Origin of the sequence: Burkholderia sp. NFPP32, assembly GCF_900119325.1 — a bacterium.
GTDB classification, from domain to species: Bacteria; Pseudomonadota; Gammaproteobacteria; order Burkholderiales; family Burkholderiaceae; genus Burkholderia; species Burkholderia pyrrocinia_C.
In genome coordinates, this window is record NZ_FPJP01000003.1 from 439,785 (window position 1) to 491,675 (window position 51,891).

Genomic DNA, 51,891 nt, shown 5'->3' on the forward strand with positions numbered 1-51,891 from the left:
CAGCTTCGCGATTTCCTCGCCGATGCCGCGGCTCGCGCCCGTCACCAGCGCGATCTTGCCGGTCAGGTCGAACAGATTCGTTGCCATGTCGTTGTGCTCCTCCATTGATGGTTTGTCGTGTCGCCGTTCTGCGATCCCGGCGATGCCGGCGATTTCAGCGATGCGCGTCGATCACGCTCACGGCCAGTTCGGCGAGCCGGCCGGCCATTGCGCCGACGCGCAGCGCTTGCTCGCTCGACGCGTTGCCCTGCAGCGCGCGCGCCTTCACGCCCTGCGCGATCGCCGCGAGGCGGAAGAAACTGAACGCGAGGTAGAAATGCCAGTCGCGGATCGGCTCGATCCCGCGCAGTTCGCAATAGCGCGCGACGATCGCCGCCTCATCCGGTACGCCGAGCTCGGCGCGATCCAGGCCCGCGATCCCGCGCACCTGCCCGCCGGACGGCAGCCGCAGGCACATGCAGAAATATGCGAGATCGGCGAGCGGGTTGCCGAGCGTCGACAGTTCCCAGTCGAGCACGGCCTGCACGCGATAGCCGTCGCGCGCGAACATCAGGTTGTCGATCCGGAAATCGCCGTGCACCAGCGCCGGCCGGCCCGTGTCCTCGGGGCACGCCTTCGGCAGCCAGTCGATCAGCGTCTCCATCGCGTCGAGGCGCTCGGTTTCGGCCGCGCGATACTGCTTCGTCCACACGCCGATCTGGCGCTCGAAGTAATTGCCGGGGCGGCCGTAGTCGGCAAGGCCCACCGCTTCGACATCGACGTCGTGCAAGGCGGCCATCGTCCGCAGCAGCGCGTCGTAGCACGCCGCGCGATCGGCCTTCGGCAGCTCCGGCAGCGCGGGATCCCAGAAGATCCGGCCGTCCTCGAAGCTCATCACGTAGAACATGCTGCCGATCACGTCGCGGTCGACGCAGAGGTGATACGGACGCGCGACCGGCACCGCGGTGCCCGACAGCGCGGTCAGCACGCGGAATTCGCGGTCGACCGCATGCGCGGATTTCAGCAGTTCGCCCGGCGGCTGGCGGCGCAGCACGTAGCGGCCGCTCTTCGCGTGAAGCAGGAAAGTCGGATTCGACTGGCCGCCGGCAAACTTCTCCGTGTCGACCGGGCCTTCGAAGCCCGGCACGTGCGCTTCCAGATAGCGCGTGAGGCGGGCCACATCGAGTTGCTGGGAAGGGTTCGTCATCGTCGCGATCGTTCGTGAATGCGTGAGTGAGTAGGTACTTCGGCTTCGGTCAGCCGTAGGTCCGGAACGCGTGCCGTTCCGGGTCTTCCAGGTGCGGGATGCCGTTGAACGACGCGAGGTGGAACGCATCGGCGTTGAAGAAGAACTGCGACAGGCTGCTGTTGCGGATCTGCAGGTTCAGCGCGATCGCGCTCGGCGGCGGCGCCGCGAGCACCTGCTGCACGGTGACCGCGATCGGGCCGCCGGAGCTCACGGCGAGCACGCGCTGGCCGCCTGCGTGACGGATCGCGTCGCGCGCAGCAGCGACGCGCTGCTGGAAATGGGCCCAGGTTTCGGGGGCCGAACCCCCCAGCTTGTCGTCCGACCACAAGTGCAGCACCTGCCGGAGCGCGCGGAAGTGCCCCTTCATCGAGCCGGCGGCGAGCCGCGCGATCTCCGGATAGTCGCTGGCCGCGGCCGCGAACAGCCCGTGAAAGTCGTATTCGTTCAGGCCCGGATGGCGGTCGTACGACACGCCTTCGCGCCCCATCCCGCGCAGGATCGCGTCGACCGTCTGCGCGTGGCGGTTCAGCGTGCCGCAGATCACGCGATCGAACGCGAGGCCCTGACGCGCGAAGTATTCGCCGAGCCACACGCCCTGCTGCTCGCCGGCCGCGGAAAGCCGGTCGTAGTCGTCGGTGCCGAACGACGCCTGCCCATGCCGTACCAGAAAGAGTTCAGCCATCGCATGCCCGCCAGATCAGAAGGATTCAGCATAGGGGGCGGCCATGCATTTTTGAAATTTATTTTTTGAATTGGCCGGTATTCATTTCATGAATTCAATCGCCCACCCATCGGGCTCGTTTACCGGCCCCCGTCCGGCGGCACGGGAATTGCGGCGCCAACCGCCGTCAAGTCGACCATATTCCAGGAGGGATGCGATGCTCGGTACGATCCTTATCGTCATACTGATTTTGTTGCTCATCGGAGCATTTCCTACATGGCCGCACAGCCGAAGCTGGGGCTACTGGCCGTCGAGCACCGTCGGGCTGATTGTCGTCATCGTCGTCGTGCTGGTGCTGTTGGGTCAAATCTGAGGCCCGGAGGTGCCGGTCGTGCTGCCGGGCAGCCTGTTCCGGCGGGATGCGGCGACATATTCAGTATCACGGATTGTCTGGCATTCCCTGCCTGCGGCTTCAGCCCCTCCGACGGGGGCTGAAGCCTCGGCCGATCATGTGGAACGCGTGGTGTTTCCCTCGACGGCGGCCTGCAGCGATCGATCCGCCGCGGGCGTCACCAGTACGATCTTGCCGATATGACGACCCGAATCCATCAGTTCGTGCGCGGCACGCGCATCGCGAAGATCGAATAGCCGGTAGACCTGCGGCTTGACGGCCCCTTGCCGGATCAGCGGCCACACGGCCTCTTCGAGCTCGCGAATGATCTGCGCCTTCTCCGCGTAGGTGCGCGAGCGCAGCGTCGAGCCGATGTGCGTGAGCCGCTTCGCCAGCATCGGAAACAGGTCGAGCTCCTTCGCGGGGCCTTTGATCACGCCGATCTGCACGATGCGGCCGTTTATCGCGGCCGCCGCGAAATTGCGCGCGACATAGTCGCCGGCAATGATGTCGACGATCACGTCGACGCCCTTGCCGCCCGTGAAGCGCGCGACCTCCTCGACGAAATCCTCGCTGCGGTAGTCGATCGCGAGATCCGCGCCAAGCCGCATGCTCGCGTCGCGCTGCGGGTCCGAACCGACGGTCGTGATGATCGTCGACGCGCCGAACGCCTTCGCCAGCATCGTCGCCGTCGTGCCGATCCCCGACGCGCCGCCGTGGATCAGCACGCTCTCGCCGGCTTCGAACTGCCCGCGCTGAAACAGGTTCAGCCGGACCGTCATGAAGGTCTCCGGCAGCGCCGCCGCGCCGACCTTTGCCGTCACGTTCCCCACCGGCTGCCTGCCGTGCGCGCCGAGTTCCTGCCGATACAGGATCGCCGCGTCGGAGCCTCGATCGGGCTGCAACGCATGCTTCAGGTTATCAAATGATCCAAAAGATTCATTAGACAGCGTCCGAGCCGGCGCGCGATGCTGGCCCCGCCAATCAGCGCGGCATCCACGCCATGCCGTGCACGACAACGGAGCGAGACACATGCCTAACGATCACCGTCAACGGCGCCACACGCTGTGGCTGCTGTGCGCGCTGTCATTCATCCTCTACGTCGACCGCGTGAACCTCGCGACCGCGGCCGGCGCGATCAAGGCCGAACTCGGGTTGTCGAACACCGAACTCGGTATCGCGTTCTCCGCGTTCGCATATTCGTATGCAATCTGCCAGATCGGCGGCGGCTGGATCGCGGACCGGTTCGGCGCCCGCATCACGCTGATCGGCTGCGGACTGATCTGGGTCGTCTCGACCTTCACGACCGGGCTCGTGCACAGTCTCGCGCTGCTGTTCGCCGCGCGCCTGCTGCTCGGCATCGGCGAAGGCGCGACGCTGCCTGCCCAGGCCCGCGCGATCACGCACTGGTTCCCGCGCGAGCGGCGCGGCGTCGTGCAGGGCTTCACGCATTCGTTCTCGCGGCTCGGCAACGCGGTCACACCACCGATCGTCGCCGCGCTGATGACGTGGCTGTCGTGGCGCGCCGCGTTCTTCGTGATCGGCGCGGTGACGCTGGTGTGGCTCGCGTGGTGGACCGTCGGCTTCCGCGAGCACCCGCTCGGCGGCGACGATGGCAACGCGCGCGGCGCCGCCCGCCTCGTCACGCCGTCCGGCCCGACGCCGTGGGGGCCGCTGTTCCGCCGGATGGCGCCGACCATCTTCGTCTACTTCTGCTACGGCTGGACCGCGTGGCTGTTCTTCACGTGGCTACCGACGTTCTTCCTGAACGGCCAGGGCCTGAACCTGAAATCGACCGCGCTGTTCGCGTCCGGCGTGTTCTTCGCGGGCGTGGTCGGCGACACGCTCGGCGGCTGGCTCTGCGACCGGATCTACCGTAAGACCGGCAACCTCGCGCTGTCGCGCCAGAGCGTGATCGTCACGAGCTTCGCCGGCGCGCTCGTCTGCCTGCTGCCGCTCGCGTTCGTGCATTCCACGGCCGGCATTGCACTGTGCCTGTCGGGGTCGTTCCTGTGCCTCGAACTGACGATCGGGCCGATCTGGGCCGTGCCGAGCGACATCGCGCCGACCCACGCCGGCATCGCGAGCGGAATGATGAACGCGGGTTCCGCGATCGCGGGGATTCTGTCGCCGATCCTGTTCGGTTATCTCGTCGATCGCACCGGCAGCTGGACGGTGCCGTTCATCGGCTCGGTCGCGATGCTGCTGATCGGCATCGTCGCCGCGCTGCGGATTCGTCCGGACCGTACGCTGTCAGAATCGATGCCGTCGCTCGTCGACGCGCCCGCCGCGCCGTCGGCACGCTGAAGCGGTTCGCCGCAGCTTCGCCTGCGTCACCCGTACAGCCCTCTCGCCCGTATCGCACAGGTCGCCATCACGCATCGCCACGTTCCGCGATGCGTGACCGGCGCGGCCGGCAAACCGTCAAGCGCCGTCGTCGTCCTCGGCGCCCTCCCGGTGAAACAGCGCGAGAAACTGCTGCGCGGGAATGCTCAGCGGCCGGTCGCGCCGCACGAGGCTGCCGTACGACGGCAGCTTCTGCTCGAGCTCGTAATCGAGGATCGCGACGAGCCCGTGCTCCGCGTTGCGCTGCGCGACGGTCAGCGGAATCACGCCGAGCATATGAGACCGGTCGACGAGGTTCATCGTGGTCAGGATCGAGCCCGTTTCGACCAGCCCGCGCGGCATCGGCTGGTGGCGCGCGCGGAACTCGCGCTCGACGACCTCGCGCGCCGGACTGCCGGCCGGCTGCAGGATCCACGTGTAATCGAGCAGCGCGTCGAATTCGACCGGCCCGGCGCCCGCGAGCGGATGGTCGCGGCCCGCGATGATCGCGAGCGCCTCGTCGTCGACCACGCGGAAGTCGCAATCGGTCCCGACGTTACGCCCGATCACCACCTCGAGCACGCCTTCGCGAAGCTGCGGCATCAGCCGGTCGCTCGTGTCCACCGCGATGTCGATCGCGAGCAGCGGGTAACGCGCCTTCAACTGCACCAACGCCTCGGTGAGCCGCCCCGGCGACGCCGCCATGATGCTGCCGATCGCCAGCCGCCCCGCGCTGCCGAGCTGCAGCTCGGCGAGCTCGCGGTTCAGCGCCTCCATGCTGCCGCGGATTCCACGGAAATAGCCGAGCACGCGCGCGCCGGCAGGATTCAGCACCAGCCCGCGCCCGATGCGATCGAACAGCCGCTGGCCGAGCGCGCTCTCGAGTTCGGCCAGCATCTTCGTCGCGGCCGGCTGCGTGAGGCCCATCTGCTCGGCCGCCGCGCGCAGCGTCGAGCATTCGTCCACGGCAAGCAACAGCGCGATCTGCCGCATGCGCAGCCGGTTCAGCAATTGGGGAGTCGAGTCTCGTCGATCGATCGAGCCCATTTCGATTACTCCAGGTTATCGATTCATCAAGAGTTTTCAATTTACCGACTCATTCCGTCTACCTAGCATGAACCCCATACACGAACGGCCACGCGCCGCCACCGGAGACGCAGCATGAACACGAAACCGACCGCCGTCCGACGCGCGGCCCGCCACGGAGACGCCGCATGACGACCGCCGCCCCCCTGCCCGTCGTCGCGCTGACGCTCGGCGACCCCGCCGGCATCGGCGCCGAACTGATCGCAAAACTGCTCGCGCGCCCCGACGCGACGGCGCACGCGAATCTCGTGCTGATCGGCGATCGCTGGCTGTGGGAAGCCGGCCAGCGCGTCGCCGGCGTGCAGATCGACGTCGAACCCGTCGCATCGCTCGCCGCGGTCCGCGGCCGGCCGTCCGCCGCGCGCGCCGCGTTCGTCGAAGTCGATACGATCGCCCCCGCACAGGTCACCGTCGGCCAGCCCGGCGCGGCCGGCGGGCGCTCGACGCTCACCGTGCTCGATCAATGCCTGGAGGCCGCGCTCGCCGGCGACATCGACGCGATCTGCTTCGCGCCGCTGAACAAGTACGCGATGAAGCTCGGCGGGCTGAAGCACGACGACGAATTGCACCACTTCGCCGAAGCGCTCGGCGTGACCGGCTATTTCTGCGAATTCAACACGCTCGGCGAACTGTGGACCGCGCGCATCTCGTCGCATATCCCGCTGAAGGACGCGGCAGGCTGCCTGAGCATCGAGCGGATCGAACAGGCATCCGAACTGATCTACCGGTCGCTGCTCGCGAACGGCGTCGCCGCGCCGAAGGTCGCGATCGCCGCGTTCAACCCGCACGGCGGCGACGGCGGCAGCTGCGGCCGCGAGGAAGTCGACATCATCGAGCCTGCGGTGCGCAAGCTGCAGTCGCGCGACTGGCCGACCGACGCGCCGTTCCACGGCCCGTTCCCCGCCGACACGATCTTCCTGAAGGCGCAGGCCGGCGACTATCAGGCGATCGTCACGATGTACCACGACCAGGGGCAGATCGCGATCAAGCTGCTCGGCTTCTCGCGCGGCGTGACCGTGCAGGGCGGGCTGCCCGTGCCGATCACGACGCCCGCGCACGGCACCGCGTACGACATCGCGGGCCGCGGCACGGCCGACGTCGGCGCGACCTGGCAGGCGCTGCAGATCGCGTGCCGGATGGGCGCCGCGCGCCGCACCCCCGCTGTTCCGGCGTGACGGCCGCGCCGGCCGCCCGCCTTTCACACAAGACAACATCGATTCTCGGAGACACCATCATGAAAATCCGGTCCGTGCGCGCACGCGTATTCCAGTGGAAGGGCAAGACCGTCCCGCCGCAGGGCAACTTCTGCTCGAACGCGATGGACCTGCTGTATGCGCCGCAGGAAACGATGAGCACGTTCCGCTTCCATTCGTGGACGGTCGTCGAAGTCGAGACCGACGACGGCATCGTCGGCCTCGGCAACGTCGCGCTCGCGCCACACGTCGCGAAGGTCATCATCGACCAGTACCTCGCGCCGCTCGTGATCGGCCAGGATCCGTGGGACTACGAATACCTGAACCAGCGGATGTATCGCGCCACCCACGCGTGGGGCCGCAAGGGCATCGGCATGGCGGCGATCTCGGCGGTCGACATCGCGATCTGGGACATCCTCGGCAAGAGCGTCGGCAAGCCGGTGTTCAAGCTGCTCGGCGGCCGCACCAAGGAAAAGATCCCCTGCTACTACTCGAAGCTCTACCGCACCGACCTGAAGGCGATGCAGGACGAGGCGCAGCGCTATCTGAAGGAAGGCTTCCGCGCGTTCAAGATGCGCTTCGGCTACGGGCCGGCGCACGGGCAGCAGGGGGTGGTCGAGAACCTGAAGTCGGTCGCGGCGATCCGCGAGGTGATCGGCTACGACAACGACCTGATGCTCGAGTGCTACATGGGCTGGAATCTCGAGTACGCGAAGCGCATCCTGCCGAAGCTCGAGAAATACCAGCCGCGCTGGCTCGAGGAGCCGGTGATCGCCGACGATATCGACGGCTACGCGGAGCTGAACCAGCTCACACGCATTCCGATCTCCGGCGGCGAGCACGAGTTCTCGCTGTACGGCTTCAAGCAGTTGCTCGACCGCAAGGCCGTGTCGGTCGTCCAGTACGACACGAACCGCGTCGGCGGGATCACGATGGCGCACAAGATCAACGCGCTGTGCGAGGCGTACAGCGTGCCGGTGATCCCGCATGCGGGCCAGATGCATAACTATCACCTGACGATGAGCACGCTCGCGTCGCCGATGAGCGAGTACTTCCCGATGTTCGACGTCGAGGTCGGCAACGAGCTGTTCTATTACATCTTCGACGGCGAGCCGGTGGCCGAAAACGGTTTCCTGCAACTGCGCGACGACGTGCCGGGCCTCGGCCTCACGCTGAAGACCGAATTCCTCGACCAGTTCGACATCGTCGAGTGAGGCCGACCATGAACGCACGCTACCAGGGCGTCTTTCCGGTCGCGCCGACGATCTTCGACACGCACGGCGCGCTCGATCTCAACGGCCAGCGCCGCTGCATCGACTTCATGATCGATGCCGGTTCGCAGGGCCTCTGCATCCACGCGAACTACTCCGAGCAGTTCGCGCTCGGCGACGACGAACGCGAACTGATCACGCGCACCACGCTCGAGCACGTCGCGGGCCGCGTGCCGGTGATCGTCACGACGTCGCACTTCAGCGCGCGGATCTGCGCGGAACGCAACCGGCACGCGCAGGCGCTGGGGGCGGCGATGGTGATGGTGATGCCGCCGTACCACGGCGCGACGTTTCGCGTGCCGGAGGCATCGATCCGCGCGTTCTTCCACGAGGTAAGCGACGGCCTCGACATCCCGCTGATGATCCAGGACGCGCCCGCAAGCGGCGTTGCGCTGTCCGCGTCGTTCCTCGCGACGCTCGCGCGCGAGATCGATGCCGTGTCGTACTTCAAGATCGAGACGGCCGGCACCGCGTCGAAGCTGCGCGAGCTGATCGCGCTCGGCGGCGACGCGATCGAGGGGCCGTGGGACGGCGAGGAAGGCATCACGCTGCTCGCCGATCTCGACGCCGGCGCGACCGGCGCGATGACGGGCGGCGGTTATCCGGACGGGATTCGCCGGATCGCCGACGCGTATTTCGCCGGGCGCCGCGACGAAGCGTGCGAGCAGTACGCGCGCTGGCTGCCGCTGATCAACTACGAGAACCGCCAGTCGGGCTTTCTGACCGCGAAGGCGCTGATGCTGGAAGGCGGTGTGATCGCGTGCGACCGGCCGCGCGCGCCGTGGCCGGAATTGCATCCGCAGGTGCGGGCCGGGCTGCTCGACGTCGCGCGCCGGCTCGACCCGCTCGTGCTGCGCTGGGGGCATTAAACGTTCGGGCGCATGCGGTGTGCGCTTCACGGCTCCGCCCGCGGGTCGCACGCCGCGCGGCCGGACAGACGTTCGCGCCGATGGGGAATGCGTGCATGCGTTGCGCATCGGCGGTTACCCCCGTGCGGATTCGTCACGGCATGACAGCGGTCCATCGGAAGATCGCTGCAGCAGATCGACAATATTGGAGACATCATGAATTCGTTGACCCCGGCCACCCCGGCATACGAAGCCGGCGAAGCCATTCCGCGCCGCCGCTGGCTGCGCGTGATTCCGCCGCTGCTGCTCGCCTGCATCATTTCCTACATGGATCGCGTGAACATCGCGTTCGCGATGCCCGGCGGGATGAACGCCGAGCTCGGCATGGACGCGACGATGGCCGGCCTCGCCGGCGGCATCTTCTTCTTCGGCTACCTGTTCCTGCAGATTCCCGGCGGCCGGCGCGCGGCGCTCGGCAGCGGCAAGAAGTTCATCGCGTGGTCGCTCGTGAGCTGGGCCGTGCTGTCGGTGCTGACCGGACTCGTCACGCATACCTGGCACCTGCTGGCGCTGCGCTTCCTGCTCGGGGTGGCCGAGGGCGGCATGCTGCCCGTCGTGCTCACGATGGTCAGCCACTGGTTCCCCGACCGCGAACGCGGCCGCGCGAATGCGATGGTCATCATGTTCGTGCCGCTCGCCGGCATGATCACCGCGCCGCTGTCCGGCTTCATCCTCGCCGCGTACGACTGGCGTCACCTGTTCTACAGCGCGGGCGCACTGTCGCTGCTGTGCCTGGTCGCGTGGATGCTGCTCGCCGACGACGGCCCGGAGACCGCGCGCTGGGTGTCGCCGCGCGAGAAGGCGTACATCCTCGACGCGCTGCGCGACGAGCAGGAACGCAAGCGCGCGGCCGGCACGCCGGCCGCCGCATCGTTCGGCGAGATGCTGCGCAACCCGACGATCTGGCTGCTCATCGCGATCAACTTCTGCTATCAGGTCGGCATCTACGGCTATACGATGTGGTTGCCGACGCTGCTGAAGAACCTCACGCACGGCGGGATGGGAAAGGTCGGCCTGCTCGCGATGCTGCCGTATGTCGCGATGGTGATCGGGATGTTCGTCACGTCGTATTTGTCTGACCGAACCGGCAAGCGCCGCCTGTTCGTGCTGCTGCCGCTCGTCGGCTTCGCCGCGTGCCTCGCGCTGTCGGTGCTCACGCACGCGTCGATGGCCGTGTCGTTCGCGTTCCTGATCGGCTGCGGCTTCTTCCTGCAGGCGGCCGCCGGCGTGTTCTGGGCGATTCCGCCGAAGCTGTGCAGCGTCGAGACGGCCGGCAGCGCGCGCGGCCTGATCAATGCACTTGGCAATCTCGGCGGGTTCTGCGGCCCGTACGCGGTCGGCGTGCTGACCCAGCACGTGAGCTCGGCGGCCGGTGTGTACAGCCTGGCGGTCACGCTCGCGGTGGCCGGCCTGCTCGCGCTGACGCTGCCGAAGCGCTGCGAGGACTGAACCCTGATACCTGATATGCAGGCCCGCGAACGAAATAACGGAGACGCACCTTGAACGACATCCTGCTGCTGGTGCAGAAATGCGCCCATACCTTCAGTTTCTACGATCTCGACACGAAAGCCGCGCTCAAGCACATCGTGCTGCCGAATTTCCCGCACGAGTTCACCGTCGACGTGAACGAGCGCTACGCGTATGTCGGCATCTTCGGGATCGAGACCGCGTGGTCGCGCGGCCATGAAGGCGACCACCGGATCGCCGAGATCGACCTGGTCGAGCGCACGCACACGCGCATGCTCGACCTGTGGCCGTACTACCGGCCGCACGGCATGGCGAGCGACCGCGACGGCCGGTTGTACGCGATGAGCGAGGCGCACGACATGCTGCTCGTGTTCGACGAGCCGACCCGGCAGCCGGTGCCGAACATGGCCGTGCCGTCCGGCGGCGTGAAGACGCACCTCGTGACGCTCACACGCGACGCGAGCCGCGCGTACGGCGTGCACCTGCTGTCGAACACGGTCACGCAATTCCATCCGCGCGACGCGACGGTCGCGCCGCGCGCCGTGATGCCCGGCCCGCGCCCCGAAGGCAATGCGCTGTCGGCCGACGAGCGCACGCTGTTCGTCGCGAATCGCGGCGACGACACGCTCGTCGAGATCGACACGGAGACGATGACCTGCGGCCGCCGCGTGAAGACGCGCAGCGATCCGAACCGCATCTACCGGACCAGCGCGCCGGACGGCCGCGACCTGCTGCTGCTGACCAACTCGGGCGAACGATCGATCTCCGTGTTCGATGCACGCCAGCTCGAGGAAATCGAACGCATCGCGCTGCCCGCGAACCCGACCGCACTGTCGTTCCATCCGTCGCGGCGCGTCGCCTACGTGTCGTTCCAGGACGACTACGTGCGCGAACTCGATCTCGATACCTGGCGTTTCGTCGGCGCGCTGGCGACGCTGCGGGAGCCCGATGCGTCGTACGTGCTCGCGGGAGCGCGCTGACATGCGCGACGGATCGCCGCCCGACGGATCGCCGCCCGACGGCATGCCGGACGCGCTCGTCGATGCGCATCACCACCTGTGGCGGCTCGATGCGGGCGCGCACTATCCGTGGCTGCAGACGCACTACGATCCGGCACGCTTCATGTTCGGCGATTACGCGGCGCTGTGCCGCGATTTCGGCGTGGACGATTTCCGGCACGCGGCGCAGCGCGCGCCGATCGTCGCCAGCGTGCACGTCGAGGCCGAACGCGCACGCGACGAAGCGCTGGCGGAAACGCGCTGGCTGCACGAAGTCGCGGCGGCGCACGGGCTGCCGTCGGCAGTCGTCGCGTGGGTCGACCTGCTGGCCGGCGATGCGGACGAACGGCTCGCCGAACAAGCCGCGTGGCCGCGCGTGCGCGGCATACGCTTCAAGCCGCGCACCGCATCGTCGCCGGATACGCCCGTCGACGGGCCCGGCACGCTGCACGATCCGCGCTGGCCGGCCGCGCTGGAACGCGTCGCCGCGCACGGCCTGTGCTGGGATCTGCGCGTGTCGTTCTGGCATCTCGACGACGCGGCCGCGCTGCTCGCCGATGCACCCGCTGTCGACGTCGTACTCGAACACGCGGGGCTGCCGTGGGATCGCTCCGACGCAGGGCTCGCGCGCTGGCGCCGCGGCATGGAAGCGCTCGCAGCATCGCCGCGCGTGGTCGTGAAGATTTCCGAACTCGGCTTGCGCGACGCCGCGTGGAACGACGCGGACAACGCGCGGATCATCCGCGACACGATCGCGATCTTCGGCTGGGAACGCTGCCTGTTCGCCAGCAACTTCCCGGTGGCCGGCCTGCGCGTCTCCTATCCCGCGTTGCTGCGCACGTTCGCCCGCGCGATGGCGAACCTCGACGACGCGGCACGCCGCGCGATCTGGCATGACAACGCGGTGCGCGTTTACCGGATTGCGCTCGACGAGCCATTCCGGCCGGCTCGCGGATAACGCCGCTTTCCGCGCCTTTCCCCATCTCGTCGATCATGGCATCCGCCCGGTCGCGTATTCGCCCCGTCGCCCGTAATCGTGCTTGACCCGGCCCTTGGGGTCGCCTTTATGCTGTCCACAACGAATCGACAGCAGAGAGAGGTGACGGATGGGTACGTCCACGCCCCGTTTGAGCGCATCGGCGGCAGCCGCGCAGCTCGGCGTATCGGTCAAAGCGCTGCGGCTGTACGAACAGCACGGCCTCGTGACACCGGAGCGAACGCCTGCCGGATACCGTGCCTACGGCCCGGACGACCTCGCACGCGCGGCCGACATCGCGGCGCTGCGAGCGCTCGGCCTCAGTCTGGCACAGGTGGCGAGCGTGCTCGATGGCGATGCACGCGGCCTGGACGGCGCGCTGGCCGCTCACGAAGCAGTGCTTGAGCACGGCATTCAGGATCTCGTGCGCAAGGTCGACAGCGTGCGCGCGATCCGTGCCGGCCTTGCGCGCGGCCGGATGCCGGCCGACGGCGAACTGGCGCGGCTGCTCGACGATACCGGCGCCGGCGTCGCGTTCAGCCTGCCGTGGCCGTGGGGCGGCGAGTGGTTCGAGTGTCGCGATATCCGGCCGTTGAACTACATCATCGGCTCGCTGGGAAGCGGCAAGACGCGGCTGGCGCTTCGGCTGGCCGACGCGCTGCCCGGCGCCGCGTTCGTCGGCCTCGATCGGCTGGAACACGATGGCGCTGCCGCATGCGATGCGTTGCGCGTCGATCCGGAACTGAAGTCGCGCGTCGACCGCGCATCGGCCGCGCTTGCCCGCAACGGCGCGACGCCGTCGGCAGCGTTGACTGCGCTGCTCGTCAGTCTCGAAGCGGATGGCCCGCGCGCGCTGGTCGTGGACATGATCGAACAGGATCTCGACCGGCCCACGCAACAGGCGTTGATCGCCCATTTGCGCGAACGCGCAACCGCCGGGATGCGGCCGCTGTTCCTGCTGACGCGCTCGTCGGCGATCCTCGATCTGTCGTCGGTCGGGCCGAACGAATCGATCATCCTGTGCCCTGCCAATCACAGCCCGCCTTCGCGCGTGGCGCCTTACCCGGGCGCCCCCGGCTACGAAGCGGTTGCCACGTGCCTTGCGTCGCCCGAGATCCGCGAGCGGATCGCGCGTCGGCCGGAAGTGGCGTAAGCCGTCATCGGTTCCTGGTGCCGGCAACAGGCCGGCGCATCGACCGTCACGACTCCAGCCGCCCCATCCTGCGCGCCATCGCCGGACTCACCGCGCACCCCGGATCGAACCCGAAGAATTCGAGCACGTGCCGTGCGACGTCGTCGCGATCGTTGTCCGCGCAGATCATGTGGTAGCTGTTCTCCAGCACGATCCCGCGCGCGTCGGGCATCTTCTCCAGCAGGAAATCGGCCGAGCGCAGGCTCGTCAGCTCGTCCTCGCGCGCATGCAGCACGAGCGTCGGGCATCGCGTATCGGCCGCGGCCTCGAGCGCCCAGTCGCGCATCCGGTCGACCTGCCGCACGCACGCGAGCGGCACCCACGCATAGTGGAAACCGTCCTGCCGCTCGAACTTCTTCTTCACGATCGCGCGGATCGTCGCGTTCTTGATGCCGAACGGCTCGCCCTCCTCGACGCGCATCCGCTCGGCCACACCCGGCACGCGATACAGCACATGCCGCAGCGACCGATACCACGGCGTCGACCAGCCGTCGATGAACACCGGCGTGGCCAGCAACGCGAGCCGGCCGCGCGCATGCTGCACGCGGCGGCACAGCAGCAGCGCGACCAGCGCGCCCATGCACATGCCCACGACATGCAGCGTGTCGTACTCGCGTTCCAGCGCGCGATACTGCTCGGTCACCGCGTCGAGCCACGTCTCAGCGCGCACGCCGATCAGATCCTCGGGGCGCGTGCCGTGCCCCGGCAGCGTGATCATGTGCGTGTCGCCGCCCGCGCGCCGCATCGCCTTGTGCAGCGAACCGAGATCGTATTGCGTGCCGCCGAGCCCGTGGATCAGCAGGACGCCCGTGCGGCCTGTCATGACGCGCGTCCGCTCATTCGTCCGCCGGCCACACACGCTCGATCTGCCAGACGCCCGCGACCACCGTCACGTCGACGTTCGAATCGAGCAGCGGCGCGCCGTGATCGGTGATCGTCTGCGTGCCGCCGTCGCGCTGCACGACACGCAGCGACAGCGACGCGCGATCCTCGCCCGCAATCTCCGCATTCCAGTAGTCGCTCAGCGCAGCGCGGTCGCCCGGCTGCACGCGTTCGAGCACGAGCGGCACGCTCGCGATCTGCGCGTGTTCGACGCCGACGCCGAACACGCGCTCGACGTCGCCGCTCCACTCGATCCGTCCCGACTCCGGATCGAGCACATATGCAATCTGGCCGGCGCTCGCGAGCGCGAGCTCCATGTTGTTCTGCAGCACCGCCGCATGCTCGTGCACGCGTTCGCGCGTCGTCTTCAGCGTGCTCACCGTCAGCACCAGCAGCGACGCGACCGCCAGATAGAGCTGCGCCTCGAGCAGCGAACTGCCGTAGTGCTCGTGGAACGACGCGAACGGGCCGTCGCCCTGCGCGGTCTGCTCGATCACGATCAGCGCAAGTATCAGCACCGACGACGAACCCGCGCGGCCGCCGAGCAGCAGCGTCACCGCGACGGTCAGGAACAGCGGGACATACGTGAACGCGAAGCCGGCGCCAGTACCGAATTTCCGCGACGTGTCGCCGTCGAAGATCACGAGCGCGACGATCGCGAGCAGCACGAACGCGACGACGCCGAGCATCAGGTCGAAGCGCTCGTGATCGCCCGAACGGTGCGCGCGGAAGCGCGACCACGACGCGAGCACCGGCGTGACCAGCAGCACGCCGACGAAATCGGAAGCTGCCCACACGAACCACACGTCGAAGAACGACGCGTCCTTGAGCGTCGCGTACCACGCCGCGCCGCCGATCGCGCCGACGACGCCAGCGATCAGCCCGGCGAGGATCACCGAGCGCAGGAAATACAGCCCTTCGAGCGAGAAGCGCACGCGCTGAACGAGCCACACCGCGAGCGCGGCCGCACCGACTTCGTCGACCGTGAACAGCACCGCGTTGACCAGGCTGCCGTGTTCGATGCCGGTCAGCGCGAGCTGCGCGACGAGGAACGCGCCGGCCAGCGTCAGCCATTCGCGCAACGGCCGCAACATGAACGCGCCGACCGTCACGCCGGCCGGCAGCCAGATATAGCCCGTCAGCCGGACGGGGCCGTTGAACTCGTGCGAGATGTAGCCGGTCGCGAGATACAGCACCGCCCAGAGCAGCGCGGCGACGAGCCCCGGGCGGGAACGTTTGGTGTCCATCGAGGATTCCTGTGTGCTGCGCCGTGCGGGCGAGCGCGCCGGCCGCGTTGTCAACGGCAGGCGCGCCGGCACACCGGCGCGTACGCGATGTGCGCATGATATGCGGCGGGAGCGGACGGGGGAATACCGGAGCCGGAAGCGCATCGATCGGCCGGCGGTACCCCGCAAGTCGGCGCTCGTGACCGGCAAAGTATCCGAAAAGTTCGTCGTTTGCCGGACGCTATCAGGACAGGTCAGCGTGTCGTCCTGGCCGGACAGCCAAAATCGCGCGCAGCCGGTCGATCATGACTGACATGAAAGGCATTTGAAAGTGTTCGTTTCAGGTATCGTCCACGTCTCCAGCCAACATTCCGGATGACCGCACCCAATGGAAACCGTACCGGCACGGCCGATATCGGCCCCTTTGATGCAATGAGCAGATTTCGCGTCACGTACGACGGGCCCGCGCTCGAATCGTCCGAGATGGACGTGCGCGAACTTGCACCCGCATTGCTTGCAATCGGCGATTTGCTCGACGCGTCGACCCGCGCGCTGTGCGGCGATCAGGTTCGGCCGCAGGTGAACGTGCGCGGCAGCTTCAAGACCGGCAGCTTCGGCGTCGACTTCACGCTCGCGACATCGCTGCTCGGCCGCATGCGCGACATGCTGAGCGGCAACGAAGGCACGGCGCTTGCCGATGCGGTCACGATCCTGACCGCGCTCGGCATCGCCGCGCCCCGGGCAAGAAAGGGGCTCTTCGCCGTCCTCAAATGGCTGCGCGGGCGCGAGATCCAGCAAGTGCGGATGCAGCAGTGGCAAACCTCGGACGGCGCAAAAACCGAATACGAGGTCACGGATGTCCTCGAACATCGCCCGGCCGGCCTGCAGATTCAGTTGCCCGGCCTTTGATCCGCGTCGAAGGCCACGCTCCCAACACAACCCGTCATCCCTCATGAAACCGGCGATCGATCTGCGTCCTGCCTCCTTGGCCGACCTCCCCTTCCTGCAGACCCTCCGGCGGCTCACGATGACGGAGCATCTGCAACGGGTCGGCGCGCCGACCGACGACGAAGCGCACGACCGGCGCATCCGCGCGCACTTCGAAGACGCGATGATCGTCTGCGAAGGCGCCGATGCAATCGGCTTGCTGAAGGTGACGCGCTCCGCCGGCGAATGGCACGTCCATCAGATCCAGATCCTCCCTGCCCGCCAGGGCCGGGGCATCGGCGAAGCCGTGCTGCGCGAACTGCTGACCGATGCGGCACGCGAGAACGTGTGCGTATCGCTCAGCGTGCTGCACGGCAATCCGGCGCGGCGCCTCTACGAACGGCTCGGCTTCCGGCCCGCATCGGAAACGGAAACGAGTGCGAGCCTCGTCTGGCGCGCGTGACGCGTCACGTATCGACGCCGCGCTATTGCGTGATCTTCGCGTCCTTCAGCAACTTGCCGATCATCTGCGCACTCGCCTTCTCGACCGCAATCGCCTGCAATTGCTGCTGAAGCACCGGCTTCGCCGTCTCGAAGCCCGGCACCTGCGTCGGCCGCTTCGCATCCAGCTTCACGATGGCCCGCACGCCATCGACCGGGATCGAATCCTTCGTCGCGGCGCCCACCGTCAGTTTCTCGAGCGCCTGCGCGATCGGCAGCGGCAATCCGCCCGTCTTGCCTTCCGCCGCCGGCGTATTGAAGCTCACCCACGGCAGCTCGCCGCCGGCATCGCGGCTCGGCGCCATGCTGTACTGGCGCGCCAGCCCGTCGAACGACTTGCCCGACTTCAGCTCGCTCAGCACGGTCGCGGCCGTCGCCGGATCCCTGACGACGATCAGCCGCGGCTTGTACTCGTTCTTGCCGAGCGCCGCGACTAGCGCGTCGTAGCGCGCCTTGACCTGCTCGTCGGTCACCGGCTCGGGTTTCACGTTGTCGCGCACGTACAGTTGCACCTCGGCATTCGTCTTCGCCTGCTGGATCGCCGCCTTGACCTCGGGCTTGTCCGCGTAGTTCGCTTTCTCCGCGGCCTGCTGAACCAGCACGCGCGTGATCAGTTGCTGCTTGATCGCGTCGCGGATCTGCGGCGAGTCGGGCTGCCCCGACGCGCGCAGCACCGCATCGACGTCCGCCTGCGTGATCGCCGTGCCGTTGACGGTCGCGACGGTTGCCGTCGCGCCGGACGGCTGCGACGCGGCCGCCGTCTGGGCGAGGGCAGGACCGCTCAGCACGCCCGCCAGCGCGGCAATCAGCAACAGCCGGCTCGGTGTCGTTTTCATCTTCATCGTTTGATCGCTTCGTGCTCAAGGAACGCGGCATGGGGCTGCCGCGCAGATTCGCCGACGCAGCAGCACATCGGCGCAACCGTTCATTCAGGTTCGACATCACGAGCACAGGCAGCCTCCGCCCGTGCCGCTGTCATTGTGCACGGAACCGCGTTTGCGCGTCGGGAGGTCGGGGGCGGCCGCACAAGGCGGCGAAGCGCGCGTTGCGCGCGCCGTTCATCGTAGACGTCGCATACGATCGTTGCTTCGCGGGCCCGGCCGCCAGTCGAAGCGGCGACCGGCACGCTTCACCGGCACCGGCCGCACCGCCGTCAAGGCGTCCATCGATACACGGTGATGCTGTTCCCCTTCACGTTGTTCTTCATCACCACATACTCGCCGTTCGACCGGCGGTACGCGCGAATGCTGTACATCGCATCGATCGCGCTGCTGGTATCGACGGTCGCGGGGCTCGTGTTGACCAGCGTGGTGTCGAGGTTGCCGGTGGTGAGGTTGAACGCGTCGACGTTCGGCCACAGCGGCCCGCTGCTGCTGAACCAGTAGCCGACGAACAGATGGTTGCCGGCCGCGTCGATCGATTTCGCGCCGCTGTGCGGCAGCGTGATCACCGGATCCGGCTTCGTCGTGTTGCCCGCGCTCCAGCCGTGATACACCTCGATGCGCGTGCCGATCGACGTCCAGTCGTTGGTCCCGACCGCGCCCTGCGCGAGCACCATCGTGTCGCTGTCCGCGAGGTAGACGATGCGCGTCAGCGGCTGGATGCTGGCGGGAACGCGGGTCGCGACGCCCGCCCCCCACGACGGCTTGCCGCTCGCGTCGAAACCGGTCAGCGGGTAGTGATAGATCGCGCCGGTCTTGTCGAGGCCGGCCCACACGCCGCCCTTGCTGTCGAGGCTGAACCCGCTCGTGACGCGCTGCGTCGTGTTGAACGCGGGGCCCGGAATCGATCCGTCCGGAATCGCGACATAGCCGTTCGCCGCATTGAAATGAAAGAAATAGAAGACTGGCGGATTCTGCCCCGCCGCGACGAGGATCCGGTTCGCGCCGACGGACGCGAGCAGCCCGAAATGCTCGTCGCGCTGCGTGTCGCTCATGTTGATGCGCGGATCCGACGGGTACGTGAACGGATCGACGGTGTTCGCGACGAACGTGCCGCCCGCGCTGCCGCTATATACGTGCGTGCCGCCATAGAACAGCGCGCCGTCCGTGACCGGGTCCGGCGCGGCGATGCCTTCGAAGTTCAGCGACTGCAGCGTCCAGCGCAGGCTGCCGGCGCTGCTGTACGCATGAATGTCGGTGGCGCCGTTGCGGCCGAGATCCCAGCTTCCGCCCCACGGGTTGTTGAGCACATAGAGATTGCCGGCGCTGTCTTTGCCGATCCCGGCGATGCGCGTGAAGCGTTTCGCGCCGACCTGCCCCTTGATGCCCGTCGTCGTGTCGAGATAGCCGCCGCGCACGCCGAACGTGCCGGCCAGCGCGGGCCGGCCCGACACGGTATAGCGCTTGACGTTCATGTCGGGGCCTTCGTCGCCCACCATGAGCTGCCCGGCCGCCGCATCGAAATACAGCGCCGACGGCTTCGACCCGGCCGGCAGCCGGATCGTGTTCAGCAGCGCGCCGGCCGGGCTGAAGCCGACGACCGAACCCGCGCTCTTCTGCGCGACCCACACGTTGCCCGCGCCATCCACCGCGAGCGCGCCCGGCCCCGACACGTTGATGTCCCGCTGCCAGACGCCGTCGGTGGTGAACACGCGCACGCGATTGCCGTAGAAGTCGCTCGCATAGAGCAGCGAGCCGGCCGTCGCGAGCCCGGTGACGACGTCGATGCGCGGCTGGTTGGTCGCCGCGCTGATCTGGATCACGCGGTCGCGATACTTCGTGGCGCGGTTGTACCGCCCGACCGCGCCGCTGCCGTAAGTTTTGCCGGGCTGCAACGCGACGAACAGCGACGTCGCGTTGCCCGTGATCGCGCTGCCCTGGAATTCCGAATGCGTGCCCATCGAACCGACGCTCTTGCCGTTCTGGTAGATCGCGACACCGCCTTCGTCTTCGTCCCACATCGACGCCGTGTAGATGACGCCTTCGGGCGCGACCCACATCGAACGCGCGACGTTGCCGACATGAGCCGCGAGCGTGCCGTATGTGTTCGCCAGCCAGTCGGTGGTGTTGCCTGCGTGAGCGGCCGGCGCGATCGCGGCGATTGCGGCGGCAAGAAGCGCAGCCTGAATACGTTTTCCAGCGACCATGACTGATGCTCTCCTGAATGGGGCAAACATTCACATGAGGGGGCGGCCGGCCGGATGGCTTGAAATCCGCGATGCGTAAATTGTTCCGCTGAATCATCCGGCGCAGTCGGTATTACGTGCGGCATGCGTTCGATAATGAGCAGGGCGAGAATAGCGTTATATAAATCGAAAAAAATTGCGGACCGTCCGTGCCACGGCGCTTTTCGCCGAATCGGCTTCGATCGCATCGCCCGTGGCAACCGGGCACCCCGACAGCGGGCGCGGCGGTGCGACAGTGAATGTTCACTTGCGCGCTCGATCGGGAATGAGGGAAATCGGAGAAATCAGGCCGTTCGCCCGCGGGAATATCGCAGCGGGTTCAACGACGAAAGATTGAAACCACGAATGCCGTTTCCGGCGAATCGGGAAAAAGCTACCGCATGCAATGCGGAATCATTGCACCAAAAACAAATCGCCGGCCTGAATCCGTTTCGAATCCAGGCCGGCGATTGTCATTGATCGCGGAGCAGGCAAAGCGCCGTCGTCGCCGCGTTGCCACGCATCATGCCGATGCCGACGTCTCCGGCACCTTCACCTGCATGACGCGCCCGCCGTCCGGATCATCGTCGTCGCGCGGCGCGTCGAGCTGCCCTTCCCACTTCGCGACCACGGCAGCCGCGATCGAGTTGCCGACGGCGTTGGTGGCCGAGCGCCCCATGTCGAGGAACATGTCGACGCCCATGATCAGCAGCAGCCCCGCTTCGGGCATGTTGAACTGGTTGAGCGTCGCCGCGATCACGACCAGCGATGCGCGCGGCACGCCCGCCATCCCCTTCGACGTCACCATCAGCATCAGCAGCATCGTGATCTGCGTGCCCAGCGGCAGATGGATGCCGTACACCTGTGCGATGAACAGCACGGCAAACGTGCAGTACATCATCGAGCCGTCGAGGTTGAACGAGTACCCGATCGGCAGCACGAAGCTCGAGATCCTGCGGTTCACGCCGAAGCGGTCGAGCGCATCCAGCAGCTTCGGATACGCGGCCTCGGAGCTCGCCGTCGCGAACGACAGCAGGAACGGCTCGCGGATCAGCCGGATCAGCGTGAACGCGCGCTTGCCGAGGAACGTCACGCCGGCGAGCGTCAGCACGCCCCACAGCAGCGCGAGCGCCAGATAGAAGCTCGCCATGAACTTCGCGAACGTGAGCAGGATGCCGAGCCCTTCGGTCGTGATCGTCGACGCCAGCGCCGCGAACACCGCGACGGGCGCGAACCACATCACCGCGCCCGTTACCTTCAGCATCACCTGCGCAAGATCGTCGATCACGCCGGTCAGGCGCTTGCCCGCTTCGCCGAGCGCGGACAGCGCGGCGCCGAAGAAGATCGAGAACACGACGATCTGCAGGATTTCGTTGTTCGCCATCGCCTCGGCGATCGATTTCGGCACCAGGTGGACCACGAAATCCTTCAGTGTGAATGCCCCCGTCTTCAGGTTGAGGGCCGCGTCGGACGCCGGCAACGGCAGGCTCAGGTGGCTGCCCGGCTGCAGGATCGTCGCGGTCAGCAAGCCGAGCAGCAACGACGTGAACGACGCGATGAAGAACCAGCCGAACGCCTTGACGCCCACGCGGCCCACCGCGCCGCCGTCGCCCATCTGCGCGATGCCGACGGTCAGCGTCGCGAATACCAGCGGCGCGATGATCATCTTGATCAATCGCAGGAACACGTCGGACAGCAACGACACGTAGCCGGCGACTTCCTTGGCCATCTTCGGGTCGGGAAACGCGCTATGGCACGCGTAACCCACTGCGATACCAAGAATCATCGCGACGACGATGTACCTGGTAATGTTGTGCTTCTTATTCATTAGCAATCCAAATTACAAAGCGTGTGCTTCTAACGGCTGGAAAATCATTCGCGTCCGGCTGCGAATCGGAACTCACGTCGCCATGCGCGCGACGGGCCCGCTTCCGGCGGTCGCCAGGGCGGACAGGGGGGGCATTCTAACGCAAATGGCGCGCCGGCTTTCAAATCTGAAAGAAAAGGCGGTTGATCTGCGTCCATGCGGCCGCCGGAAAGGGGGGTTTTGTCGCGATCCGGCCGAACGGCGCGAGCGGCCATCGAGCGCCGCGACCTCGACGGACAGGCCACCCGCGCCGACCCGCGACGACACGGGAAGACGATCGCGACACATTCGCACAAAGATGCGCAGACCTCGACACTACCGCGCGTAACCCCTATGTAATATTTGGAAATGATTCGTGTTGCCGTCACGCCCGGGCGGCAATGCGCAATCGCGAGTCGGGAATGCGCAACCGCGTTCGAGCCATTGTTCCAGACAGGGCGAGTCGTTCACTTGATAAGTAGTCCTCCCAATGAATGAACGGGAAAAATCGGCATCGTGATGAACATTCTGTACACCAACTTCCACGGCGACTATGGCGGCGGCCAGGATACCTACGTCCGCGATCTCGCCGCCGCGATGAGCCGGCATCACCGCGTGACCGTCGCGTCGCCGGGGGGAAGCCGCCTGTCGCGGCTGTTGAAGGACAGCCCCGACGTGGCCATCTTCGACATGGAATTCAAACCGCGCTGGAACCGGCTGTGCCAGGAGCTTGTCCGGCTGCGCCAGCGGATCGTCGCCGAGCGCTTCGACGTCGTTCACGTCAACGGATCCGCCGATCACCGGCAGGTGATGCTGGCGCTGCTCGGGTGCCGGCATCGGCCCGCGGTCGTGCTCACCAAGCACAACACGTATCGCGCCGACAGCTTCGGCAACCTGCTGCGTGCACGGCTTGCGACCGACCACACCATCGCGGTCAGCGACTATGTCGCGGGCATGCTCGCGCTCCGGTCGCCGTACGGGAACGTCACGGTCGTCAAGCACGGCGTGCGCAGGCAGGCCGCGGAACGGCTGGCGGGCGACGAGATTCGCCGCCGCAAGGTCGCGCTGTTCGGGCCGTCCGGCGCGGACGCGATCGTGCTGGGCAGCAGCGCCGGCACCGCGCCGGAAAAAGGCTGGATGGATCTGATCGCGGCACTGGGCCGCCTGTCCGAGCACGAGCGCGAGCGGTTTCGCGTGCTGCTGGTCGGTGCGGAGCCGTCCTGCGACCAGCGCGAGCAGATCGCGCGGCACGGCATGACGTCGCGCATTGCATTCACCGGACGGCTCGACGACGTATGCGCGCCGTTCTCGATCATCGACGTGTCGTTCGTGCTGTCGTACCACGAGAGCCTGTCGTACGCGTGCCGCGAAGCGATGTCGCTGGGCTGCCCCGCGATCGTGACGCGCGTGGGCGGGCTGCCCGAGAACGTCGAGCCGGGCGTGGACGGATGGGTCGTTCCGCCGCGCGAGCCCGAAGCGATCGGGGAGATCCTGCGCGCGATCGTGCGCGAGCCCGGCTGCGTCCGCGCGATGGGACGCAGCGCGCGGCTGAAAGGCAAGCGCGAGTTCTCGTTCGACACATTCGTCGACGCGACTTTGTCCGTCTATCAGAAATCGATTCGACACAACCCGTATCGCTGGGTGGCATCGTTGAGGTCCATGTAATGGCCATGAATATCTGGAAGAAGTATTGGGACCTCCGGACGCAGGAGTGCCCGTGCGACGTGCACTTCGTCGAGTGGCTGGAATCCGTTCGCCTCAACGGCATCCGCATCTATCACTTCGGCACCGGCGGCCACCACCATGTCGGCGTGGCATGCGCGCGGCCTCACCTGAACAACACGGTCTTCGGCGTGACGGCGTCGCCGAAGGAATACAAGTCGTATGTCGATCTCGTCACGCGGCAGCCGGAAGTCAGCAAGACCTACCTCGCGTATTTCGGCGACGTCTATACAAGCAACTCGGACCTGCTGCCGTCGTTCGACGTCGTCACGCTGTTCCACCTGTGCGAATTCCGCGACGAGACGAACAGCCGCTATGGCGCGAAGACCGACGCGGAAGTGCTCGACCTGTTCGCCCGCCATACCGCACGCGAAGGTCACCTGCTGTTCTACAAGGGCTCGTCGGCCTATCGGAAGGCCGAACCGATCATCGAGCAATGGGCGGCGAATGCCGATTTCGTCGAGGTCGGCGACTTCAAGACCCTGCGGATTTTCCGCAAGGACGCATAACCCTTGCCTTGTCACGATCCGCCGATGCTTCTATCCGCCACGCGCTATCCGATCCTGATGTATCACCAGATACGCCCGCTGCCGCCGCCGCCCGACCGGCTGCGCGGCCTGAGCGTCGCGCCCGACGCGTTCCGCCGCCAGATGACGCTGTTCAGGCGGCTCGGCTACCGCGGCCTGAGCGTGCGCGAACTGCAGCCGTATCTGCGCGGGGAGCGCAGCGGAAAGGTCTTCGGCATTTCGTTCGACGACGGCTTTCTCAACGTGCTCACGCACGCGATGCCGGTGCTGGACGAGCTCGGGTTCACCGCGACCTGCTATTTCGTCGCCGGCCGGTTCGGCGGCGAGAACGACTGGGATGCGGGCGCCGATACCGCACGCTCGCCGCTGATGACGTGCAAGGACATGCTCGCGTGGCACGATCACGGCCATGAAATCGGCTCGCATACGCTCGATCACGTCGCGCTGTCACACGTGCCGGCGCACGTGTCGGATCTTCAGGTAACCGAGTCGAAGCGGCGGCTCGAAGCGTTGAGCGGCCGGCGCGTCGAATCGTTCTGCTATCCGTACGGCGATCTGGACGCGCGCGTCCGCGATCAGGTCATCGCCGCCGGGTACGGCAATGCGACGACGACCCGGCGCGGGTGCGCCGACGCGTCCGACGATCCGTTTCTGCTGCCGCGAATTCCGGTAGCGGGCGGCGTCGGTGCGCTTCGATTGCTGTTCAAGTGTGCGCGTTGGCGGGTGCGCAAGCGCGGGTAACGCCGGGAACAGCGCTTGTGACATGGCGAAATGGTAAAGCGTCGGCGCCGAATTCGATCCGGCCGATGCCGGCGCACGGATCGATGCCTTTGTCGAATCCAGGTTTTCCGGATCGCGGCCGTCGCCACCGCGATTGCCGCGCGTGCGCGATCAGTCCGATGTTTCCCGTGCCAGCTTTGCCTGCCGCCGGCCCCGGTCGTTCACGATCTGGTGACGCCGATGATCCGTCATCTTCTTCCACGCGCGCGCTTCGTCCCGCGTTCGCAGGCACGCCACGCAGTATCCCGTTCTGCCGTCGAACGAGCACACGTCGATGCAGGGCGATTTGACCGCCATGCTTATTGCCTCCGCGTCGCCAGCACGACTTCGACGGTGACATGCGACAGATCCTTGAACCGCTGGAGCACGCCGTGATAGAAGCGCGAATCCCGCTTCGGGTCGTCCGTCGCCACCGACACGACCGCGCTCATGTGCCCCGGCCCGAGACGCCAGACGTGCAGGTCGTTGATCGTGTCGCCGCCGTCTTCGATTGCGCTGCGCACGTTGTCCGCCAACCGACGGTCCGCACTCATGTCGAGCAGGATGCCGCCGGTGTCGCGCATCAATCCGTATGACCAGTTCGCGATCACGAGCGCACCGATGATGCCGGCCAGCGGGTCCATCCAGAGCCAGCCGAACGCGCGCGCGAGCAGCAGCCCGACGATCGTCAGCACGGAGACCGCCGCGTCGGCGATCACGTGGACGTAGGCCGAACGGATGTTGTGATCGCGCGCCGCCGCCGCCGCCGCGGACGCGCCATGGTCGTGCTCCTCGAATGCGAGTTCGTGCTCGCGCCCGTTCAACCGGACAATCGCCCTGAATTCATGCGGCTCGGGAATGTTCTCGACCGACTCCAGGCACGCACCGCGCACGCTCATCGCGAACGCCTGCCGCGTACCGTCCGGACGAATCGTCGTGATCGATGCAGCCGTGACGTCGCCGAGCTTCGTGCCGGAGATCGCCGGTGCGATCCGGAACACCGGCGGCACGCCGTCTTCGAAGATCGACACGAAGAACGCGCCGCCTTGGTCGAAGACCTTGTGCGTCGCCTCATGGTGGTCATGGTCGTGATCGTCGTGCCCATCCCCGTGGTGATGTCCATGACCGTGCCCATGATGATCGCCGCTCAGCAGCCAGACGCTCGCGATGTTGACGAGCAGGCCGGCAACCGCAATCGGAATGGCCTCGTCGAAATGGATTGGAACGGGCGCGAGCAGACGCGCGACCGCTTCATAGCCGATCAGCAGCGCGATCATCGCGAGCACGATGGCGCTCGTGAAGCCGGCCAGGTCGCCGAGCTTGCCCGTGCCGAACACGAATCGCGGGTCGCTCGCATGCCGGCGCGCGTAGGTGTACGCAAGCGCGGCGATCATCATCGCACCCGCGTGCGTCGACATGTGCAGCCCGTCCGCGATGAGCGCCAGCGAGCCGAAAATCGACCCGCCGACGATCTCGGCCACCATCATTGCCGCGCACAGCGCGATGACCATCCAGGTCCTGCGTTCGTTCTGTTCGTGTGCCGCGCCGAGAAAAATGTGGTCGTGCCCTGCACCGAAGGCGTCGTTCCTGAAGTCGCTCATCCCTGCCCCGATTATTTGAAGTAGCTGTGAACGACTTCGATCAACTGTTCGGTCGCGCTGCCCTCGTCCTCGTGCCCTTCGGCATCGACAAGATGGCTGCGGATGTGATCCTCGAGCACGACCGCGAGCAGGCCGTTCATCGCACCGCGGCCGCTCGTGATGAGCTGGAGGATTTCGTTGCAACCGCGCTCTTCCTCCAGCGCGCGTTCGATCGCTTCGACCTGTCCCTTGATCCGGCGGACGCGATTCAGCAGCTTCTGCTTTTCCTTGACGGTGTGGCTCATGGCAATCCTTTCATATACCGGGGGGGAGTATATCCGGAAAGGATTTTCCATATAGGGGGTAGGGGTATGCCGAACAAGACAACAACGCTGTCGCTTCGTCTGCACAAGGATTTCGACGTCCTCGGGCGATCGACCATTTCCCGGGCAACGCGGTGATCCAGGCCGAAATCGCTCGGCAGGACTGCAGCGCGCTCGTCGACACCCTGCCGTCGCCGTGCGAGCCACACGCCGCAGATCCGGCGTTGTGTCGGCCGCCTGTGTCCTTGGCCGCTTGCGAAAGTAGAACGAGTGTCTTGTGCACGATCCTGCTGCCGCAAACGGCCTCAACACCGAGCACAAATGCGGGTCATGCCGCTGAAGTTACAGTCGACGCAAACGAGTGCGACGGAGACTTGCTCCAAGCAGCGCTCGCTTCAACCAAATTGGGCGGTCAGCCATCCTTCGGCCCATTTTGTCGCGTATGCAACCGCGTCATCGCGCGCATCGAAACCAGCCAGATCGCCGCTGGCGTGCACTTCCCGCTCGCCTCCATCCAGAAGAACCGTGGTGATCCTCACATGCGCGATGTACTCTCCGTCAGCCCTGCGGGGTGTCGGATCGATTCGGAACCGTGTCGAATTGAAGAGCATGGGCTCCTCCCTGTTGGGTTACCGCGAACCAGGCTGTCGCGGGAGCAGCGCGAGAAAGCGTCGGACTTCAAGAAGTGCCATTGTCCGATCGGCCTCCTGACAGGATTCACGACTCGCCATCTCGCTTTTGCAGTGTGGCGCACGACCCGATACGAACATCAGGAAAGCATCCGCATCGACCTCGCAGCGATGGTCGCGGATAGACCGGCGAATGAAGTGCCGCCCGTAGGCAGAAATGAAAGCCCGTTGCTCCGGAATACCTCCGAAGCCACGCTCAAGCGACGGGACAAGAGGGGAACGTCAGCACTATCAATGGTGCCCGGACGATCGGCCACGGTGAGAGGCCGAATCGCATTCAGAGGGGCACGCTGAGCAAGGCGCTGGGATCGGTCATTGGTCACCCGATAATTCGATGCTACGCCGTTCTATACGTTTGTATAGCGAAATTTCGATTGAATTCCCGTCGCCGGAGCGTGCCTTCGTACTGTAGCGAGGTGTGAGTCACGACGGCAGCGCGTATAGTTGGGCTAGCTGCACCTCCGGTTCCAGAAAACGGCTCCGGCATTCAGGAGGCAGGTCACGCATGGGAGCCGATGCTCATGGCCGGCATCATGAAGCACCGATGAATTCGAAGCATGCAGTGCCTGGTTTGCACGAACCGGGAATATCGATACTGAAGATGCATTCGACGATGTCCAGCGAATCGAGCAGCGTCGACGCACAAGCGACGAGCACGTCACCAACGGTCTTTCGCGTCCACATCGACGCTCTGTTCAAAGGACCGCAATGACACGAGCTGGGCCGGCTAACGTAAGCCCTCCCTGGAACAAACAGCGCCACCCATGAAAATCGACCGCAGTTCCATTCCCCACTACCTCGTCCTTCGTGCCGGCTGGCCACCCTATGTGTTGAATGCAGACCGACTGGTGCTCCGCCGCGAAGCGAGCCCGCTGCTGCGAGCGTTCGCGCGAACGCGCGGAAGGTACGCACATGTCGATGACGTCGCGTGGAACATCTTCTCCGATGCAGAGGGCCTTTCGATGATCGAGCGTCGGGAAACAGGGTTCTTCACGTTGATCACCGGAACCGAGACCGAGCATCAGCTGCATTTGCTGGCAACCCTCTGACGTTGCGGTCGGGACGGCGTACGGCCAGGGCCGACGAAGGGCCGCGCGCGAGGATTTTTCGCGCATTTTTTATGGAATGCTGATTTTCCTGGGCAGTCGCTTGTTCTGCCCCTCGGCCGAAAGCGCTTGACACCTTCGTTGCCGAGGCGTACTGTCAGCCGCTGAAGTATTCAAGAAGCGCGATTGCTGCCCATCATTAACCGCGGCCTGCGGTATTCGTTGTCCTCTCCCTCCTTGATTATTTTTTCCCGCGTCCATTCAGGGCGCATACGCTCGTCCATTTTCAGGAGATCTAACATGGATACCGGTACCGTCAAGTGGTTCAACGACAGCAAGGGCTTCGGCTTCATCACGCCCGACGCAGGCGGAGACGATCTGTTCGCGCATTTCTCGGAGATTCGCGGCGACGGCTTCAAAACGCTCGCCGAAGGCCAGAAAGTCAGCTACGAAACCAAGAGCGGCCCCAAAGGCCTGCAGGCGTCGAACATTACCGGCCTGTAAGTCCCCACAAGCCGTCAGTCCCGTTCACGGAGCGGCACGTAACTGCCGCTTCCTGCGCATACGCACCTCCATCGCGGGCGCCACGCGTCCCGATGCAAGCTCGACCGGGTCATCCGTTTCGCATTCGGACGTCGAGCATGCGCGTATGCAAATGCCCAGTCCCCGCGCAGCGCGCAGGTCCAGCCGCGCGTGCGTGATCGGACGAGTCCCGCTCGGCGGATCGCTCAAGCCGCGCAGCAGGAGAACCCGCATGACCAGAAGTCAACCTCGCAGTAACAAGGCGCCTCCGCGTGCCAAGCCTGCCATGACCCTGCCCAAGCTCGGCACGGCATTGAACTGGGTGCCGCCCAAGGCTCCCGCTATCGAGAAATCGCGCCCGAAGAAGCGCCCGCCTGCTCCGTAATAGCGGAACGAGCCAACCGCTGCGCGACGAAGAGGCAAAGAGGCGGTCACCGCTGCCGTGCAGCGCGATCTCGGCGTGATGGGCCGAAGCGCGTCGACGCGCACAATCCGGAATAAGTTGAACGCCCAACAAACGATGCGCGTATGATGGGTTTATTCGGGCGATCACTTGCCGTCTGGCTGCTCACCCCTCCATCTACCCTCTTGCTGCATCGCCCCTCCCTCGCGCTGCAACGTTGTCCCTTTCACCCCACCGGCACGCCCTGCAACGGCGATACTGGCCGGATGTGTTCGCCCATGCAATTCGTGGTGGCCGAACGCCAGGAGATTGCCATGAGCATGCATGTCTACCGTGGATTCGAGATTTATCCACTGATTTACCCCCACGTACCGGCGCCGGATGGCAGTCCGCATAACTACGATGCCGGTTTCGACGCGGCAGTCAAGATTTGCCTTCGCGGCACCCCCGACACGGTGACGCAGAGCCAGACGTTCAGATTGCGCGACAACTCCCCGTTTGACAGCGCCGGTGACGCACGTCGCGCTTCGCTGCGCTACGCCGAGAACATCATCGACGACAATCGCGAGAAACAGGGCTTCTTTTCCAACGGGCTCTGACACGCCGCGGCAACGCAACGCAATCGGTCGGCGATTTGGAGGACAACATGATCATCGACGAACTACTCGGCTTGATCAGACGGCGTGAGGTCACCTGGACCGGCACCGTCCTGCCCGCCGGAATCGCCGACTCGGCACGAAGCCATCAGCAAGAACTGCAAATGTTCGTGGCGGTACGCGCGCTATCGATGGGAGCCGGATATTCGGAATTCGAGTCCGACGAGATAGCGAGCGCCGTCATGACACGACTCGGCTAGTTTTCCGTTCAAACGTTCCCAAACAGGATCCACATGACAACAGTCACACTCAAGGTCAACGAACCGATCGACGTCGCGCTCCGGCGATTCCGACGCACCATCGAGAAAACCGGGCTGATTCGCGAGTTGCGCAGTCGCACCAGCTACGAAAAACCGACGACGGAACGCAAGCGGAAAAAGGCCAGCGCCGTTTCCAGGCAGCGCCTGCGCGCGAAGCGCATGTTGCCGCCCCGCAAAATGTACTAGGGAGCACATCGTGTACAAGATGCCGGACGAAGAGCCGCCGTTTTTCCCGCTGACGAAATGCGAAGTCGATTTCGATCAGCAGAAAGACATGGTGACACTGCTGCCGAGCTTCTATGCGTTCGGATGCGAGTACACCAGCCGCGGTTTTCTGATCGGGCGGGACGATGCGTTCAAACTGATTGCCGCGATCGAGAAGGCGCTCAGCATCCAGGGATGAGCCGACGCCGCCACACTCGCGAGCATCGACAACCAGAAGATGGACTATGCGCGTCCCGACCAAGTACGTTGATTTGCTCTATTTCCTGGTTGTCCTGCAACTCGTCACCCAAAGGCAGTCTCGCGAGTGGCTGTCGCCCTTTCAGCTCGTCGAATCGCTGCAAGGCTGGCTGATCGTCCATCGCGCGAAATGTGAGTGGCGCGATCGTGTCTGGATAGGCCATGCGTCGCTTCAGATAGCGAAGTCGGTCCGCCCGGTCGACAACGCTGCATTTTCGGAACCGCTCGTTGGTGCGGCGAAAGACCCGGCGCCCCCTCCACGAGACGCTCTCGCGGGTCGGGCGAGTCTACGGATGAAGTGCATCCGCTACCTCAGGGAGCATGTCTGATCGCGGCAGCACTCGCACGAGCGACAATGCGTCCAATCACGCAGATGGCGCAGACCGCCGTCAGCAACCGCATCACTCGATCGATCGGCAACCGTGCCGCTGGCTGCTGCCCGGCCTCGACCGCCTCCGCGGCCGCGCCGCGCGACACGGCCGTTTTCCACGAAGGCGCGCCGGAAACGGCGGTGTTCGCCGTCGAACTGGCGATGCAATTCGGCAGGGACATCGTCGATGGCGAGATCGCTCCAGCAGAGATCCGACCCACCAACCGCGGCGAATTCGCCGCGACTGGCCGACAACCCGCTCACCTCGCTCCGAGGGAATCATGAAATACCAGGAAAGCACGGCAATCGATCGACGCGATCAGGCAACCCGGCAAAAGCAGCGAGACGACCTCGCCCGGGCCGACATCGAACGGACCGACAAGCGTACGCAAAACGACGCCCGCATCGACTCCAATGCGAGCAAGTGGCGCTACTTCCGTCCCGACCATCAGGTAAAGTAAATGACGCGACACTGCTCCCGGCGCAGGCGGCGGTTGACGTTCGCGCCTCGTGTCGTCGTGAGCGCATCGCGCAGGCTGCAACGCAGACGTTGCGGCATCAGACACACTGGCCAAGGCGGGTCGAGAATTCGGCACTGGCCTTGATCCAGCGCTGCTCCGCACAACGACACCGCTCGGGCGACCGGGGCCCGTCGTCCGGCGTGCCCAACCCATATCTGCGTAGCGTTTCCTCGTTCCGCGCTTCGGCCTAGTACGGCTCCCCGCGCCACGGAGCAGCGCGGTCGCGAGCGACACGCGCTGTCTGCATGGCTAGGCCGCTGTCTTGAGCGTCGGCGGCGATGTCGACTCCGCCGCGTCATGTCCGGCAATTGCCAACGCCAGGACCGGGTTCAAGCTGTCCACCATCGAACTCGGAATCAGGATCGTGGCCCCGCGCTCCTTCGTCGTTTCATAGATGATGTTCATTGCCCGCAACTGAAGTGCGGACGGGTGATTTTCATAGACTTTCGAAGCTTCGACGAATTTCGCCGCCACCTCGGCCTCCGCCGAACCGAGTATCACGCGCGCCTGCTTTTCGCGTTCCGCCTGCGCCTGCCGTGACATCGAATCCTGCAGCGCGACAGGGATCGCCACATCCCGGGTTTCCACGGACCGTACCGTGATACCCCAGTCTGCGGTTTTTCTACCGATCTCGTCTGCCAGGTGTTCATCGGCAGCCTTTCGATCGGAGAGCAGCGTGGCCAGCATCGATGAACCGATCATCTCCCGCAGCGAGGTCTGGGCGACGCGATCGATGGCCTGCCGGTAATCAGTGATGGCGAGTGCCGCCTTCTGAGCGTCGTGTACGTGCCAGAAAATGATGGCGTCGACGTTGACCGGCACGGTATCCCTGGTCAGCGCCTCCTGTGCGTTGAACGCCGTCGTTTGAATACGCTCGTCGATCACTGCGACGACGTTGTCCAGTATCGGGATAATCATGAAAAAACCGGCACCCTTGACGCTCTGCAGTTTCCCGACGCGCAGGATCACGAACTTCTCCCAGACATTTGCCACTTTCACGGAGAGCGCGACAAGGACGGCGACGATGAAGAAGGGTAACGCGAGATACGGATTGACCAAGGCGCCGACGGCTAGCGCGGCAAGCATAAAGGCGGCGGAAAGAAATAGTGTGACGGGATTCATGGCGGCGCTCCATTCGATGATGCCGACTTCCGGCAGCGTCACGAAGCACGACACCCGTTCGCCCGGTTGCCCTCTGGCACCCAGGCATCAGCGGTTTGGGTACCCGTTCAGAACGTGCGCCGGATTGCGCTGCAAATCTGTACGGTGACGTACCCGGACAGGGCCACGGAGCGACCGATCGGGTCGATGCACTGTATGAGCAATGCGCCAAGGAGCTCGTGGACAAAATCGATGCCGTGGCGAAATCGCGCCAGCCATATAAGCCGCGAAGCGTTAGTGGCCGAGTGTACGAACGAAATGGCATAACCGCATCGCGGTCCTCGTGCCGCGAACTTGTCCTGGCGTAGCTCGCGAACGAGGGCTCAGCGGATTCATCTGTTTGTCGTAACGAGCGACGTGCCAAAGTAAAAAGCCGGCGCTTGGCCGGCTTCGAGTTCCGCCTTGCTGGGGCGGCTCCTCGTTCTGTTTGAGAGCGAGGAGTTTTGCTACGCCTCGGTTAATGGTTCGACATAAAACCCATGCCCAGACGTTTCCTTGCATCGGAAATGCGTTGCTTGGGTGTGACGGCTTTCCACGAAAAGGTAGGGCGTCTTTGCCAGTCCGGATGAACAACGGGCATGCCGTCGTCGGTCGCGCGTGCGTCCGCCTGTTCCTGTTGCCCGTCCTGCGAATTCTTTTCTCGTTTCGGATGATCGTTCATCGACAAGCTCCCTCAGGAAACCGCGTTTCGTCATGGATTGGCTTGCACCGCCCGAGTCGAGATCAAGCTGCTCAGGCGATACGGATCGCAACGGCCCGCTTCCATCACGGCATACCTCTCTCCATGACGTCGGCGGCCGATCAGCAGTCTGTGCGTCATATAAGACCATGCGCCTGCGGACTTCGGCAGTCGGTACGCTGCCGTACGAACCCGATGGCACGGACAGGCGCGTGGCCTCGGTGCCGGTTCTAAATTCGTTTCAAATCGGGAAGCAAGCGGTCGAATTCTCGCCTGACCACGCCGTAGCATTCGCACACACGCTTTTCGAGCCCGGAGCGATCCAATACCTCGACGTGTCCATAGTTGGAGCGGATCAATCCGGCATCCTGAAGTTTCAGCGCAGCTTCCGTCACGCCCTACCGTCGGACACCGAGCATGTTGGCGATCAACTCCTGCGTCATTTTCAGTTCGCTCGATGGCAACCGGTCGAGACTGAGCAGCAGCCAGCGGCACAGCTGCTGATCGATTGAATGGTGTCGATTGCAGACGGCGGTTTGCGCCATCTGGGTAATGAGCGCCTGGGTGTAGCGCAGCAAGAGCCGCTGCATCGACCCGCCTCGACGGAACTCGTCTTTCAGGATGCGTGCATCGAGTCGGTAAGCGTGTCCGGCGCTTTGGACGATCGCGCGGCTCGGGGTCGTTTCGCCCCCCATGAACAGCGCTATGCCGATCAACCCGTCGTTGCCGACGATGGCAATTTCGGCTGACGAGCCGTCCTCCATCACGTACAACAGCGAGACGATGGATGTCGTCGGAAAATAGACATGACTGAGCGCGCCACCCGACTCGTACAGCACCTTTCCCAACGGCATGTCGACCAGCACAAGATGCGGCGAAATATGCGCCAGAGCTTCTGCCGGCAAGGCTGCGAGCAGATGATTGTCAATCGGAGATGGCTGCCCCGACATAGGTCGCTCCCGCAGTGATTGCGGCCTCCACCCGGAGCGGCTCGACGCCACGACGCGTCATCGGCTCAAGACTCGAACTCGCGAAGCAGACGCTGCGCGAGGATCTTGGCATCTTCGAGCGCGAGATCGTACTGCTCCCGATCGAAATCGGTCGGATATGGGGGATCATCGTTCGGCCCCTCGTTGGTGCGGCGCAAATACACATAGCCTCGGTACGCACCATGCGCAGATTCCATCACACGAATGCGCGCAAAGTGCGTTTTGGTACTGAATGTGAAATCGTCCATGATGACTTTCTGCACGTGTTCAATCATCCTAGCACTCCGGGTGAAATTGACCGGAGAGGTCGAATCGGGACAGGATCGACGCGTGGGCTGTCCGTCAAGGCTGTCTCTCGTACGGCGGAAATTCCGACAGACGTGGATCGTCCATCGCGCCACCGACGGTGAAGTGATACAGGGATTGCCAGGCATGATCCTTCGCGCCGAGCAACGCGTGCATTTCATCATCGAAAAAGCAGCCGATCCCCGTCGCGCGCACGCCGGCGGCTTCTGCTTCGAGATAGAGCGCCTGGCCAAGCATCCCGCATTCCCAGAACAGATGGCGATAACGCCATGGCTGCTTCAATGCGATTTCGAATCTCGCGATCATCCCGAGCGCAAAGCAGGAATCGGCGGCGATATCCTGGTGGCAGCAGATCAACCTTGCCACCGCGCGCAAATCGTAAGGCAGTAGAAGATAGAGCGGCAGGTCGTCCGGCCCGGTCTTTTGCCACAGCCATTCCGGACGCAGGGATCGCTTGAGATCCTGCAGTGCGCCAGGGTTTCTTGCGAGCATATAGAGGCCCGGCTCCAGGCCGTCGACGCGATGCACCAACAGCGCCACCTGCACCGCGACAGGAGACGTCAGCGCATTCCACGGCGGTGTGCCGGGACGTGCCAGCAGGCAGGTCAGCATGCTGAAGAAGGCCGCGTCGCCGATGCGCGTCGTGCCATCGAAATTCACGGCGCTGCGACGCTGTCTGGCGATTCGGGCGAAGCCGAGATCGAGGGCTGGCGTCGCCGGCGCCGGGCACGGCTCCGGGTTCGGCGACGGTGGTTCGCGAGTACGGGTCTTGTGCGTGGCGCGATGAATCGAATCGATGTCCGGCCAGGCCACATGCCCCGAACTCAGTTGATTGGCGCGCCCGTGCCACCGTGCGCTGCCCAAAGCGATCCGCATGCTGTCGAGATCGGGTCGCATCTCGGGGTTGCCGATCCAGAGCAAAAGATCCGGCGCCTCCGCTTCGGCTTCGCTGAAATCTTCGCGGCGGTCCACGCCAAGCAAATCGGCCACTGCATCATCCGCAGCCGCCTCCATCAATCGCGTCTGCCAGCCGAGCGCAGCTGCTGCATAACTCATCGCGGCGACGACATGGCCGCAATCCTGTTGGCAGTAGCGCCACGCGCGCATGCCATATTTCCACGCTTCGCGCCAATGGATCGAGCTGATGCCGACCAGGACGCCACTTCCCGAAAACGCGTCGGCCCATTGCGGCTCGTCCACCGCGACACGATGTTCGAATGCATGATCCCGGCTCAGGTAATGGTAGACGCCTGCGGACAAGCCGGGCAGGGCCGGACACAGAAGATAGCCCTCGGTTGGATGCAGATTCCCGCTCGAAGGATTGCAGCGCAGTGCCCATCGCTGGGTGCCATAGGATTTCCACCCCGACAAGCCGAGCGAGAGTTCGAACAGGATTGCCAGACTGGACAGATCGAATTCGTGCGCGGGCGGCAGGTTGCCGCAACGCAACGCGTTGTAGCGCGTGGCCAGCGTGTCCGCGGCTAATGGCAGAGCAACGCGCGGTGCGCCGCGAAACACCCGGAACGGGTCCGGCTGGGTTGCCCAGTCGAGCCTCCCGGGGCCGGGAGCGTACAAGTCGAGACGGTGCTTGCTGCGTTCGTGATAATCAAGCAGCGCATGCCTTGACCGATCCATGTCCACCTCAGACCCGGAATACCGCATACGCACTGTACAAAACCGGATGGCTCGACGCTGAAGCGCGGCCGTCATCATGTCGGGGAATCCGGCGCGCGCCTTCCCCTTCCTTCAACGTCGAATTCGCAGAGGTGCGAGTGCTGGTTTTCCCCGAACTCTTCAGTATGCGATCGACAGGAAATGGTCGCGGGCCCGCCGGACCGAGCCGTCCGTGCTCTCCGCCCGAACGATCGGCAGTCCCGACGCCCGCAGACGACTACTCACGGCCAGTGCAGGTCAGAAGGAAGGCACACGTCGGGTCGGGTGCGTGCGCAAACCGGCCCCGTCTCACGAGATCATGTACCTGTTCTGGGGGCCGCCCTTGTAAAGATCTCTGGCGAGCCCCAGGATCCGGTCGCGGTTGCGGTCGAAGGCCGCCAGCAACGCGGGCTCGCTCGAATCCATGTCGGAGTTCAGTTTCGCCAGCATCGCATCGTCGACCAGAAAGGTAATCTCGCGAGCATTGTCGTAGCCCCAGAAGCACACGCAGTGTCTGGACATGTCGTAGGTGCGACTGGGATTAGGGAAGTTGAGTGCCGCGTCGATTTTTCCCATCTAACTCTCCTGGCAGATATAACGCCACTTGCTCGCGTTGACATCGAGGCGGGCATCATTTTCGCGTCGCTTCTCGGCGCGCTCGATGTCCGCGCGCTTCAGTGCCTGGGCGCGGGACTTTTGCGCGTCGACGTAATCGTTTTGCCTGACGGACGTGGCTGACTTTCCTTCGGTTTGCTTGGGCATTCCGGTTCCCGAAAAATGAATTTCAAATGTCAGGACCGTCGCGGCGACCGAATTTCGTCGTCGTCCGGCCCACAGGAGGCACGAACGGACTACCCGCGGGCTTGCCGCCGACGGCCTCTGTTGCGCACTGAACTGCCGGATCGAGCCTCGCGGGGAGGCCGGGTTGACGCACGACGTTCGCAGCTTCGACGTTCGCGCGCGGGGTCATCGTGGTGAGCGTTCTGCGGAACCGTGCGGACAGGGGGAAGCGTAAGGAGTCGAAACAAAATCACCGTCGCACACATCGAACCTCATGAGAATGCGCCCTATATCACGGCCATGCAAGCGCTATCTCGCGTCAAGGGCCATCAACGGCACGATTCCCTCCAGGCCACACTATTGTCATCAACCGGACTGGGCGGCCGCCGGCCAGCATTTTCCCGGCCCCACGACCCAAACGACGCGCAGCGTGCGCGGCGGCTTGTTCAGCGTCGCGCACAACTGTCGTCACTGCTTCGTGGAGCGTGATCGGAACCGCATCATCGACCACGCCGTCAGTGCTTGTGGTGCATCCAGCCCATGTGATGTGCGTCAAGCCACTGAACCATCCCTTCGCCCTTGTGGTCGCGCAGGTAACGCAGCGCCAGCATGACCGCGATGGCGAGTACGACCGCCAGGCCAACTACAAAGCTAATCATTGACTGAGTCATGGCAGCCTCCTTGACAGGTCGCGACCATCTTTACATTGTAGGTGATGCACTCGCGGAAACCAGCGTCCGGCGCGGCTTCTGTCCCTCAGGAAAACGAATCAGCGTTTCCCGGGCCCGGCGGTCGATGGAGGCCGGCAGCTTCGCTTCGGTTCCGGCCGATTTTCTGGTCCGCCGGACAAAAAGGGGCCGGCGTTTGGCCGGCTTCTGCCGTCCGCGAAAACGAAATACCGCCGGCAAGCCGGCGGCAAAAGATGCGTCCACGGATGACGTGGCGCACCTGAGGCACTCGATCCAGCGGGCGCGGGTCATTCAGCAGCGAATGACCTGCGCAATGCTGCTGCGCCAGAGGCACCCGCTCAGTTCTGCGTGAGCGGATTCAGCGTCGTGCACAGGAAGCCCGTGCAGTTGGCCGGCTTGAAATAGAACGACGCCATCACCGGGGTCGTCGTGCCAAGCGCGAGATCGCCCAGATACGCAGAGCCCTGCGCGCCGAAATCGTTCGACTGCTGGACGAAGCCGGCGCCGGTCGCCTGGATCGCGGCCGACTGGTACGTGAAGGTCGGCGACTGCGTCTGGTCCTTCACGTAGACCCACGAAATCGTGCTGCCGAACAGCATCCCGCCTTTCGCGCGATAACCCTTCGCGCCTTCGCTGTTGGCCTGCGCGATGAAGTCGCCGACGTTCGACGTCGGCACCAGCGCGTCGTACGTATAAGTCGAATTCGACGCGTTGTTCTTCATGTACACGTTCGCCTGCACCGATCCGACCATCATCGGGCCCACGAACCAGTAGCCCGACTGGCCCTGGCCGTTCGCCTGCGCGAGGAACGCGTTCGTGTCGGCCGGCAGGCCCGTTGTCGCATACGTATAGGTAGCCGACGAGCCGCCGTCCTTGCGATAGAGATAGCCGTACGTGAGCGGCCCTTCGAAGCGGTAACCGCTCGCGCCTTGCGCGTTGGCCTGGCTGACGAAGCCCGTCATGTCGGCGGGCGTCGACTGCAGCTGGTACGTGTACGTCTGTGCGGTGCCGTCGCTCACGAAGATCGAGCGCGAACCGCCGTTGGACGCGTTGTAGAAGTAGTCGCCCAGATAACGATAGCCCTTCGCGCCTTCACTGTTGAGCAGCGTCAGGAAGCCGGCCTGATCCGCCGCGGTCGGCTGGGCGTCGTAGCGCAGCGTCAGCGTGCTGCCGCCCGAGCCACTCGAACCGCCGCTGCCACCGCTTCCCGTACCGCCGGAACCCGTGCCGCCAGTGCCGCCGCTTCCGCCGTTATTGCTCGTGCCCGATCCGCTGCCGGACGATGCGGGCGAGGAATTGTCGTCGCCGCCGCAAGCGGTCAGCGCCAGACAGGTCAATGCGATCAATGCAACGGCTTTCATCGGAGTCACCTCGGAACGAAAAGGACGAACGAAGCCGATACGTGCAGATCACGCCGCACGCACGGACATTCACGTATCGGAAATCGGCCGGCGGCGCGCCGCCGGTCCGTGGACGTCAATTGACCTGAAGCTGGCCGCCGCGGCCGAGGCCGCCCTTGACGTCCTGCGCCTTGTAGCTGCGCAGTGCGACGACCATCTTGTTGTACGCGTCGATGAACGCGACGACCGTCGCCTTGCCCTCCGGCGTCGACGAGAAGCCCGCAAGCGCGCCGCCCACGCCGCCGCCGAAACCGCCCAGCGCCGCGCCGTAGTTGGTCGCCGTCGAGCTGCCTTCCGACGCCGCGATCTGCACGGCCGAGCGCACGTCGAACAGCGTCAGCGTCACGACCGATGCCTTCGCCTGCAGGTGGCCGGCCACCGCCGCCACCGCGCCGTTGCCGATCAGCCCGCCGATCATGCTGCCGATCCCGCCGATCGGTGAATCGTTGATGACGATCTGCGGTTCCATGTAGTAGTCGGCCGCGACGCGCTGGCCCTTCTGCTGCTTCGAGCCCGCGCGGTATTCGCCCGAGCTGCGCTGCAACTGCGTGATGCGCGACAGGCGCGCGTCGCTCTTCTGGTTGCCGATCGACGTGATCACGAAACAGTTCGACTGCTGCACCGCTAGGCGCAGCAGCGGGTCAATCGTCGTCATCTTGGTCGCGCTGCCGAACGGGCCCCACCAGTCGGCGTTGCGGCCGTCGTCGACCGCGATCGTGCCGAGCGGCGACGCGCAGCGCTGCAGCCCCGAATCGGCGCCGGCGCTCGTGCCGCCTGCCGCGGCGCCCGTCACGCCGGCGTTCTGGCCGCCGGGCGTCACCACGCCGCCGCAGCCCGCGACGGACGCGCAAAGCGCTGCAACCAGCGCACCTTGGGTGAGGCGATGGGAAAGGATGGTCTTCATGTCGTTATCGATCGATAGAGTCGTTGTTCGGCTTACGTGTCCGTACGAACGTCGATAAGCCCCCCGGCGTGGCGCGCGATGGTGGTCTCCCCGCTGCCGCCCCCGTTGCTTCCGGCCCGGTCAGTAGTACCAGTACGTCTGATTCCAGACGCCGTAGTACGGATAGCCCGAGTTCCAGTAGCCGTAATAGACGTCACGCCATTGCGTGCGCCATTTCCAGTCTTCTTCGTCTTCCTTCTTCGCCTTGCGCGCGAGCTCGAGCAGCTTCTTCGATTCCTTGTCGCCGCGGCCAGCCGCGATCGACAGCCACTTGTCCGCTTCGCGCGGATCCGAGCCCATTTCCTCGAGGCCGAACAGGTAGAAACTGCCGAGCGCCTTCTGCGCACGCAGGTCGCCGCGCTCGGCGGCGTCGCGCATCCACTTGAGTGCCTGGTAGCTGTCCTGGCGCACGCCGTCGCCGCGGAAATAACGCAGGCCGAGATCGTAGGCAGCCTTCGGCTGGGCCTTCGCGGCCTCCTTCAGCGCGACGATGCGAGGGTCTTCGCGATCTTCCGCATCGTCCTTCTTTTGGTAGGAGACCTGATCTTTAGGTCGATAGGAACAGCCGGTGTCGTCGCAGATCCGCACCGTGTTGCTGGTCACGGACGGATCCTGCGCGCACGCGGCCAGCAGCAACAGCAGCCCCGGTGCGAGTAAACGGCGGTACATTTTTGTGCTTTCCTCGAGTTTTATTCGCGCCGATTGCTTCGCGCGATCCCGCCCCGCGAGCGCGCACCGGTTTGCGCACGGCGCGTGCGAATACATCCGCCAACGCCGACACGCAGCCCAAGGCTCTCTCAGGTTCTCTTGTCGTCTTGTATTACCACTGCATCGTCAGAAGCCGGCAAGCGGCACTGGGTGCCGCCCCCGCATTCTTTCAATTCCGCCACTGCGCCCGCTGCGGCACCGTCGAGCGGTGAACCGATGGCTGACGTTCCTGGTTTTTCAAAGCACGCATCGTCGACCATCATTTTTCAGTTTCAAATGATACATATCGGTCTATATCATAGTCAAGACAACTTGCGAACACGCGTCATGGGCGGGACCGACCAATCCAGGAGGCCAGTGGCCAGACCGGATGTGACCGAGCGGTACAATGCTAGAATGTTGTATCTACGCAGTCGGAAGGATCAAGGAGGGAGCCGTTCGTGCGAGCCAGCAAACGCCAGTTGGTGGTAGATAAAGCTACCGAACTGTTCTCGAAGCACGGTTTTCATCCGGTCGGTGTCGACTGGATCATCGACGATTCTCGCGTCGCCCGAATGACGCTATACCGGCATTTTCCGAGCAAGGACGAACTGATCCGGGAAGTGCTGGTCCAGCGTTACGACCTGATCGTAGGCAGTATCGACGCGCAGCTGCAGCACGTTACCGATCCGATCGAGCGGGTCAAGACGATTTTCGACTGGTACGAAGCGTGGTTCAATACGCCGGCATTCGCCGGTTGCCTGTTCGAGCGCGCGTTGGCCGAATTCGGAACGGCGTATGCCCCCATCTCGGATGTCGCGATCCGCTATCGCCGCAAGATGGTCGAATGGATCGCCGAACTGCTCGCGGCTCTCGTTTCGCCCGAAACGGCACAACGGCTGGCGGCCGTTTATATGATGCTGCTGGACGGTGCGACAGTCGAAGCGAGAGCGTTCAACGATTCGGCGTCCGCAGGGCGAGCGTGGCAAGCCGCGAAAGCGCTTCTGAAACAGGAAATACGTGGCGGCACCGGGCACGCGAAACATGCGGACGCCCATACGCAACGCGCGTGACGGGTTGTCCTGATAGGTAGATAACTTGCTTCGCTATTGTTGTTCGCTCGAAGCAGCGGCGACCGGGTAACGCGGCAAACATGCTTTGCGGGTCTACAAAAAGACCACCTGTGGGCTCTCAGAAAAGGTGTCTTTGGCACCCTATTGAAATCAATAACTCGGACATCTCTTCCGAGATGACTCGATATCGCCCGTCTCAGAAATGACGTCCTTGGGTGCGGGAATTCCCAGAAAAGTTGTCTTTGGAAAAATCTCCCGCATAGTCACGCCGCCTCGCGGCTGATGACTGTCATCGGCCGTCAAAAGAGACGTCCACACCGTGAGATCTAATGACCGAAGCTCGGCGTAGGTGGTCCTGCAGTCGCGCGCGGTCCTCCCGCCTGATCTGCCACAGCCTCAGAATTCCGCTCACGCCCTTGTCGATCGTTTCCCGGAATCTGACTATCAGTTCTTCACCCGCTAACTGCATGTCCATGGTTTCCCCCGCCAACGGAAGACGTTCAGGAAATGCGATTGTCGCCTGGGTCGTCGCGGCGAATTGCGGCACGTCAGATCCGGCCACGCCATTCGATGCCAATCACTGGAGGAACTCCGAGTTGGCCTCGGCCGGCCGTGCCCACACGAGAACGTCTTGGTACGCACCGGAAATCGCTCTGCTTGTTCGCTACGTCGCGATCGCAAGGCAGTGTCGCTGCCAGGGAACACCGCCACGGATTATGTCGGCAAGCCAGGCAACCCACAAAAAATGTAGATAAACTACATTGCGCCTGTCCAGCCTCACTCCAAACACTTCCAAGGCAGATTTACATAATCACCGGAAATTCCCCCCATATTCCGCTCTTGACCAGCCACGCCATCAGCGGTTAATGTTGAAAAACTACATGATTTAGCCGGCCATTCTGTTACGGGCACTGGCTTGCTTTTTCGTGGCTTCGCTTCCGCTGAGAGCAGGACAATAATTTCTTACACAAAAGAAAGGAGTGCGAATATGTTCGTCAGGAACCTGAGAGACGTCGAAAAGGATGGGCTGCTTGTCGAATGGGGCTCCGGCACAAGCCATCGCTTGTTGACGGAAAAGGACGGCATGGGCTACGGCGTGTGCCATACGGTGGTGCGTGCGGGAACAGAATCGCTCCTGCAATACCGCAACCATCTCGAAGCCTGCTATTGCATTGCAGGCGAAGGCGAGGTCGAGGACATGAACGGTAACGTCTTTCCGATCCGCCCTGGCACCATCTACGTGCTCGATCGACACGACCAGCATTACCTGCGCGGCGGCAAAGACGGGGATCTGGTGCTTGTCAGCGTCTTCAATCCCCCACTCAAGGGACACGAACGGCATAACCTGGGGTCTGCAGAAGCGTCCGCTTACTGAGGCTCGATACGCTCATTCCAAGAGGCCCCGGGGTACCAGACCTCCCGGCAACGTCCGCAGGAGCGCGCATGCATCGCGTGCTCCGCGCAAAAGAAAGGTGACTGTTCGTGCGCGCCCAGCATCAAGCCTTTTTCCATTCGCTTTTCCTTGCCCGCCTCGCCGACCAGATTCTGTTGTTTCTCGTGCCGCTGGTCATCTTTCAGATGACAGGACGCGTGTCCTGGTCGGGCATCGCGTTTTCGCTCGAAACACTGCCGAGATACCTGTGCTTCCCGTTTCTAGGCGCGCTTTGCGACCGGCATTCGCCCACGAAACTGATGCGCGTCAGTCAGGTTCTCCGCGCGGCAGTATGCGTCACGGGCGTCGTCGCCTACGACCTCGTCGGCGGCATCGGATGGCTGATCGCGCTGTCCGCGTTGTGCGGCATGCTGACGAGTCAGGGCATCGTTGCGCGCGAGGTGATGCTGCCGCAGATATTCAGCAGCCATCGCTTCGAAAAAGTGTTGTCGTATTCGCAATTGGCCGACCAGCTTGGTCTGGTGCTCGGCCCCATGCTCGCGGCGATCCTGCTGTCGTGGTGGCGCTGGGAATTCGTCGTGGTGGCCGCGGCCGTGCTGTTTGTCACAGCCGACGTCGCGCTCGCCTATTGGCAAAAGGCCAGCGCGTTCGAATTCGTGATGCCGGAAGGGACGCACGGCACCTGGTTCACGCCGATCAAGACGGCCTTGTCTCACGTCATCCGTCTCCCTGGCCTCAAGTCCATCATCATGTTGGCTGCCGCGGAGAACCTCGTGATCGGCGTCACGCTCGCGACATCCGCCGCGATGGTCACCGGCTTTCATCACGAAAGCGGACGCTATTACGCAGGACTGCAAACGGCAGGCGCGTGCGTGACGATCGCGATTCTGCTGATGACGGCGAGGTTGCATGTCCCGAGGCGCGTCCTCGGCCTCGTCGGCTTCGGTTCGATCTGTATCGGCGGCGTTATCGCGGCAGCCAGCCCGGGAATTGCAGGGTACGTTTTCGGCTTCCTCCTGATCGTCGGATTCGACAAGATGTTCAACGTGTACATCCGGAGCACGCGGCAGAAGATCATCCCCGCGCGCGACTACGGCAAGACGACGGGAGTCGTCATCCTCCTCAACAACATGACACAGCCGCTTGCGGGCGTCGCGGTAGGCGCGTTCTCGACGCGTTTCGGACCAGACACGGTAATCATGGTGCTATCCGTGTGCATGGGTTGCCTCGGGTTGCTGGTCTCGCTCGCGCCCCGCATTCGAAAAGGCCACAGCCCCTCGTCGGCCTCGGTGTCCTCACATGAAGGCTGATGCCATGATTGAACGATTCCCGCAATACTTCGAGCGCAGCGCGAGCAGCCGGCGAGACAAAGTCGCGCTGGTGGTCGACGGACGTTCGGCAACCTACGGCGAATTGCTGGACGTGATGTTGACGATAGCCGATACGCTTCGCCGTCTCGGCATTCCCGCCGGCGCGCGCGTCGCGATCTATTCGGAGATGTCCGTGCACGCGGTGGCGGCTGCATTCGGCATCCTGAAGGCCGGATGCGTACTGGCATGCATCAGGCACACGATCGACACCGCCGAACTGGAGCAGCAGATCGCGGATTGCGGCGCCAGCGCGCTCGTGGCATCGCGATCGACCTCGCCCCGCATCGCGTCCCGTCATCGCGCGGTCACGATCGACGCGACCCGCGGCGACCTGTCGGAATATGTCGTCTGCTTCGCGGCCGACGGCGCATCCGAAGCGGGCAATCCCTCCATGGATGACGCAGCAACGATCTTCTACACATCCGGCTCGACCGGCGATTCGAAGGGCGTGCTCGTCACGCACCGGAACATGATTGCCGCGTTCCGCTCGGTCTCCGGCTATCTCGCCAATAGCGAACGCGACATCGTGCTCAGTTTCTCCCCGGGCTTGAGCTCGGACTACGGCTTTTACAACACGGTCATGCCGCTGCTGTTCGGGGGCCGTGCCGTGGTCGAGACGGCGTTGCCAGCTTCAGCCGCCGCCATCGTCGACATCATCGAGCGACACGGCGTAACCGGCCTGCATGTCTTTCCGCCGGCGCTTTTCCGTCTGTGCGAATCGGGCGACCTGCCTGCCTCGAGGCTGCAATCGCTGCGGTATGTCTCGACCAGCGGACAGGCGTTGCCCGGCAAGTACATTCGCCTGCTCAGGCGTGCGCTGCCCGCTGTCCTGATCTACTGCAACTACGGTTCGACCGAGTGCAAACGCATCGCCTACCTGCCGCCCGCCGAACTCGATCGACGTATCGGCTCGGTCGGCAAAGCCATTCCGGGCATCAGAACCTACCTCGTCGGCAACGACAATGCGCTCGTGGTCCAGCCCTGGCAGGTCGGTGAACTGGCGGTAGCCGGCGATCTGCTGATGGAGAAATACTGGGGGCGCGAAAGCGATACCGCCCGCGTCATTCGCAAAGGATGTTTCGGTGAATCGCGCGTGTTCATGACCGGTGATCTGTTCGCGATGGACGAGGACGGATTCCTGTTCTTTCAATGCAGGAAGGGCGACCTGTTCACTCGAGACGGCGTGCCGGTGAATCCGCGCGCCGTCGAGCGGGTATTGCTCGACCACGAATCCGTTGCGGAAGCGCTCGTCGTACCGGTTTCTCGGTCAGACGGGGCACGCGTCCCCAAAGCCTATGTCGTTCCGGCTGCGATATCTGCGGCCAACGCAATCGAGCTGCTCGATCATTGTCGCCGCCATCTGGATTCCGCCGCGGTTCCGGCAAGCATCGACTTCCTGCGAGCGCTGCCAAGAACGTTCGGCGGCAAGGTGTCCGCCCAGGGTTTGAACTGATACCACATGCGAAGAGGTCAACCATGACGTCAAGCGGAATCGAGGACGGCGCGGAGCAATACCTGGAAAGCGCGCCGATGATCCGGATGGCAAGTTATTTTCACAGCCTTGCGACGGGCGCGACGCAGGTGCCGAAGCAATCGGTCGCGAGCCGCATCCGTCATTTGCTGCGCGATCCGGACGTGCTTGCGTATCACGACCTGATGGTCGCCGAAGCCGGGCCGCTGTTCACGCATTTTCTTGCCAGCGTGCCAGCCATACTGGAGGAAATGTCGCGCGTCGGCGTCGCGCTCACGCGGTATTCCGAACGTCGCAGGCAGCACGCGGATCAGCACTTCGAGTTTTACGAAGTCGATGCCTTCGACGGCACCAACGGCAGAACGCTGGCAAAACGATCGAACGGCCTGATCCGCACTTTCACGAACTCGCCCAATCCGGCCAACGAAACGGCGTTCAACCAGTTCGCCAATCACGACTTCTCGACGTTCCACCCGCAGGCATTCGCCCACGTCACCCCTCGGCTGTTCCGGGAGCATGCACGCCTCGACCGCTTCTCCGGCACTTTCGACTACATCTACGAGACTGCCGCATTTCAGTTCTATGGCGTGGATCGCGCGGACCAGATTCGTCATGTCGCGCGTCTGCTCAAGCCGAACGGATTGATCTTCTTCCTCGAGAAGCTCAACTGCGATTCGCTCGACGAGTACGACAAGCGCGAGAGCGTCAAGGACGAACTGCACAAGAGTCATTACTTCAGCCGCGAGGAAATCGACTGGAAGCGCAACCAGATGCTTTCGCAGATGCAAAACGGACAGGTGACGTTCGATACGCTCGTCGCGTCGATCCACGAGCAGTTCGAACATGTCTATCTGCTCTGGAACGGGACGAATTTTCACGAGTTCGTCGCCTCCAACGACGCACGATCGATCGAGGAATTCGTCTCGCTGCTCGGCGAACCCTGCATCGAGCCCGTGTTCTGCTTCGATCACCCCGTACCGCGCAGAGTGGCCGGGCCGCGAGGAGACGCGACGTGATGCAGCTGCATGATGACCTCCTGTCAATGGATACGATCCGGTCATGCGTGGACGGGCTCGAACTCGAGCGCACGCAGATCGGCCGACGCATCGAACAACTGCTCCCGCGCTGGCAGGCTCGCGCACAGGCGGCCGATCAGTTCGCGCGCCTGTCGCCCGAGACAATGGCCGAACTGCACGACGCCGGGCTCCTCCACCTGCTGACACCGCGCCGCTACGGCGGATTGCAACAGGACTTCCCGACACTTGTCGAAGCTGCGCGGCTCGCAGCCACCGCGTGCGCGTCCACGGCCTGGATGTTAAGTGTCGTCGGCGGACATGTGACGACTGCGGCGCGCCTGCCCGCCGCCTGTCAGGACATCATCTTCGCGAACGGGCCGCGACAGCTGTTCGCGACGGCCACGGTTCAGAACGGCACGTTCGTCAGGGACGGCAGCGGATTCCGGTTGAACGGCATCTGGCGCTACAGCTCGGGCATCGACCACGCAACCTGGGTGATCGTCTCGGCACGACTCAGCGGGACGGACGCACCGGAGGCCCAGGAGATCTTCAAGGTCGTGGTTCGACGCGAAGACGTCCGTGCGCTCGACACGTGGCACGTGTCCGGCATGCGCGCGACAGGTTCCAGGGATATTGCATTCGACAATCTGTACGTATCGGACGAGTGGATCTTCGCTCGTTCGAACTATTTTGGCCCGCATCCCGCCGGCGCCGACCTGCATCCCGACGCGTATCTGTACGACGTGCCGCTCATCCCGTACAGCACGACGTGGATCATCGGACCGATTCTAGGCTGCGCACAGGGCGCGTACCGGCACTGCATCAATACGCTCCGCAGCCGCGGTAGAAGCTGCGACGCGATGCTTTGCGGGCACATCGCGAAAAGCGACGCGGAGCTCACCTGCGCGGGTCGTCTCTACGACGTGCTGGTCCGCACCTTGCACACGGCCGGCACCGCGCGGCGCGCGGTGTCGCCTGCCGAGACGGTCCGCATCAGGCGTGATCGCGCATTCATCGCGCAGCTTTGCGTCGACGCGATCCGACGACTGATCGGCAGCATGGGCACCGCCGCGGCATTCGACGCCCATCCTGCACAACGTCACTGGCGCGACCTGCAGGTCATGGCATCGCACATCGACGTCGGCTGGGACGCGGCGGCTGTTGCGTATGGCGGCCACGCGATCACGCATTCGACGGGCACCTCCCGCGATTCCCCGCCGGTGTATCAATGAATACCACAGCGCCGGACGACGAAACGGAGATGATTGACATGAACCGGGACGCGATATTCCGCGGAATTGCCGATGCGCTGGGACTCGCCGTAGACGACGACTTTGGTGCGGCCGGGCGGTACGCTCCGCTCATGCGCTGTGACAACCAGATCTTCGTCAGTGGACAAATTCCGAAGCTTAACGGCGAAATCACCATTCGCGGTTTGATCGGATCGGAAGTGTCGGTGGACAATGGTCGGCGCGGCGCGATGATCTGTGCCGCACGCTGCATCGCGCTATTACAACGGTCACTCGGCACCCTCGATCGGGTCCGGGCAGTTCCGCGCATCGGCGTCTACATGCAAAGCGACCCCGCATTCGAAGAACACAGTGCCGTCGCCGATGGCGCATCGGAGGTGGTGTATTCCGTGTTCGGCGAAGCGGGCGTACACGCCAGAACGTCACTCAGCGCATTCCGGCTGCCTCGATACGCTGCGGTCGAAGTGGATCTGGTTGCATTCGTCTGGCAGGATTCCGCTGGAGGCGGCCTCACGGCGAGGGGTAAGGCGCAGACGTAAAATTCCAAAAAAATGCGCGGGTTAAAGCAGATTATTCCAAGGCGTTTTCATCATCAATTCAAAGACAACTTATTGAGACTGCGGACATCTTTTCTGAGAGACAACAACAGCTGTGGGCTCTCAGAAAAGGTGTCTTTGGCACCCTAGACAGATCAAGGACTTGGACATCTTTTTTGAGAAATCTACATGCCTCTCGTCTCAGAAAAGATGTCCTTAGCTACCAAAATTCTCAGAAAAGTCGTCTTTGGGAATATCACGACCCTGCCTAGGTGGCTCGACGGAACTTGGGGACCAGCAGTGCCATGGATGAGTGTTTCAGCGACCAGTAAAGTCGGCACTGTTTGTTCCGTAAATGCGCAGATAGCGTGCGCCGAATAATCTGCTATGAATGGATCCCAAATTCAACGGCGCCTCTCGGTTCGACAAGTTCATGGCATCTTTGAGAAGCTCGGAGAGTGCCGCGCCGATCATCTCGGCGCGGCACTTCGCGTCTGCCCAGCATATCGATATGCAAACACTCGCACGGCTGGCCCATGTACACCGCAATACGGTAAATCGCTTGCCAGGTTCCGAAAGCACGCATAAATTACCTTCGAAACACGCTTCGGGTCATCCGAACTGCAACCGATATCTCGGAGACGTACGAAACACGCTGTTTTGGTATCGCAAGGAACCGCTGCCGACCTTTGGCTACAAGACCGCCGAACAGTTGAAATCGGTGGGACGCACTGAGGACCCGCTGCGATACGTCATATCGCTCGAGGCCGGTGCGGCTGGATAGGGTCGGGGACACACGTTGCAGATCAGCAAATTCACGGCTACTCTCATGTCGGTGCCGACGGATACACGGCCCTAGAAAACAGGGAGCGGGACTTACCGGATTGGGCGTGATCCCGCGGTATGTTCCTGCCCCACCTCTTCGACTACTCGCTTGATGAGCGAGCACTTTCGTTTTTGCGCCCGCTTAACCGTACGTCCACTCGAAAATTATGTAATTCGAATCCACACCCACTATGAGTGGTAGTTTATGGGCCTCCGTGTCGGCTGTAGCGCGCAATTGCGCCAGCGCCGTGACCCGGCGTCTGTATCGGGCAAGTATCGGTTGCGGATTCAACCCGTCGAACCTCGTCAAGAAAATGACTGCTTTAGACATCGTCGAGCCGCACCGAAGTAACGAGGTTCGTCCCCACTCCGCATTGCGGTGGATGACGCCCGCCGAACTCCCCCCGTCAGGCGAGGGAATCCGCGTCGCCTGACAACTCAACCACGCCAGAAATCTCCACTTCCGACCGAGGCCAATGCTCGTTCAGGATCAGTCACGCTACGGGTAGCACCAAGCACGCTTCGCTAATAGAGCAACTCAAACTGTCACGACGTCGGCCATCCTGGATGGATCTTCATTCTCGAGTGGTCGCAAGCTCAATCCGTCAAGAATCCAGCCTCCGGGCAAACCCACGGCCTCCAATCGCTAATGAAGAAAACATAGCGATTGCTAGGCGAGGAATTCGAATCTCGCGCATCCGGCTTTCGCAGAAAGCGTATTCTAACGGCCTCGGCAACAACGCCTGACTTTGTTCTCAAGGTCGCCCTGTCCAGACTTCCTTCGACTGCTTCAAGGAGGCCAAATCTGTATCCAGCAGCCATGTAGAAATGAGCAACGGCAACAATCAATAAACCAATTCCCGCGGCCCCAAAGGCGGCGCCTCCAACTGAGTCACCGGTCATGGCAAAGTACGCTGTAGCTCGCTCCAATGCGTAGCCTCCCAGCAAAGTGGATACTAGACCCATGAATGCGTAGATGTTTGAGCGGTACTCGGATCGCATTGGTAGCCTCACTTCACATTGCTCACTTGCCCAGTTGGTTTCCAACTAGCCCCGCCGTTCCAGAGACGCCAGCACCGGGTATTCCAGCGAGGGCACGTTGACCAATTTGACTGGCAATTGAGCCTGCGAAACTAGTACCCCAGGCACCCGGAGCCAAGACACCACCAAGCGCTCCACCGATCATCGCGCCTGCAACAGCACCACCATTCAGGCCCTTAAAACACGGATCACCGATACCTTGCATTTGACCAAGCAGGTTCGAGATACCTCCCGCAGCTGCGCGTAGCGCCATCTGCCCCGGCAGAGTGAAGTTGACCCGCTTCAACGGACAGATCTGCGGTAGCGATCGATGTGCGATTTAACCTCCGTTAAGCGGTAAGTCGCGGGTTGTCCACGGGCGGGCGGCGGGTCGCCTATCACGACCACGACGCCGCCCGGCGGTGGGCAACCCGCGCGGGGACAGGGTTTCATTTTTCATGTGCTCGTCTTCGAATTCGAGCGGTGAACGGTAGCCGATGCTGCTGTGCAGGCGACGCAGGTTGTACCATCCCTCGAGGAACCAGAACACACGCCCACGTGCCTGTTCGTGCGTATCAAAGCGCTCGCGCATGAGCAGTTCCGATTCGAGCGTGCCGAAGAAGGAC

Annotated in this window: 57 protein-coding genes and 2 pseudogenes (1 of these 59 cut by a window edge); 32 read left to right on the top strand and 27 right to left on the bottom strand. The window is 64.0% G+C overall.

Going from position 1 to position 51,891, the window contains the following annotated elements:
* From BT264_RS09015 to BT264_RS09025, 3 genes are all read right to left on the bottom strand, one after another.
* Positions 1 to 87, bottom strand: the beginning of a protein-coding gene (locus BT264_RS09015) for an SDR family oxidoreductase (RefSeq protein WP_072438501.1). The gene continues 678 nt to the left of window position 1, outside the view; the window shows 87 of its 765 coding nt (coding positions 1-87); its start codon is at positions 85 to 87; its stop codon lies off the left edge, out of view.
* A 67-nt stretch (positions 88 to 154) separates the two neighbouring features.
* Positions 155 to 1,186, bottom strand: a complete 1,032-nt coding sequence (locus tag BT264_RS09020; protein ID WP_072438062.1) for a phosphotransferase — start codon at positions 1,184 to 1,186, stop codon at positions 155 to 157.
* A 49-nt stretch (positions 1,187 to 1,235) separates the two neighbouring features.
* Positions 1,236 to 1,910 carry a histidine phosphatase family protein gene (locus BT264_RS09025; protein WP_072438060.1) on the bottom strand — a complete coding sequence of 225 codons (675 nt, stop codon included), beginning with the start codon at positions 1,908 to 1,910 and terminating at the stop codon, positions 1,236 to 1,238.
* 196 nt (positions 1,911 to 2,106) lie between these two features.
* Between BT264_RS09025 and BT264_RS09030 the strand changes: the two genes are divergently transcribed.
* Entirely contained in the window at positions 2,107 to 2,262 is a 156-nt protein-coding gene (locus tag BT264_RS09030) for a DUF3309 family protein (protein ID WP_072438058.1), read from the top strand.
* A 134-nt stretch (positions 2,263 to 2,396) separates the two neighbouring features.
* Here BT264_RS09030 and BT264_RS09035 read toward each other — a convergent pair.
* Positions 2,397 to 3,086 (bottom strand): annotated as a pseudogene (locus tag BT264_RS09035) (zinc-binding dehydrogenase); the annotation flags it as partial.
* A 226-nt stretch (positions 3,087 to 3,312) separates the two neighbouring features.
* Between BT264_RS09035 and BT264_RS09040 the strand changes: the two are divergent.
* Complete coding sequence (locus BT264_RS09040; RefSeq protein ID WP_072438056.1) at positions 3,313 to 4,587, top strand: MFS transporter; 1,275 nt, start codon at positions 3,313 to 3,315, stop codon at positions 4,585 to 4,587.
* Between the two features lie 117 nt (positions 4,588 to 4,704).
* Here BT264_RS09040 and BT264_RS09045 read toward each other — a convergent pair whose 3' ends face one another.
* Positions 4,705 to 5,652 carry a LysR family transcriptional regulator gene (locus BT264_RS09045; protein ID WP_072438054.1) on the bottom strand — a complete coding sequence of 316 codons (948 nt, stop codon included), beginning with the start codon at positions 5,650 to 5,652 and terminating at the stop codon, positions 4,705 to 4,707.
* Between the two features lie 167 nt (positions 5,653 to 5,819).
* On the opposite strand from BT264_RS09045, the gene BT264_RS09050 reads away from it, so the two are divergent.
* The 7 genes from BT264_RS09050 (at position 5,820) to BT264_RS09080 (ending at position 13,657) form a co-directional block, all read left to right on the top strand.
* Positions 5,820 to 6,866 carry a 4-hydroxythreonine-4-phosphate dehydrogenase PdxA gene (locus BT264_RS09050; protein WP_072438052.1) on the top strand — a complete coding sequence of 349 codons (1,047 nt, stop codon included), beginning with the start codon at positions 5,820 to 5,822 and terminating at the stop codon, positions 6,864 to 6,866.
* Between the two features lie 59 nt (positions 6,867 to 6,925).
* Positions 6,926 to 8,098, top strand: coding sequence for an L-rhamnonate dehydratase (locus BT264_RS09055; RefSeq protein ID WP_072438050.1), 1,173 nt, complete (start codon positions 6,926 to 6,928; stop codon positions 8,096 to 8,098).
* Positions 8,099 to 8,106: 8 nt separating this feature from the next.
* Positions 8,107 to 9,024, top strand: a complete 918-nt coding sequence (locus BT264_RS09060) for a dihydrodipicolinate synthase family protein (protein ID WP_072438048.1) — start codon at positions 8,107 to 8,109, stop codon at positions 9,022 to 9,024.
* Between the two features lie 195 nt (positions 9,025 to 9,219).
* The gene (locus BT264_RS09065) at positions 9,220 to 10,512 is read left to right on the top strand and encodes an MFS transporter (protein WP_072438046.1); all 1,293 of its coding nucleotides are present in this window, start codon (positions 9,220 to 9,222) and stop codon (positions 10,510 to 10,512) included.
* Positions 10,513 to 10,562: 50 nt separating this feature from the next.
* Positions 10,563 to 11,510 (top strand): YncE family protein, encoded by a 948-nt coding sequence (locus BT264_RS09070; RefSeq protein WP_072438044.1) that lies wholly within the window; start codon positions 10,563 to 10,565, stop codon positions 11,508 to 11,510.
* A gap of 1 nt (position 11,511) precedes the next feature.
* A complete protein-coding gene (locus tag BT264_RS09075; protein ID WP_072438042.1) occupies positions 11,512 to 12,486 on the top strand; it encodes an amidohydrolase family protein in 975 nt (324 codons plus the stop codon).
* Between the two features lie 148 nt (positions 12,487 to 12,634).
* Positions 12,635 to 13,657, top strand: coding sequence for a MerR family transcriptional regulator (locus BT264_RS09080; protein WP_072438041.1), 1,023 nt, complete (start codon positions 12,635 to 12,637; stop codon positions 13,655 to 13,657).
* Between the two features lie 46 nt (positions 13,658 to 13,703).
* On the opposite strand, the gene BT264_RS09085 is transcribed toward BT264_RS09080, so the two are convergent.
* On the bottom strand, positions 13,704 to 14,519 hold the full coding sequence (locus tag BT264_RS09085; protein WP_072438039.1) for an alpha/beta hydrolase: 816 nt from the start codon (positions 14,517 to 14,519) through the stop codon (positions 13,704 to 13,706).
* Between the two features lie 13 nt (positions 14,520 to 14,532).
* Positions 14,533 to 15,825 (bottom strand): MASE1 domain-containing protein, encoded by a 1,293-nt coding sequence (locus BT264_RS09090; RefSeq protein WP_072438037.1) that lies wholly within the window; start codon positions 15,823 to 15,825, stop codon positions 14,533 to 14,535.
* A gap of 354 nt (positions 15,826 to 16,179) precedes the next feature.
* Between BT264_RS09090 and BT264_RS09095 the strand changes: the two genes are divergently transcribed.
* Complete coding sequence (locus BT264_RS09095) at positions 16,180 to 16,713, top strand: LAPAL motif-containing putative phage structural protein (protein WP_072438036.1); 534 nt, start codon at positions 16,180 to 16,182, stop codon at positions 16,711 to 16,713.
* 43 nt (positions 16,714 to 16,756) lie between these two features.
* Positions 16,757 to 17,194 (top strand): GNAT family N-acetyltransferase, encoded by a 438-nt coding sequence (locus tag BT264_RS09100; RefSeq protein WP_072438034.1) that lies wholly within the window; start codon positions 16,757 to 16,759, stop codon positions 17,192 to 17,194.
* A gap of 22 nt (positions 17,195 to 17,216) precedes the next feature.
* On the opposite strand, the gene BT264_RS09105 is transcribed toward BT264_RS09100, so the two are convergent.
* The 3 genes from BT264_RS09105 to BT264_RS09115 form a co-directional block, all read right to left on the bottom strand.
* On the bottom strand, positions 17,217 to 18,074 hold the full coding sequence (locus BT264_RS09105) for a peptidylprolyl isomerase (protein WP_072438033.1): 858 nt from the start codon (positions 18,072 to 18,074) through the stop codon (positions 17,217 to 17,219).
* Positions 18,075 to 18,385: 311 nt separating this feature from the next.
* The gene (locus BT264_RS09110; protein ID WP_072438031.1) at positions 18,386 to 20,320 is read right to left on the bottom strand and encodes an SMP-30/gluconolactonase/LRE family protein; all 1,935 of its coding nucleotides are present in this window, start codon (positions 20,318 to 20,320) and stop codon (positions 18,386 to 18,388) included.
* 541 nt (positions 20,321 to 20,861) lie between these two features.
* Complete coding sequence (locus BT264_RS09115) at positions 20,862 to 22,166, bottom strand: dicarboxylate/amino acid:cation symporter (RefSeq protein ID WP_072438030.1); 1,305 nt, start codon at positions 22,164 to 22,166, stop codon at positions 20,862 to 20,864.
* Between the two features lie 537 nt (positions 22,167 to 22,703).
* On the opposite strand from BT264_RS09115, the gene BT264_RS09120 reads away from it, so the two are divergent.
* The 3 genes from BT264_RS09120 to BT264_RS09130 are packed head-to-tail and all read left to right on the top strand — an operon-like array spanning position 22,704 to position 25,174.
* Complete coding sequence (locus BT264_RS09120) at positions 22,704 to 23,849, top strand: glycosyltransferase (RefSeq protein ID WP_072438029.1); 1,146 nt, start codon at positions 22,704 to 22,706, stop codon at positions 23,847 to 23,849.
* Between the two features lie 5 nt (positions 23,850 to 23,854).
* Positions 23,855 to 24,415 (top strand): hypothetical protein, encoded by a 561-nt coding sequence (locus tag BT264_RS09125; protein ID WP_072438499.1) that lies wholly within the window; start codon positions 23,855 to 23,857, stop codon positions 24,413 to 24,415.
* A 24-nt stretch (positions 24,416 to 24,439) separates the two neighbouring features.
* On the top strand, positions 24,440 to 25,174 hold the full coding sequence (locus tag BT264_RS09130; RefSeq protein WP_072438028.1) for a polysaccharide deacetylase family protein: 735 nt from the start codon (positions 24,440 to 24,442) through the stop codon (positions 25,172 to 25,174).
* A 150-nt stretch (positions 25,175 to 25,324) separates the two neighbouring features.
* On the opposite strand, the gene BT264_RS09135 is transcribed toward BT264_RS09130, so the two are convergent.
* The 4 genes from BT264_RS09135 to BT264_RS09150 all read right to left on the bottom strand — a co-directional run bounded on the left by BT264_RS09135 (position 25,325) and on the right by BT264_RS09150 (position 27,706).
* Positions 25,325 to 25,510 (bottom strand): DUF1289 domain-containing protein, encoded by a 186-nt coding sequence (locus BT264_RS09135; protein WP_175959801.1) that lies wholly within the window; start codon positions 25,508 to 25,510, stop codon positions 25,325 to 25,327.
* A 2-nt stretch (positions 25,511 to 25,512) separates the two neighbouring features.
* Positions 25,513 to 26,793, bottom strand: a complete 1,281-nt coding sequence (gene dmeF / locus BT264_RS09140; protein WP_072438026.1) for a CDF family Co(II)/Ni(II) efflux transporter DmeF — start codon at positions 26,791 to 26,793, stop codon at positions 25,513 to 25,515.
* Positions 26,794 to 26,804: 11 nt separating this feature from the next.
* Entirely contained in the window at positions 26,805 to 27,077 is a 273-nt protein-coding gene (locus tag BT264_RS09145) for a metal/formaldehyde-sensitive transcriptional repressor (RefSeq protein WP_072438025.1), read from the bottom strand.
* A 413-nt stretch (positions 27,078 to 27,490) separates the two neighbouring features.
* Positions 27,491 to 27,706 (bottom strand): hypothetical protein, encoded by a 216-nt coding sequence (locus BT264_RS09150; protein ID WP_072438024.1) that lies wholly within the window; start codon positions 27,704 to 27,706, stop codon positions 27,491 to 27,493.
* Between the two features lie 842 nt (positions 27,707 to 28,548).
* Here BT264_RS09150 and BT264_RS09155 point away from each other — a divergent pair.
* The 9 genes from BT264_RS09155 (at position 28,549) to BT264_RS09195 (ending at position 31,964) form a co-directional block, all read left to right on the top strand.
* Entirely contained in the window at positions 28,549 to 28,833 is a 285-nt protein-coding gene (locus BT264_RS09155; protein ID WP_072438023.1) for a hypothetical protein, read from the top strand.
* Positions 28,834 to 29,130: 297 nt separating this feature from the next.
* On the top strand, positions 29,131 to 29,334 hold the full coding sequence (locus BT264_RS09160; protein ID WP_034181431.1) for a cold-shock protein: 204 nt from the start codon (positions 29,131 to 29,133) through the stop codon (positions 29,332 to 29,334).
* A gap of 735 nt (positions 29,335 to 30,069) precedes the next feature.
* Positions 30,070 to 30,354 (top strand): hypothetical protein, encoded by a 285-nt coding sequence (locus tag BT264_RS09165; RefSeq protein WP_072438497.1) that lies wholly within the window; start codon positions 30,070 to 30,072, stop codon positions 30,352 to 30,354.
* A gap of 47 nt (positions 30,355 to 30,401) precedes the next feature.
* Positions 30,402 to 30,611 carry a hypothetical protein gene (locus BT264_RS09170; protein WP_072438495.1) on the top strand — a complete coding sequence of 70 codons (210 nt, stop codon included), beginning with the start codon at positions 30,402 to 30,404 and terminating at the stop codon, positions 30,609 to 30,611.
* Between the two features lie 33 nt (positions 30,612 to 30,644).
* The gene (gene rpsU / locus BT264_RS09175) at positions 30,645 to 30,857 is read left to right on the top strand and encodes a 30S ribosomal protein S21 (protein ID WP_034181433.1); all 213 of its coding nucleotides are present in this window, start codon (positions 30,645 to 30,647) and stop codon (positions 30,855 to 30,857) included.
* A gap of 19 nt (positions 30,858 to 30,876) precedes the next feature.
* The gene (locus tag BT264_RS09180) at positions 30,877 to 31,074 is read left to right on the top strand and encodes a hypothetical protein (protein WP_072438022.1); all 198 of its coding nucleotides are present in this window, start codon (positions 30,877 to 30,879) and stop codon (positions 31,072 to 31,074) included.
* 46 nt (positions 31,075 to 31,120) lie between these two features.
* Positions 31,121 to 31,462 carry a hypothetical protein gene (locus BT264_RS09185; protein ID WP_072438021.1) on the top strand — a complete coding sequence of 114 codons (342 nt, stop codon included), beginning with the start codon at positions 31,121 to 31,123 and terminating at the stop codon, positions 31,460 to 31,462.
* Between the two features lie 26 nt (positions 31,463 to 31,488).
* The gene (locus tag BT264_RS09190; protein WP_072438020.1) at positions 31,489 to 31,788 is read left to right on the top strand and encodes a hypothetical protein; all 300 of its coding nucleotides are present in this window, start codon (positions 31,489 to 31,491) and stop codon (positions 31,786 to 31,788) included.
* Positions 31,785 to 31,964, top strand: coding sequence for a hypothetical protein (locus BT264_RS09195; protein ID WP_072438019.1), 180 nt, complete (start codon positions 31,785 to 31,787; stop codon positions 31,962 to 31,964). Before BT264_RS09190 ends, BT264_RS09195 begins: the two co-directional genes overlap by 4 nt.
* A 309-nt stretch (positions 31,965 to 32,273) precedes the next feature.
* On the opposite strand, the gene BT264_RS09200 is transcribed toward BT264_RS09195, so the two are convergent.
* The 8 genes and pseudogenes from BT264_RS09200 to BT264_RS39130 form a co-directional block, all read right to left on the bottom strand.
* Positions 32,274 to 33,146 (bottom strand): slipin family protein, encoded by an 873-nt coding sequence (locus tag BT264_RS09200; RefSeq protein WP_072438018.1) that lies wholly within the window; start codon positions 33,144 to 33,146, stop codon positions 32,274 to 32,276.
* A 496-nt stretch (positions 33,147 to 33,642) separates the two neighbouring features.
* Entirely contained in the window at positions 33,643 to 33,846 is a 204-nt protein-coding gene (locus tag BT264_RS09205; protein ID WP_072438017.1) for a hypothetical protein, read from the bottom strand.
* A 248-nt stretch (positions 33,847 to 34,094) separates the two neighbouring features.
* Positions 34,095 to 34,814 (bottom strand): annotated as a pseudogene (locus BT264_RS09210) (Crp/Fnr family transcriptional regulator).
* 65 nt (positions 34,815 to 34,879) lie between these two features.
* Entirely contained in the window at positions 34,880 to 35,128 is a 249-nt protein-coding gene (locus BT264_RS09215; protein ID WP_256260595.1) for a hypothetical protein, read from the bottom strand.
* Between the two features lie 67 nt (positions 35,129 to 35,195).
* Positions 35,196 to 36,872 (bottom strand): SagB/ThcOx family dehydrogenase, encoded by a 1,677-nt coding sequence (locus BT264_RS09220; protein ID WP_256260596.1) that lies wholly within the window; start codon positions 36,870 to 36,872, stop codon positions 35,196 to 35,198.
* 249 nt (positions 36,873 to 37,121) lie between these two features.
* Positions 37,122 to 37,388, bottom strand: coding sequence for a DUF1488 family protein (locus BT264_RS09225; protein ID WP_034181437.1), 267 nt, complete (start codon positions 37,386 to 37,388; stop codon positions 37,122 to 37,124).
* Positions 37,389 to 37,574 (bottom strand): hypothetical protein, encoded by a 186-nt coding sequence (locus BT264_RS09230; protein ID WP_072438015.1) that lies wholly within the window; start codon positions 37,572 to 37,574, stop codon positions 37,389 to 37,391.
* A gap of 533 nt (positions 37,575 to 38,107) precedes the next feature.
* Positions 38,108 to 38,263: a hypothetical protein gene (locus BT264_RS39130; protein WP_165948038.1), complete on the bottom strand. Its 156-nt coding sequence runs from the start codon at positions 38,261 to 38,263 to the stop codon at positions 38,108 to 38,110.
* On the opposite strand from BT264_RS39130, the gene BT264_RS38015 reads away from it, so the two are divergent.
* On the top strand, positions 38,262 to 38,633 hold the full coding sequence (locus BT264_RS38015) for a hypothetical protein (protein WP_143155710.1): 372 nt from the start codon (positions 38,262 to 38,264) through the stop codon (positions 38,631 to 38,633). The genes BT264_RS39130 and BT264_RS38015 overlap by 2 nt on opposite strands.
* Here BT264_RS38015 and BT264_RS39135 read toward each other — a convergent pair.
* The 3 genes from BT264_RS39135 to BT264_RS09245 form a co-directional block, all read right to left on the bottom strand.
* Positions 38,620 to 39,642, bottom strand: a complete 1,023-nt coding sequence (locus BT264_RS39135) for a hypothetical protein (protein ID WP_072438014.1) — start codon at positions 39,640 to 39,642, stop codon at positions 38,620 to 38,622. The two genes, BT264_RS38015 and BT264_RS39135, sit on opposite strands and share 14 nt — an antisense overlap.
* 115 nt (positions 39,643 to 39,757) lie before the next feature.
* The gene (locus BT264_RS09240; protein WP_072438013.1) at positions 39,758 to 40,585 is read right to left on the bottom strand and encodes a hypothetical protein; all 828 of its coding nucleotides are present in this window, start codon (positions 40,583 to 40,585) and stop codon (positions 39,758 to 39,760) included.
* Positions 40,586 to 40,705: 120 nt separating this feature from the next.
* Complete coding sequence (locus tag BT264_RS09245) at positions 40,706 to 41,293, bottom strand: tetratricopeptide repeat protein (RefSeq protein ID WP_072438012.1); 588 nt, start codon at positions 41,291 to 41,293, stop codon at positions 40,706 to 40,708.
* A gap of 479 nt (positions 41,294 to 41,772) precedes the next feature.
* Between BT264_RS09245 and BT264_RS09250 the strand changes: the two genes are divergently transcribed.
* The 5 genes from BT264_RS09250 (at position 41,773) to BT264_RS39570 (ending at position 47,634) form a co-directional block, all read left to right on the top strand.
* A complete protein-coding gene (locus tag BT264_RS09250) occupies positions 41,773 to 42,384 on the top strand; it encodes a TetR/AcrR family transcriptional regulator (protein ID WP_072438011.1) in 612 nt (203 codons plus the stop codon).
* Between the two features lie 988 nt (positions 42,385 to 43,372).
* Positions 43,373 to 43,759, top strand: a complete 387-nt coding sequence (locus tag BT264_RS09260) for an ectoine synthase (RefSeq protein ID WP_072438009.1) — start codon at positions 43,373 to 43,375, stop codon at positions 43,757 to 43,759.
* Between the two features lie 107 nt (positions 43,760 to 43,866).
* On the top strand, positions 43,867 to 45,087 hold the full coding sequence (locus BT264_RS09265; protein ID WP_072438008.1) for an MFS transporter: 1,221 nt from the start codon (positions 43,867 to 43,869) through the stop codon (positions 45,085 to 45,087).
* Positions 45,077 to 46,600 (top strand): class I adenylate-forming enzyme family protein, encoded by a 1,524-nt coding sequence (locus BT264_RS39565; protein WP_218173335.1) that lies wholly within the window; start codon positions 45,077 to 45,079, stop codon positions 46,598 to 46,600. Before BT264_RS09265 ends, BT264_RS39565 begins: the two co-directional genes overlap by 11 nt.
* On the top strand, positions 46,495 to 47,634 hold the full coding sequence (locus tag BT264_RS39570) for a class I SAM-dependent methyltransferase (protein WP_256260597.1): 1,140 nt from the start codon (positions 46,495 to 46,497) through the stop codon (positions 47,632 to 47,634). Before BT264_RS39565 ends, BT264_RS39570 begins: the two co-directional genes overlap by 106 nt.
* Before the next feature lie 41 nt (positions 47,635 to 47,675).
* Here BT264_RS39570 and BT264_RS39845 read toward each other — a convergent pair whose 3' ends face one another.
* The gene (locus BT264_RS39845; RefSeq protein WP_233465565.1) at positions 47,676 to 47,813 is read right to left on the bottom strand and encodes a hypothetical protein; all 138 of its coding nucleotides are present in this window, start codon (positions 47,811 to 47,813) and stop codon (positions 47,676 to 47,678) included.
* Between BT264_RS39845 and BT264_RS09280 the strand changes: the two genes are divergently transcribed.
* The 3 genes from BT264_RS09280 to BT264_RS09290 all read left to right on the top strand — a co-directional run bounded on the left by BT264_RS09280 (position 47,799) and on the right by BT264_RS09290 (position 50,204).
* Positions 47,799 to 48,866 carry an acyl-CoA dehydrogenase family protein gene (locus BT264_RS09280; protein WP_256260598.1) on the top strand — a complete coding sequence of 356 codons (1,068 nt, stop codon included), beginning with the start codon at positions 47,799 to 47,801 and terminating at the stop codon, positions 48,864 to 48,866. The two genes, BT264_RS39845 and BT264_RS09280, sit on opposite strands and share 15 nt — an antisense overlap.
* Positions 48,863 to 49,423 carry a RidA family protein gene (locus BT264_RS09285; RefSeq protein WP_083533946.1) on the top strand — a complete coding sequence of 187 codons (561 nt, stop codon included), beginning with the start codon at positions 48,863 to 48,865 and terminating at the stop codon, positions 49,421 to 49,423. Before BT264_RS09280 ends, BT264_RS09285 begins: the two co-directional genes overlap by 4 nt.
* Before the next feature lie 388 nt (positions 49,424 to 49,811).
* Entirely contained in the window at positions 49,812 to 50,204 is a 393-nt protein-coding gene (locus tag BT264_RS09290; RefSeq protein ID WP_309146461.1) for a DUF2384 domain-containing protein, read from the top strand.
* Between the two features lie 1,401 nt (positions 50,205 to 51,605).
* Here the strand turns inward: BT264_RS09290 and BT264_RS09295 are convergent.
* Positions 51,606 to 51,891 (bottom strand): IS3 family transposase (locus BT264_RS09295; RefSeq protein WP_143156737.1); only part of this gene is annotated, 286 nt, incomplete at its 5' end.

What these genes read in the sequence shown, in the direction of transcription:
- BT264_RS09185 (WP_072438021.1), top strand. Translation starts at nt 31,121, where the DNA reads ATGCGCGTCCCGACCAAGTACGTTGATTTGCTCTATTTCCTGGTTGTC.
- BT264_RS09055 (WP_072438050.1), top strand. Translation starts at nt 6,926, where the DNA reads ATGAAAATCCGGTCCGTGCGCGCACGCGTATTCCAGTGGAAGGGCAAG.
- BT264_RS09025 (WP_072438060.1), bottom strand. Translation starts at nt 1,910, where the DNA reads ATGGCTGAACTCTTTCTGGTACGGCATGGGCAGGCGTCGTTCGGCACC.
- BT264_RS09100 (WP_072438034.1), top strand. Translation starts at nt 16,757, where the DNA reads ATGAAACCGGCGATCGATCTGCGTCCTGCCTCCTTGGCCGACCTCCCC.
- BT264_RS09115 (WP_072438030.1), bottom strand. Translation starts at nt 22,166, where the DNA reads ATGAATAAGAAGCACAACATTACCAGGTACATCGTCGTCGCGATGATT.
- BT264_RS38015 (WP_143155710.1), top strand. Translation starts at nt 38,262, where the DNA reads ATGGCAGCCTCCTTGACAGGTCGCGACCATCTTTACATTGTAGGTGAT.
- BT264_RS09075 (WP_072438042.1), top strand. Translation starts at nt 11,512, where the DNA reads ATGCGCGACGGATCGCCGCCCGACGGATCGCCGCCCGACGGCATGCCG.
- BT264_RS09125 (WP_072438499.1), top strand. Translation starts at nt 23,855, where the DNA reads ATGAATATCTGGAAGAAGTATTGGGACCTCCGGACGCAGGAGTGCCCG.
- BT264_RS09135 (WP_175959801.1), bottom strand. Translation starts at nt 25,510, where the DNA reads ATGGCGGTCAAATCGCCCTGCATCGACGTGTGCTCGTTCGACGGCAGA.
- BT264_RS09220 (WP_256260596.1), bottom strand. Translation starts at nt 36,872, where the DNA reads ATGATGACGGCCGCGCTTCAGCGTCGAGCCATCCGGTTTTGTACAGTG.
- BT264_RS09285 (WP_083533946.1), top strand. Translation starts at nt 48,863, where the DNA reads ATGAATACCACAGCGCCGGACGACGAAACGGAGATGATTGACATGAAC.
- BT264_RS09225 (WP_034181437.1), bottom strand. Translation starts at nt 37,388, where the DNA reads ATGGGAAAAATCGACGCGGCACTCAACTTCCCTAATCCCAGTCGCACC.
- BT264_RS09260 (WP_072438009.1), top strand. Translation starts at nt 43,373, where the DNA reads ATGTTCGTCAGGAACCTGAGAGACGTCGAAAAGGATGGGCTGCTTGTC.
- BT264_RS09195 (WP_072438019.1), top strand. Translation starts at nt 31,785, where the DNA reads ATGAAATACCAGGAAAGCACGGCAATCGATCGACGCGATCAGGCAACC.
- BT264_RS09105 (WP_072438033.1), bottom strand. Translation starts at nt 18,074, where the DNA reads ATGAAGATGAAAACGACACCGAGCCGGCTGTTGCTGATTGCCGCGCTG.
- BT264_RS09045 (WP_072438054.1), bottom strand. Translation starts at nt 5,652, where the DNA reads ATGGGCTCGATCGATCGACGAGACTCGACTCCCCAATTGCTGAACCGG.
- rpsU (WP_034181433.1), top strand. Translation starts at nt 30,645, where the DNA reads ATGACAACAGTCACACTCAAGGTCAACGAACCGATCGACGTCGCGCTC.
- BT264_RS09180 (WP_072438022.1), top strand. Translation starts at nt 30,877, where the DNA reads ATGCCGGACGAAGAGCCGCCGTTTTTCCCGCTGACGAAATGCGAAGTC.
- BT264_RS39130 (WP_165948038.1), bottom strand. Translation starts at nt 38,263, where the DNA reads ATGACTCAGTCAATGATTAGCTTTGTAGTTGGCCTGGCGGTCGTACTC.
- BT264_RS09040 (WP_072438056.1), top strand. Translation starts at nt 3,313, where the DNA reads ATGCCTAACGATCACCGTCAACGGCGCCACACGCTGTGGCTGCTGTGC.
- BT264_RS09290 (WP_309146461.1), top strand. Translation starts at nt 49,812, where the DNA reads ATGGATCCCAAATTCAACGGCGCCTCTCGGTTCGACAAGTTCATGGCA.
- BT264_RS09030 (WP_072438058.1), top strand. Translation starts at nt 2,107, where the DNA reads ATGCTCGGTACGATCCTTATCGTCATACTGATTTTGTTGCTCATCGGA.
- BT264_RS09145 (WP_072438025.1), bottom strand. Translation starts at nt 27,077, where the DNA reads ATGAGCCACACCGTCAAGGAAAAGCAGAAGCTGCTGAATCGCGTCCGC.
- BT264_RS09215 (WP_256260595.1), bottom strand. Translation starts at nt 35,128, where the DNA reads ATGATTGAACACGTGCAGAAAGTCATCATGGACGATTTCACATTCAGT.
- BT264_RS09280 (WP_256260598.1), top strand. Translation starts at nt 47,799, where the DNA reads ATGGCCGAACTGCACGACGCCGGGCTCCTCCACCTGCTGACACCGCGC.
- BT264_RS09190 (WP_072438020.1), top strand. Translation starts at nt 31,489, where the DNA reads ATGCGTCCAATCACGCAGATGGCGCAGACCGCCGTCAGCAACCGCATC.
- BT264_RS39565 (WP_218173335.1), top strand. Translation starts at nt 45,077, where the DNA reads ATGAAGGCTGATGCCATGATTGAACGATTCCCGCAATACTTCGAGCGC.
- BT264_RS09085 (WP_072438039.1), bottom strand. Translation starts at nt 14,519, where the DNA reads ATGACAGGCCGCACGGGCGTCCTGCTGATCCACGGGCTCGGCGGCACG.
- BT264_RS09165 (WP_072438497.1), top strand. Translation starts at nt 30,070, where the DNA reads ATGAGCATGCATGTCTACCGTGGATTCGAGATTTATCCACTGATTTAC.
- BT264_RS09160 (WP_034181431.1), top strand. Translation starts at nt 29,131, where the DNA reads ATGGATACCGGTACCGTCAAGTGGTTCAACGACAGCAAGGGCTTCGGC.
- BT264_RS09245 (WP_072438012.1), bottom strand. Translation starts at nt 41,293, where the DNA reads ATGTACCGCCGTTTACTCGCACCGGGGCTGCTGTTGCTGCTGGCCGCG.
- BT264_RS09230 (WP_072438015.1), bottom strand. Translation starts at nt 37,574, where the DNA reads ATGCCCAAGCAAACCGAAGGAAAGTCAGCCACGTCCGTCAGGCAAAAC.
- BT264_RS09020 (WP_072438062.1), bottom strand. Translation starts at nt 1,186, where the DNA reads ATGACGAACCCTTCCCAGCAACTCGATGTGGCCCGCCTCACGCGCTAT.
- BT264_RS09080 (WP_072438041.1), top strand. Translation starts at nt 12,635, where the DNA reads ATGGGTACGTCCACGCCCCGTTTGAGCGCATCGGCGGCAGCCGCGCAG.
- BT264_RS39135 (WP_072438014.1), bottom strand. Translation starts at nt 39,642, where the DNA reads ATGAAAGCCGTTGCATTGATCGCATTGACCTGTCTGGCGCTGACCGCT.
- BT264_RS09050 (WP_072438052.1), top strand. Translation starts at nt 5,820, where the DNA reads ATGACGACCGCCGCCCCCCTGCCCGTCGTCGCGCTGACGCTCGGCGAC.
- BT264_RS09170 (WP_072438495.1), top strand. Translation starts at nt 30,402, where the DNA reads ATGATCATCGACGAACTACTCGGCTTGATCAGACGGCGTGAGGTCACC.
- BT264_RS09150 (WP_072438024.1), bottom strand. Translation starts at nt 27,706, where the DNA reads ATGCTCTTCAATTCGACACGGTTCCGAATCGATCCGACACCCCGCAGG.
- BT264_RS09095 (WP_072438036.1), top strand. Translation starts at nt 16,180, where the DNA reads ATGACCGCACCCAATGGAAACCGTACCGGCACGGCCGATATCGGCCCC.
- BT264_RS09060 (WP_072438048.1), top strand. Translation starts at nt 8,107, where the DNA reads ATGAACGCACGCTACCAGGGCGTCTTTCCGGTCGCGCCGACGATCTTC.
- BT264_RS09090 (WP_072438037.1), bottom strand. Translation starts at nt 15,825, where the DNA reads ATGGACACCAAACGTTCCCGCCCGGGGCTCGTCGCCGCGCTGCTCTGG.
- BT264_RS09240 (WP_072438013.1), bottom strand. Translation starts at nt 40,585, where the DNA reads ATGAAGACCATCCTTTCCCATCGCCTCACCCAAGGTGCGCTGGTTGCA.
- BT264_RS09110 (WP_072438031.1), bottom strand. Translation starts at nt 20,320, where the DNA reads ATGGTCGCTGGAAAACGTATTCAGGCTGCGCTTCTTGCCGCCGCAATC.
- BT264_RS09130 (WP_072438028.1), top strand. Translation starts at nt 24,440, where the DNA reads ATGCTTCTATCCGCCACGCGCTATCCGATCCTGATGTATCACCAGATA.
- dmeF (WP_072438026.1), bottom strand. Translation starts at nt 26,793, where the DNA reads ATGAGCGACTTCAGGAACGACGCCTTCGGTGCAGGGCACGACCACATT.
- BT264_RS09200 (WP_072438018.1), bottom strand. Translation starts at nt 33,146, where the DNA reads ATGAATCCCGTCACACTATTTCTTTCCGCCGCCTTTATGCTTGCCGCG.
- BT264_RS09205 (WP_072438017.1), bottom strand. Translation starts at nt 33,846, where the DNA reads ATGAACGATCATCCGAAACGAGAAAAGAATTCGCAGGACGGGCAACAG.
- BT264_RS09155 (WP_072438023.1), top strand. Translation starts at nt 28,549, where the DNA reads ATGAAAATCGACCGCAGTTCCATTCCCCACTACCTCGTCCTTCGTGCC.
- BT264_RS09065 (WP_072438046.1), top strand. Translation starts at nt 9,220, where the DNA reads ATGAATTCGTTGACCCCGGCCACCCCGGCATACGAAGCCGGCGAAGCC.
- BT264_RS09120 (WP_072438029.1), top strand. Translation starts at nt 22,704, where the DNA reads ATGAACATTCTGTACACCAACTTCCACGGCGACTATGGCGGCGGCCAG.